46 protein-coding genes (1 of these 46 running past the window's edge) are annotated in these 57,671 nt (G+C 45.4%); 21 read left to right on the top strand and 25 right to left on the bottom strand.

Annotation, left to right across the window (positions count from 1 at the left end):
* On the bottom strand, positions 1 to 716 hold the 5' portion of the coding sequence (locus tag VR7878_RS06755) for a homocysteine S-methyltransferase family protein (protein ID WP_205409431.1). Its footprint begins 199 nt before the window's first position; 716 of the gene's 915 nt are visible here — the first part of the coding sequence; it begins with the start codon at positions 714 to 716; its stop codon lies beyond the left edge, outside the window.
* 237 nt (positions 717 to 953) lie between these two features.
* Between VR7878_RS06755 and VR7878_RS06750 the strand changes: the two genes are divergently transcribed.
* Positions 954 to 1,481, top strand: coding sequence for a PAS domain-containing protein (locus VR7878_RS06750; RefSeq protein ID WP_077334620.1), 528 nt, complete (start codon positions 954 to 956; stop codon positions 1,479 to 1,481).
* Positions 1,482 to 1,490: 9 nt separating this feature from the next.
* A complete protein-coding gene (locus VR7878_RS06745; RefSeq protein ID WP_077334618.1) occupies positions 1,491 to 2,975 on the top strand; it encodes a methyl-accepting chemotaxis protein in 1,485 nt (494 codons plus the stop codon).
* A gap of 171 nt (positions 2,976 to 3,146) precedes the next feature.
* Here VR7878_RS06745 and VR7878_RS06740 read toward each other — a convergent pair whose 3' ends face one another.
* Complete coding sequence (locus tag VR7878_RS06740; protein ID WP_077334616.1) at positions 3,147 to 4,367, bottom strand: aldose 1-epimerase family protein; 1,221 nt, start codon at positions 4,365 to 4,367, stop codon at positions 3,147 to 3,149.
* Positions 4,368 to 4,674: 307 nt separating this feature from the next.
* Here VR7878_RS06740 and VR7878_RS06735 point away from each other — a divergent pair, with 307 nt between their 5' ends.
* Both VR7878_RS06735 and VR7878_RS06730 read left to right on the top strand, forming a co-directional pair.
* On the top strand, positions 4,675 to 4,923 hold the full coding sequence (locus VR7878_RS06735; RefSeq protein WP_038184259.1) for a type II toxin-antitoxin system Phd/YefM family antitoxin: 249 nt from the start codon (positions 4,675 to 4,677) through the stop codon (positions 4,921 to 4,923).
* The gene (locus VR7878_RS06730; RefSeq protein WP_077334614.1) at positions 4,913 to 5,197 is read left to right on the top strand and encodes a type II toxin-antitoxin system RelE family toxin; all 285 of its coding nucleotides are present in this window, start codon (positions 4,913 to 4,915) and stop codon (positions 5,195 to 5,197) included. The genes VR7878_RS06735 and VR7878_RS06730 overlap by 11 nt, the downstream gene beginning before the upstream one ends.
* Before the next feature lie 125 nt (positions 5,198 to 5,322).
* On the opposite strand, the gene VR7878_RS06725 is transcribed toward VR7878_RS06730, so the two are convergent.
* The 7 genes from VR7878_RS06725 to VR7878_RS06685 all read right to left on the bottom strand — a co-directional run bounded on the left by VR7878_RS06725 (position 5,323) and on the right by VR7878_RS06685 (position 16,824).
* Positions 5,323 to 6,204 (bottom strand): HEPN domain-containing protein, encoded by an 882-nt coding sequence (locus tag VR7878_RS06725; RefSeq protein WP_077334612.1) that lies wholly within the window; start codon positions 6,202 to 6,204, stop codon positions 5,323 to 5,325.
* Positions 6,205 to 6,339: 135 nt separating this feature from the next.
* Entirely contained in the window at positions 6,340 to 6,615 is a 276-nt protein-coding gene (locus VR7878_RS06720) for a putative quinol monooxygenase (RefSeq protein WP_077334610.1), read from the bottom strand.
* Between the two features lie 408 nt (positions 6,616 to 7,023).
* Positions 7,024 to 8,769, bottom strand: a complete 1,746-nt coding sequence (locus VR7878_RS06715; protein ID WP_077334608.1) for a P-loop NTPase family protein — start codon at positions 8,767 to 8,769, stop codon at positions 7,024 to 7,026.
* Positions 8,762 to 9,838: a dsDNA nuclease domain-containing protein gene (locus VR7878_RS06710; protein ID WP_077334606.1), complete on the bottom strand. Its 1,077-nt coding sequence runs from the start codon at positions 9,836 to 9,838 to the stop codon at positions 8,762 to 8,764. The genes VR7878_RS06715 and VR7878_RS06710 overlap by 8 nt, the downstream gene beginning before the upstream one ends.
* Positions 9,839 to 9,958: 120 nt before the next feature.
* On the bottom strand, positions 9,959 to 10,774 hold the full coding sequence (locus VR7878_RS06705) for a hypothetical protein (RefSeq protein WP_077334604.1): 816 nt from the start codon (positions 10,772 to 10,774) through the stop codon (positions 9,959 to 9,961).
* 1,696 nt (positions 10,775 to 12,470) lie between these two features.
* Positions 12,471 to 15,068: an ExeM/NucH family extracellular endonuclease gene (locus VR7878_RS06690; RefSeq protein WP_077334600.1), complete on the bottom strand. Its 2,598-nt coding sequence runs from the start codon at positions 15,066 to 15,068 to the stop codon at positions 12,471 to 12,473.
* A gap of 304 nt (positions 15,069 to 15,372) precedes the next feature.
* Positions 15,373 to 16,824 carry a RimK family ATP-grasp domain-containing protein gene (locus VR7878_RS06685; RefSeq protein ID WP_077334599.1) on the bottom strand — a complete coding sequence of 484 codons (1,452 nt, stop codon included), beginning with the start codon at positions 16,822 to 16,824 and terminating at the stop codon, positions 15,373 to 15,375.
* A gap of 131 nt (positions 16,825 to 16,955) precedes the next feature.
* Here VR7878_RS06685 and rimI point away from each other — a divergent pair, with 131 nt between their 5' ends.
* A complete protein-coding gene (gene rimI, locus VR7878_RS06680; protein WP_038184238.1) occupies positions 16,956 to 18,068 on the top strand; it encodes a ribosomal protein S18-alanine N-acetyltransferase in 1,113 nt (370 codons plus the stop codon).
* Positions 18,069 to 18,174: 106 nt separating this feature from the next.
* Here rimI and VR7878_RS21230 read toward each other — a convergent pair whose 3' ends face one another.
* The 5 genes from VR7878_RS21230 to VR7878_RS06660 form a co-directional block, all read right to left on the bottom strand.
* Positions 18,175 to 18,342 carry a hypothetical protein gene (locus tag VR7878_RS21230; RefSeq protein ID WP_162841939.1) on the bottom strand — a complete coding sequence of 56 codons (168 nt, stop codon included), beginning with the start codon at positions 18,340 to 18,342 and terminating at the stop codon, positions 18,175 to 18,177.
* A 141-nt stretch (positions 18,343 to 18,483) separates the two neighbouring features.
* Positions 18,484 to 19,932: a decarboxylating NADP(+)-dependent phosphogluconate dehydrogenase gene (gene gnd, locus VR7878_RS06675; protein WP_077334597.1), complete on the bottom strand. Its 1,449-nt coding sequence runs from the start codon at positions 19,930 to 19,932 to the stop codon at positions 18,484 to 18,486.
* Between the two features lie 13 nt (positions 19,933 to 19,945).
* Entirely contained in the window at positions 19,946 to 20,662 is a 717-nt protein-coding gene (gene pgl / locus VR7878_RS06670) for a 6-phosphogluconolactonase (RefSeq protein WP_077334595.1), read from the bottom strand.
* Entirely contained in the window at positions 20,659 to 22,161 is a 1,503-nt protein-coding gene (zwf, locus tag VR7878_RS06665; protein ID WP_077334593.1) for a glucose-6-phosphate dehydrogenase, read from the bottom strand. The genes pgl and zwf overlap by 4 nt, the downstream gene beginning before the upstream one ends.
* Positions 22,162 to 22,406: 245 nt before the next feature.
* Positions 22,407 to 25,310, bottom strand: coding sequence for an HD domain-containing phosphohydrolase (locus VR7878_RS06660; RefSeq protein ID WP_077334591.1), 2,904 nt, complete (start codon positions 25,308 to 25,310; stop codon positions 22,407 to 22,409).
* 423 nt (positions 25,311 to 25,733) lie between these two features.
* Here VR7878_RS06660 and VR7878_RS06655 point away from each other — a divergent pair, with 423 nt between their 5' ends.
* Both VR7878_RS06655 and VR7878_RS06650 read left to right on the top strand, forming a co-directional pair.
* A complete protein-coding gene (locus tag VR7878_RS06655; RefSeq protein WP_077334589.1) occupies positions 25,734 to 26,480 on the top strand; it encodes a phosphatase in 747 nt (248 codons plus the stop codon).
* A 202-nt stretch (positions 26,481 to 26,682) separates the two neighbouring features.
* Positions 26,683 to 27,042: a cytochrome b562 gene (locus VR7878_RS06650; protein WP_077334587.1), complete on the top strand. Its 360-nt coding sequence runs from the start codon at positions 26,683 to 26,685 to the stop codon at positions 27,040 to 27,042.
* A 146-nt stretch (positions 27,043 to 27,188) separates the two neighbouring features.
* Here VR7878_RS06650 and nqrM read toward each other — a convergent pair whose 3' ends face one another.
* The 3 genes from nqrM to VR7878_RS06635 form a co-directional block, all read right to left on the bottom strand.
* Positions 27,189 to 27,392, bottom strand: coding sequence for a (Na+)-NQR maturation NqrM (nqrM, locus tag VR7878_RS06645; protein ID WP_077334585.1), 204 nt, complete (start codon positions 27,390 to 27,392; stop codon positions 27,189 to 27,191).
* A gap of 213 nt (positions 27,393 to 27,605) precedes the next feature.
* The gene (locus tag VR7878_RS06640; protein WP_077334583.1) at positions 27,606 to 28,646 is read right to left on the bottom strand and encodes an oxidoreductase; all 1,041 of its coding nucleotides are present in this window, start codon (positions 28,644 to 28,646) and stop codon (positions 27,606 to 27,608) included.
* A gap of 88 nt (positions 28,647 to 28,734) precedes the next feature.
* Complete coding sequence (locus VR7878_RS06635; protein WP_077334581.1) at positions 28,735 to 29,421, bottom strand: helix-turn-helix domain-containing protein; 687 nt, start codon at positions 29,419 to 29,421, stop codon at positions 28,735 to 28,737.
* 294 nt (positions 29,422 to 29,715) lie between these two features.
* Here VR7878_RS06635 and VR7878_RS21055 point away from each other — a divergent pair, with 294 nt between their 5' ends.
* A complete protein-coding gene (locus tag VR7878_RS21055) occupies positions 29,716 to 29,880 on the top strand; it encodes a hypothetical protein (RefSeq protein ID WP_159440438.1) in 165 nt (54 codons plus the stop codon).
* A 314-nt stretch (positions 29,881 to 30,194) separates the two neighbouring features.
* On the top strand, positions 30,195 to 31,247 hold the full coding sequence (locus tag VR7878_RS06630) for an NAD(P)-dependent alcohol dehydrogenase (RefSeq protein ID WP_077334579.1): 1,053 nt from the start codon (positions 30,195 to 30,197) through the stop codon (positions 31,245 to 31,247).
* A gap of 245 nt (positions 31,248 to 31,492) precedes the next feature.
* Here the strand turns inward: VR7878_RS06630 and VR7878_RS06625 are convergent, their stop codons facing one another.
* Complete coding sequence (locus VR7878_RS06625) at positions 31,493 to 32,194, bottom strand: expansin EXLX1 family cellulose-binding protein (RefSeq protein WP_077334577.1); 702 nt, start codon at positions 32,192 to 32,194, stop codon at positions 31,493 to 31,495.
* A 392-nt stretch (positions 32,195 to 32,586) separates the two neighbouring features.
* On the opposite strand from VR7878_RS06625, the gene VR7878_RS06620 reads away from it, so the two are divergent.
* From VR7878_RS06620 to astE, 5 genes are read left to right on the top strand one after another with little or no spacing between them, the layout of a single operon-like run.
* Positions 32,587 to 33,630, top strand: coding sequence for an arginine N-succinyltransferase (locus VR7878_RS06620; RefSeq protein WP_077334575.1), 1,044 nt, complete (start codon positions 32,587 to 32,589; stop codon positions 33,628 to 33,630).
* 42 nt (positions 33,631 to 33,672) lie between these two features.
* Complete coding sequence (gene astA, locus VR7878_RS06615; protein ID WP_077334573.1) at positions 33,673 to 34,707, top strand: arginine N-succinyltransferase; 1,035 nt, start codon at positions 33,673 to 33,675, stop codon at positions 34,705 to 34,707.
* On the top strand, positions 34,704 to 36,197 hold the full coding sequence (astD, locus tag VR7878_RS06610; RefSeq protein WP_077334571.1) for a succinylglutamate-semialdehyde dehydrogenase: 1,494 nt from the start codon (positions 34,704 to 34,706) through the stop codon (positions 36,195 to 36,197). Before astA ends, astD begins: the two co-directional genes overlap by 4 nt.
* Positions 36,198 to 36,244: 47 nt before the next feature.
* Positions 36,245 to 37,585, top strand: a complete 1,341-nt coding sequence (gene astB / locus VR7878_RS06605) for an N-succinylarginine dihydrolase (protein WP_077334682.1) — start codon at positions 36,245 to 36,247, stop codon at positions 37,583 to 37,585.
* A 21-nt stretch (positions 37,586 to 37,606) separates the two neighbouring features.
* Complete coding sequence (astE, locus tag VR7878_RS06600) at positions 37,607 to 38,596, top strand: succinylglutamate desuccinylase (protein WP_077334569.1); 990 nt, start codon at positions 37,607 to 37,609, stop codon at positions 38,594 to 38,596.
* Here the strand turns inward: astE and VR7878_RS06595 are convergent.
* The 3 genes from VR7878_RS06595 to VR7878_RS06585 form a co-directional block, all read right to left on the bottom strand.
* A complete protein-coding gene (locus VR7878_RS06595; protein ID WP_077334567.1) occupies positions 38,588 to 40,306 on the bottom strand; it encodes a sensor domain-containing diguanylate cyclase in 1,719 nt (572 codons plus the stop codon). The two genes, astE and VR7878_RS06595, sit on opposite strands and share 9 nt — an antisense overlap.
* A gap of 274 nt (positions 40,307 to 40,580) precedes the next feature.
* Positions 40,581 to 41,654 carry an ATP-binding protein gene (locus VR7878_RS06590; protein ID WP_205409430.1) on the bottom strand — a complete coding sequence of 358 codons (1,074 nt, stop codon included), beginning with the start codon at positions 41,652 to 41,654 and terminating at the stop codon, positions 40,581 to 40,583.
* Entirely contained in the window at positions 41,647 to 42,855 is a 1,209-nt protein-coding gene (locus tag VR7878_RS06585; RefSeq protein WP_077334565.1) for an FIST N-terminal domain-containing protein, read from the bottom strand. The genes VR7878_RS06590 and VR7878_RS06585 overlap by 8 nt, the downstream gene beginning before the upstream one ends.
* A 521-nt stretch (positions 42,856 to 43,376) precedes the next feature.
* Here VR7878_RS06585 and VR7878_RS06580 point away from each other — a divergent pair.
* Positions 43,377 to 44,324, top strand: a complete 948-nt coding sequence (locus VR7878_RS06580; RefSeq protein WP_077334563.1) for an SPFH domain-containing protein — start codon at positions 43,377 to 43,379, stop codon at positions 44,322 to 44,324.
* Positions 44,324 to 44,779: an NfeD family protein gene (locus VR7878_RS06575; RefSeq protein WP_077334561.1), complete on the top strand. Its 456-nt coding sequence runs from the start codon at positions 44,324 to 44,326 to the stop codon at positions 44,777 to 44,779. Before VR7878_RS06580 ends, VR7878_RS06575 begins: the two co-directional genes overlap by 1 nt.
* Before the next feature lie 26 nt (positions 44,780 to 44,805).
* On the opposite strand, the gene VR7878_RS06570 is transcribed toward VR7878_RS06575, so the two are convergent.
* Both VR7878_RS06570 and VR7878_RS06565 read right to left on the bottom strand, forming a co-directional pair.
* Positions 44,806 to 45,516 (bottom strand): exonuclease domain-containing protein, encoded by a 711-nt coding sequence (locus tag VR7878_RS06570; RefSeq protein WP_077334559.1) that lies wholly within the window; start codon positions 45,514 to 45,516, stop codon positions 44,806 to 44,808.
* A 22-nt stretch (positions 45,517 to 45,538) separates the two neighbouring features.
* Positions 45,539 to 47,419 carry a DUF294 nucleotidyltransferase-like domain-containing protein gene (locus VR7878_RS06565; protein ID WP_077334557.1) on the bottom strand — a complete coding sequence of 627 codons (1,881 nt, stop codon included), beginning with the start codon at positions 47,417 to 47,419 and terminating at the stop codon, positions 45,539 to 45,541.
* Positions 47,420 to 47,609: 190 nt separating this feature from the next.
* On the opposite strand from VR7878_RS06565, the gene VR7878_RS06560 reads away from it, so the two are divergent.
* The 4 genes from VR7878_RS06560 to cqsA all read left to right on the top strand — a co-directional run bounded on the left by VR7878_RS06560 (position 47,610) and on the right by cqsA (position 54,198).
* The gene (locus VR7878_RS06560; RefSeq protein ID WP_235862857.1) at positions 47,610 to 48,134 is read left to right on the top strand and encodes a YgjV family protein; all 525 of its coding nucleotides are present in this window, start codon (positions 47,610 to 47,612) and stop codon (positions 48,132 to 48,134) included.
* 225 nt (positions 48,135 to 48,359) lie between these two features.
* Complete coding sequence (locus VR7878_RS06555; RefSeq protein WP_077334553.1) at positions 48,360 to 49,502, top strand: efflux RND transporter periplasmic adaptor subunit; 1,143 nt, start codon at positions 48,360 to 48,362, stop codon at positions 49,500 to 49,502.
* A 3-nt stretch (positions 49,503 to 49,505) separates the two neighbouring features.
* Positions 49,506 to 52,580 (top strand): efflux RND transporter permease subunit, encoded by a 3,075-nt coding sequence (locus VR7878_RS06550; RefSeq protein WP_077334551.1) that lies wholly within the window; start codon positions 49,506 to 49,508, stop codon positions 52,578 to 52,580.
* 442 nt (positions 52,581 to 53,022) lie between these two features.
* Positions 53,023 to 54,198, top strand: a complete 1,176-nt coding sequence (gene cqsA, locus VR7878_RS06545; RefSeq protein ID WP_077334549.1) for an alpha-hydroxyketone-type quorum-sensing autoinducer synthase — start codon at positions 53,023 to 53,025, stop codon at positions 54,196 to 54,198.
* Between the two features lie 57 nt (positions 54,199 to 54,255).
* Here cqsA and VR7878_RS06540 read toward each other — a convergent pair whose 3' ends face one another.
* On the bottom strand, positions 54,256 to 56,037 hold the full coding sequence (locus tag VR7878_RS06540; RefSeq protein ID WP_306345797.1) for a hybrid sensor histidine kinase/response regulator: 1,782 nt from the start codon (positions 56,035 to 56,037) through the stop codon (positions 54,256 to 54,258).
* A gap of 876 nt (positions 56,038 to 56,913) precedes the next feature.
* Between VR7878_RS06540 and VR7878_RS20825 the strand changes: the two genes are divergently transcribed.
* Positions 56,914 to 57,489, top strand: coding sequence for a hypothetical protein (locus VR7878_RS20825; RefSeq protein ID WP_139344038.1), 576 nt, complete (start codon positions 56,914 to 56,916; stop codon positions 57,487 to 57,489).
* Here VR7878_RS20825 and VR7878_RS06535 read toward each other — a convergent pair.
* Positions 57,457 to 57,671, bottom strand: a 215-nt coding sequence (locus tag VR7878_RS06535; protein WP_139344037.1) for an integrase core domain-containing protein, incomplete at its 5' end; no start/stop codon positions are given. The two genes, VR7878_RS20825 and VR7878_RS06535, sit on opposite strands and share 33 nt — an antisense overlap.

Raw genomic sequence — 57,671 nt, 5'->3', positions numbered from 1 at the left:
GCGCCAAGCTGAATGTCACTTTTGCCGAGCTCAGCAAGGGTGTTACGAGCCACATCAATTGCATCTTCGATGGTTTCCGGTTGACAGCAGTTGAACAGAATCGCCCCGACGTTTTGCTCGGCCAAGGCTCGCACTGCTTGTGCGACGGTTTCGCCGGAACGGATGACGGGTTGCTCAACCGGCTCTGAATCTTCCAGCGTAAATGAAACCCAAACCGGTTTTGAGCGGTCGCTAAAGCGGTCAATTGATGCTTTGATTGCGGTTGCTTCAGCGATCAGGCTTTGGGTTTCGATTAGCCAGAAATCAACAAAAGCGCTGAGCCCCTGAATCAGCGGCGCAGCAATTTCATCCACCCGATCTGCTTGATATAAATCCGGACGATAAGAGCCGAATAAAGGCGGTAGCGAGCCGGCAACCTGAGCGTGAGTCTGAGTGGCTTCAACAGCCTGACGAGCCATCTGCCCCGCTTTTTGTGCCAGCGTCAGTGCTTCATGTTTAAAACGGGTCTCACCGATATGAAAGGGCACCAAGGCGTAGCTATTGGTGGTAATCACCTCTGAGCCACTGCGAATAAAAACTTCATGTGCCTGTTGGACAATTTCCGGAGTTTCAATCAAAGCAAGAGCAGACCATTCGGGTTGGCGAAAGGGCGCCCCGAGACGTTCCAGTTCCCGGCTCATTCCGCCGTCGAGGAGGGTGACTTGATGTTCTGACATGAGATACCTCTGTGTTGATTGATGACCAAGAAAAATTAAATATACGTCTGGCAGTGTAGATGTCCGCGAGCAGTTTATCGTAATCGAATCGCGATGCAATAGATTCTGTGATTTTCCGGCTTGAGCGTAAAGAAAATGAATCATAGAAAGTTGATATGTATCAAGCTATAAACTTTGCCATATTTTAGCCATAGCATATAGTTTCTTAAGAGGATCGAGCATTGTCTAGGGAGAGGTATGGCGGCTACAGAACAGGAAGTATCATTCGACCGGAATGAACTGATTATCACCAAAACGGATTTGCAGGGGAAAATCACCTACGCAAACCGCACATTTATGCGCGTCGCAAACTATGTAGAAGCAGATCTGCTGGGGCGGGATCATAATCTGATCCGCCATCCTTCAATGCCGCGAGGTGTCTTCTATGGTTTATGGCACGCCCTGAAATCAGGAACAGAGTTTTTCGGTTTTGTGAAAAACTATACCTCAGATAAAAATTACTACTGGGTTTTTGCCAATATCACGCCGGATCGTATCGGCACAGATGTCGTTGGTTTTTATTCAGTACGCCGGGTCGCCCCCAAAGATGCGGTACAAACCATTGAAGGCATCTATCAAAAAATGCGTGAATTGGAACAGGCCACTGAAAGAAAACAAGCGCCTGAAGTTTCGTGGCGATGGCTGGTTGATTTGATTCATCAGCAATATCATATGGAGTATGAAGAATACATCATCGACCTTTACCAGCAACATCGTTCAGATTAGAAGGAGTGAATGATGCGCAGTACGAGTCAGGTCAGTAGCAATATTTTATTTCAGCGCCAGAAGTTTTTGATTGTCTGTTCAGTGTTCACCATCGTCATTATCGGGTTGTCGATTGCCAATATTTACGATCACGGCTTCAACTATTTTAATAGCCTCTTACCGTTATTTACCATCGTTTTTTCGGTTTATGCTTATTGGGATCAACTACAACCATTGATGGTGCTGAAACGGATTCGTGATACTTTGAATGAGGCCAAAAAAGGTAATGTTCATATCCGTATTACCGATACCAAAGGGCTGGGAGAAGTCGGACATGTGGCATGGGCATTGAATGATTTTCTGGATATTGTTGAAACCAATTTTAAAGAGTTGTCGAACACTTTTCAGCGCACAAGTAAGGGGGTGTTCTACCGCCGCGGGTTGGTGGACGGTATGCCCGGTGAATTTTTCGAAACCATGCGCAGTATCAACGAAGCAATTGAATCGATGCAGCAAGCACATATTTTTTCTCGAAAAAACCGTTTAAAAAGTGAATTGCATCACCTCAATACCACCAATTTGATCGTCAATCTAAAAAATAATCAGGAAGAACTGGTGACCTTGTCGAATCAGATGGATGATGTGCTGACGATTGCGACGGAAAGTCGCGATGGCGCAGTACAAAGCCGTGAAGTGGTGGGGGATATCCGCCACGCGCTTGATGATGTTAATGTGCGGATGGTGAGCATGGAACAGACTGCACAAAGGTTGGGTCAGGAGAGTGTCCGGATTGCCGATACCATCAAGGTGATTACCGGTATTGCCGAACAAACCAATTTGCTGGCTTTAAATGCTGCCATTGAAGCGGCTCGTGCCGGGGATGTCGGACGCGGTTTTGCGGTGGTTGCCGATGAGGTGCGCTCGCTGGCTGATCGCACCAGAAGATCAACCGCGGATATCAGCGAAATTATTAACTCATTGATTGGCCCGATTGAAGAGATGGTGTCTCAGACGTTGGCCGTCGGGCAACAAATGAAAAATGTCGGCGATGAAGTCACTAATTTTCATAGCAACTTTGACAAGGTTGCCAATGCCTCACAACAAACTATCTCACTCATGAATCAGGCCAAAGACTGCTCTTTTGCGTCGTTGATTAAACTGGATCATGTCATCTATAAACAAAACGGCTATATCGCACTGGAATCAAACGGAGAAGGTGCTGAAGCGAAAGAAGTTCAGGTTGATCATTTCAATTGTCGGATGGGTAAATGGTATTACGAAGGTGAAGGTTATGAGGCCTTCAGTCAGACAAGCGCCTACCACCGTTTAGAAGAGCATCATCAAGCGGTGCATCAAAATATGCAAGAAGCACTGAAATTGGTGCGTGAAGACTGGTTGGCAGATGATGATGTATTGCATCGTCTGGTTGACGTGGTCGATAAAGCTGAACATGCCAGTAACCGGGTGATCGAATATGTATCTGAAATGGTCAGGGAAAAGCATCACAACCAATAGAGGAGGAATGTTGAGCAAGAGTTGTCGTTGCGTCACCACGAATCACATTATTGATATCTTCGCTGACAAACAAAAAGACCCGTTCGGGTCTTTTTGTTATGTACTCTTGACCATATTTGGTCACTCTGTCGATGACGCATCAGAGATTGCAAATTAAGTATAGGAACATCATCAGTGAACTTTGGTTAAATCAACCAGTGGTTTTTTCACCTGCTTGACGCGACGTTTGCCCTGAATGTCTGCCACAGTGGCCAAAGCCTGTTCCACTTCTCCGGTGTTGCGTAATACTGTGTATGTAACATCAAAATGTTTGGATGCACCGGCCTCAATTTTAGGGACTAACCCCAGTGGGCGTTGATATTTGGTGTTATAAGCATAACTGGTGCCCGGTTCGATTCCGGTGACATAGCCCTGTTGCAGCGTATCAGTATTCTTCCAGATGGTCAGAACCGGTAGCTGTTTGATGTTGTAACCGACGGAGACGCCGAGGTTTCCGGCCTGATTATGCAGTACCGCCAGCGTGTTACCCTGTTTATCACCGATTGGCTTCAGGTTATAAACCATTTCATCATAGCCTTTGGTTGGGCCAAGGTAGGTTTGCCAGTTTTTCAGGCCTTTTTTCGCGTAATCGTTAAAGGGAGAAATCTCACTGGCCGCTGCGGTAATTTTGGCGCCTTTTTCCAGAATCGGACGGCCAAAGTTAGAGTGGTAGATGATCTGATATTCATCTTGATAATCGGCTTTATTGGTCAGAGTGTCATGAACGGCAAACTGATTGCTGCCGGGAGTGACCGAGAATGAAGTAAGCGTCACGAGCTCTGCTTTTTTGAACGTTCTTTCAGAAACTTCCCCTTCGACGGTAATGGTATAAGGCGGTTGATCGTCGATAGTCACTTTAACCGTTGAAGCCGGGGTATTTTGAAGGCGGCCATGTAAACTGAGGAGCTGACCGTTATCGTCCACTCCCGGGTGACCGGTCCACTCATAACCGCAGCGCACCATCATCTCATTGAATCCATCTAACCAGCCCAGACCATTGCGGCTTTCCAGATCAATAAATGCAGGATTGACGATCTCTTTGACCGGCGAATCCCAGCCGAGAATGCGTTTGCCATCTTTCTTAACGTTAAATATTCCCATGCCACGGGTGGGGACCAGGGTGATTTCTAACTCACCGTTGTTGATCACTAACGTTTCAACTCCCATCTGTTTGCCGCCATGTAGCTGGCGTTTTTCGACGGAGAAAGGCTGTTGAATGCCTAAATCTTTATTGGTGATTTTCCAGGCACCGACATCAATATTGGCGGCAGCATCAGTTAAAACAAACTCCGCAGCGTTGACAAGACCGGGAGCAGCAATAAGTAGGGCAGCGACGAGTGGTTTGATCTTCATGACGTTTGATTCCTTGATAGTGAGTTTGATTTGTTGTTCTACTGAATCGATTCAGCTAATAACATACAAACTCACCATTCAGGATCAAATGCAAATTGGTGAAGGTGTGAGCTAATTCTTATGTTTGACAGTGCATGAACCGATTTCTGATTGATGAATCACGTTCAGCAATTGGAGGATTATTGAGCAACTTTTTCATGTTCATCATAAGGTGAGTGAGAATGAATGATAGATGCGATGACCTCTTGTTATACCGCTTGCTTGAGACTAGAATGACCAATATAAAGACCATTTAAGAGACCTGTTTATGACCTCTAAAATTTTGGCTGATGTTGCTGCCAGTATTACTGAGTTAAAAGCAAACCCGATGAAAGTTGCAACAAGTGCTTACGGTGAACCGGTCGCTGTACTCAACCGAAATGAGCCAGTATTTTATTGCGTACCCGCTGAAGCGTACGAAATGATGATGGATAAACTCGAAGATCTTGAGCTACTTGCTATTGCGAAAGAGCGTGAATCTGAAGAGAGCATTTCGGTTCATATTGATGACCTATAAACTTGAATTCAAAAAGAGTGCACTCAAAGAGTGGGAAAAGCTTGGTTCAACGCTGCAACAGCAATTTAAGAAAAAGCTGATTGAGCGATTAGAGAACCCGCATGTGCCAGCCTCAAAACTTTCTGGCGCTGACAATATGTACAAAATAAAATTGCGCCAATCGGGTTACCGCTTAGTCTACAAAGTCGAAGACGATGTCATTATTGTCACCGTCTTAGCCGTCGGCAAGCGCGAGCGTAGTGATGTTTACCGTAAGGCGATGAAACGGCGCTAGTGTTCAAAATAGTAACTGGCGCACAGGCATCAATGCCTCTGAAATCGAAAAATACAATAGTGCGTCAAGTTTTGGGGGCCTAAGGCTGGGAATTACGAAAGTTAAACAATGGTGGTTTTGTGTCCTCAAGCCCCGTTAATCCGCGCTAAACAAACCCGTTCAACCACTGCTTTTAACTGCAACACTCTCCCTTCGAGATAAGCCAGCTCTTCTGCGGTAATTTCATAATGTTCTGAATAACGGGCTTCGATATAGGCGCGTTGCAGGCGACGGAAGCTGCGGCGGTGGAATTTATTGTCGAGCAGGAAAATCGTCTTAAACTCAGGCTCGATTTGCGCACACAGTTTACTCAGCTTCTCGATATTGTGGGATTTGGGTAAATAGTTGGTGCATGTGAGTAATACACAGGCCAAAAAACGTTCCGTCGATTGATGTAATTCAAAAGCAGCGATCGATAACTCTTTTTGATTTAAATAGTGATGATAACCGGAGATAAAGGCATTCGCGCTTTTAAACCACTGTGCATAATGTTTACGGGCAATTTCCCGTTTTTCGGCCTCGGTTAAATCCCCCGGCTCCATCAGCGGCTTCGGTGTCGCGGTAAACAGTTCAATCCCTTCTTCACGGATATCCCGGAAAAAGTAGTGCCCCTGCTGCAATCGTTCATTCACTTCCTGCAAATCGTGAACAATCAAACCCAACGGCGCGGATTTCACTTTGCGATCAATTTGCTCTTCAGCCCGCTGCCAGACGACATAATCTTCCACCAAGGCAGCCTTATTGACGATCACCAGAATATCGTAATCACTGATGTAACCATTGACCGGATCGCTGACCCAATTCCCTTTGGCGTGGCTGCCGAACAGGATGATTTTCAGGATACGAAACTCACTTTTACTCCCGGTTTTGCCCTCAAGATAGCCTTCCAACGTATCACGCAAAATAGTCGAGATCGTGGCAAGCTCTTGCTGTTTGAATTCAGGCAGATGATCGAGGGAGGTTTTCATAAAGCAACATTTGGTCAGTGATGAATGGCTTTAGCATAAAAGAGGGTGCAGGCAAAGAATACCATCACACCCTAATTTATGCGTATTACTGAGAAAAATGCGATTCAATTCAAAGCTATGGTGTTTGTTATGTGTTTACTCAAAGATCTCATAGTGACGTTCTACGTTGACGGTCACTTTACCCCAATGAGATGCTTTGACTCTTTTCTGATGTTGTTCAAAAGACGCTTTATCCGTAAACTCTTCGTAAACGTCAAAACGAAGAGGGTTTTCCGAATTTTGGATGACGCTAAACGTGATGCAACCTGTCTCTTCGAGGGTAAGACGTTTATGGTTTACCAGCTCACTTTTTACTAATTTAAGCTCTGACTCAGGAACTAAAATAAAGCTTTTCAATGTTACTTTTGACATGTATTTCCTTGTGATGCGTAACGCTTCGCTAAACGGTGAGCGTTAGCAAGTTCGGTATAGGCCTCGCTTTTTATGACCGGAACGCCCAAAGCAGCGTCGCGCGTTAGCGCGTCCAGCCCGCAGGGCGAGGCTGCCTTTGTTTGTTATGTGTTGCTTATTACTCTTCATCACGAAGCCTATCTCTGCATGCAGCAATAAAGTCCATATATTTAAGATCAGAATCTTGATGTAGAGCCTTTCAAAGACACAGCATAAATTCCAATAGAACCCACGCTTCATCCTCAGTGAGTGTAATTTGCACCGCGGTTGTAGTGAGTGTTGTGCAACAATGAGTGCATCAAATGCACATAAACGAGCGTAGACCGCTGTGTCAATTGGAGCGTCTTGTATGGATAATGTGACTAGACATCAGACAACTTCCAAAAAACTTATTGTATCGTTAATTAATTCACTATCTATAACAGCTGATTTGGATAGAAATGAGCGCTTTGTTTTGCTATCTCCAATACATATTAATTTTGTATCTGCAGTAAAATATTGGCTCTTAATAGCCTCAACATCAAAAAGTGGAACTAATGAAGTTTCATCCCCCTTGTATTCTGCGACAGAAAAAATAATCTGCCCACTGGATTTAGTTTCATGAGAAAGGAAATTGAATATATTACCTCGACTCTCTGTATCAATGTCTTCTTTAAAAATAGCATCAAGAAGAAATGGGAAACTATGAACGTTCTGGTTTTTCATGACCATTTCGTAAAACGAAAAATTATAAGCCATTAATAGTTTATGCAGTTCAACACCTTGACAGGGAAATGAGCTTAAAGAATACAAGTTATGATATTTGTTTTCTTTTGGAAGTTGAGCACCTAAAGCTAAGACATTGCGTTTAAATATAGAAAAAAACTCTTTTTCCTTGACACGCCTCAAAACATCTATATCAATGCCATTTCCAATTTTTCCTATATCATCATCTATCTCATCAATTCTTTTTTTACAAGATGTTTTCTTGGTTGCGATATTTTTTAACATTCTTAGATTTGCGTTGTGATCTAGCCAAGAGTCAAATGTAATATCGCTCGCCTTTAAATTTCGTAATAAAGCATAATCTTTCTCTATTTTTGTTCTAGATATCGATATAGCATTTTCGACTGAATTCAATTTCGCTGCGATTTTTTTAATTTGTTCTTTTACATTATCCTTTTCTTTCAAAGCGTCATTAATATCTTGGCTATAAAGATAGAATTCTTCCAAATCCCCAGGAAGGCTTTGATTGCATGTAGGGCATTGATCAATTTTTGGTTTTTGATTCTTGATGTTGGCTATTATTTGAGTCAATACCTTTTGTCGACCTCTCAACAAACTCAACTTATTGCATAACTTTGTGTGTTCAGTTTCTTTTTCAGATAAGTCTTTATTTAAATGTTGATAGTTTTCTAAGTAGCTTTCAGCTTCGCCTTTAAAACGATCATCAAGTAGTTTTGATACTTTAAAATCTTCTTTTTTATCTTCATAAGAGTTAAGTTGACTCAGCTCAAATTTCAGTTCCTTTTTCTCTTTCTCAAGATTATATTTATTTATTCTCTCATGACCATTTTCAATGCCTAGATAATAATCCAAATAATCGAATTTAAAATCCTTATAAAACCTATAATCTCCAATTGATTCACGTATATAAACCCAGCCTACTGATTGAGACACATAATAGGGTAACAGTGCTGCTTCTAATGGTGCGCCGATTAACTCTGATTGCTTTTGCAAGACCAAATCAAAACCAATTAATTTTGAAAAAATATCTTTATACCTACCATATTCAAAAGAATTATTACTATTAATACCATCAAACCTTATAGGTGGCTCACTTCCTTTTTTTAAAACTAACGTGTCATCTGAGCGAACAAACACCAGTTCATAATATTCTTCATTATCTTTTAGAACGCAATCAAGACGAAAAAAAACACCATCATTATTAATATCACTTAAATGATCTTTTGAATAATTTATTCCCATGGCATAAATAACTGACTGAATAAGAGTGCTTTTTCCTGAAGTATTTCGACCGTGAACGATATTTACTGATTCACTGAAATCTGTGTAAAAGCCTTTCTCGTCACTTGGTGAGTAAACCAATAAACTTTTCAAAATTAAATTAGACATGCATTCCTCTTGTCTCAACATACGCTGCAATTACTGCAAATGAAACCATATGATTTTCTAATCTAGGTTGAAATTCTTCTTGATAGCGGTGATATAAATCCACAATACAATCAGCTTCACTTACGTGCAATTCATCGATATCCGTTCTTTCTTCAACAAATTTATAAATCTTTCGATATTCAATTTGTTGAATGTCTTTAAAATAATCAAAGCAATTTTCAAGCAACTCTTTGGCTCTTCGACGTATTGGGAGTTTTAAATTCAGTTGAGCTGAAATTTGCTCTGAATACTGCCTCCAAAAATCAAACGATTTTCTACTTTCAGTGAACATTTTGAATGTTTCATCTAATTTATTTTTGGTAACTCTTTTGCTGCGATCAGACAAAAGAACTTTATTATCATCATTATACGTTTGCGCTACATCTTCTAATAATTGCATTAATGTAGAAATAACAGCTTCGTGGTCGTTAACCTCGTGACCAAAGTGCTCAATGGCCAAGCCTTTTAGTTCTCTTTGCCAGCTTTTGTGGCTTTGAGCAAAATCAATATATTGAAAATAAACGTGCTCTAATTGAGTGATTTCATGTATTGATTGGCAAATCCGAGATTCAATGTTACTCTTAATTTTTTCCGATAGATCAGAATATTTTTTTCTTTTATTTGAAACTTGGACTTTGACTTTATCTTGTTTCTCACCCTTTTCTTTCTTACTTGTTAATAATATGCTTCGATTGGTAAGAAAGTTTAATGTATGTTGATAATCGTTAGACTTTTCAATAGGGTCACTGACAAGCTCCTTTCCTACCATCGTCATTTTACCAATAATTTCGCAAAGGTCGTCGTCTGTTCTCCAGTCATCTCTTGATTTCTTCGCTTGGTATGTATCAACTTTTTTTAACTGTCCATTGTCATCCAAAAATGCGAATAGAAAATCTTCATGGTGCTCCAAGCAAATGAAGTAATTATTTGAGTTGATCTCTTCATAGTCTTCAAATAAAAGAAAGACAACACAGCAGCGCTGAAACGAATAGCCAGAGCTACCCTCTACACCTGCATTACTATTTACCATAAATTACTTCCATGATTGTTTTTCTATTTACCATTTTTAAATATAGCGAAAGAAAGCTAACTCACGCATTTGTGGCTGGTTTGGAGCGTAGCGGAAAACCAGTCCGACAACATGCGCTTGTTACAAATGGTTTTTAATCAAATCAAGACCAATGGTCACTAATAATGGAATCACAACTAGTGAAATTAGTGCCGCAAGTCTCGCTCGAATTTTCTTTTCCTTTTTCAAATGTTCTGCGCCAAAGTCTAACTCTATACTTGGCCACGCCTTAAGAAACCACTTTGAAATCTCATATGCCCCCCACATGTAGCCAAGAAACCATCGGCAAAACCACCCAAATATATAAAATGCGGCACTATAAGATGATAAGTGCTCAACAATACCCTTAAGCTTTTCTACAGCTTCAGGTGATAAACTTTGAGTCAGAGGCGTTTCTGGTAGCATTAAGTTAACAAGCGCACCTATGATAAGCATAACCAAGCTGCCAATACCAAGCGCGACTATGTTTATTAAAACAAGAGGATGTTTGGAGAACCATGTTCCTTGTGGTTTAACGGCATCAATCCGCTCCTTCAAAATCATAAACTGATCATTAACCCACGCAGATTCCTGCCCGGATACAGTTAAATTATTTCCATAGCTTGACATACCATGAGTTAACCGAAGATCTATTCTTCTGCCTAGAGTGTAATTATAAAAACCGAACCTCACATCCAAAGGCCGCTTCGTGTCGATAATTGAACTTTCATCAAAAATAGATGAAGAATCACTATCGAAAGATGTTTTGTCTTCAAAGCTGATTGAGTATTCAAGTTGATAATGGTGATCTGATTTTTCGGCAAGTTGCTTTTGTTTATCAAATATCTCCGAGAAACGCTTTAAATCAGCTATCTCAAATACTTTTTCTTCAATTTCTAAGTTTCTAGTTTGCTTCAATTCTTGGCACTCTTTGACTTGTAACAGCTTATTATACAGAAGCCTCTATAGGAATACTTCTGTATAATTTACTGATATTTGATGAAATTTATGTCCTAATCGCATGAAAACACAGACAAAATACCAGTAAAAAATGTCACTGCGTCAGAACAGAAATCACAGCACAACACTGTCTAACTCACTCACAAATGATTGACTAACGTCTCCACCCACCATAAACATCTCAGATAAGCGCTATTGGTTCGCAAGTAAGCATCTGAACACTCTGCATAGCATTAAATATGTTACAGAAAATCGCCAGAAAAAATTGACACAAACATGACATTTTTTGATGCAGATAGGTTTTGTACAAAATTGCAGCGTTTTTATTATCAGGAAGTTGGTTTGTTAGAAATGTTTCACTAAATTCAAACAAACCACTCCACCAAGAAAACCATTCACGGAAGAATGGTTAGGCTTTTCCGGGCAGGACGCCCGTAAAAGCTGGTTCTGGAAAGCGCACACCCAAGCTCAACAAAAAAGATTTTCTGGTTCGTCTTTCATCTCTGAAAGATGAACTGGCGCACTGAGTAACTATGTCTCTGAAATTGAGAAACGCAATTGTGCGTCAAATCTGGGAGCCTGAGGCTGGGAAAATAAAATTGTGACTCTGCGGTTTGGTGCGCAATCCCATTACGCGATTTCATTAGCATCTCCGACTGCGCCCCAGATACTTTTTCAAGGCCGAAAAAGTACCCCAAAAGGCCGCGGGGTTGAGTTTAGCGCACATAATCAGGGTCGGATTGATTCGCATCCTGCTCAAGCAATCCTGAAAAATCGTCCATGATTTTTCACCCTGAGAGCATCGTTCAATTGAGCTTTGTTGATTCAATGTTTCACTTTATTCAAACAAACCACCCAACCAAGAAAACCATTCACGGAAGAATGGTTAAGCTTTTCCGGGCAGGACGCCCGTAAAAGCTGGTTCTGGAAAGCGCACTCCCAAGCTCAACAAAAAAGATTTTCTGGTTCGTCTTTCATCTCTGAAAGATGAACTGGCGCACTGAGTAACTATGTCTCTGAAATTGAGAAACGCAATTGTGCGTCAAATCTGGGAGCCTGAGGCTGGGAAGATAAAATTGTGACTCTGCGGTTTGGTGCGCAATCCCATTACGCGATTTCATTAGCATCTCCGACTGCGCCCCAGATACTTTTTCAAGGCCGAAAAAGTACCCCAAAAGGCCGCGGGGTTGAGTTTAGCGCACATAATCAGGGTCGGATTGATTCGCATCCTGCTCAAGCAATCCTGAAAAATCGTCCATGATTTTTCACCCTGAGAGCATTGTTCAATTGAGCTTTGTTGATTCAATGTTTCACTTTATTCAAACAAACCACCCAACCAAGAAAACCATTCACGGAAGAATGGTTAAGCTTTTCCGGGCAGGACGCCCGTAAAAGCTGGTTCTGGACAACGAGTGACCAAGCCAAACAAAAAAAGATGTTCTGGTTCGTCTTTCATCTTTGAAAGATGAACTGGCGCACTGAGTAACGATGTCTCTGAAATTGAGAAACGCAATTGTGCGTCAAATCTGGGAGCCAAAGGCAGAAAAGATAAAAATGGAGATGTGTCGTTTGACACGTTCAGGTTCAGGCGAATGCCAGTCGCAAAACAATGACAGGGGACGACAAGCGTCCCCTGATTGAAGAAAGGTGTTGATTAGGCGTAGCGTCGGATTGCCAGTAGCCCGAATAAAGATATTAAAAGTATGCCGTTGACTGAGCCGCCCATTTTCAGCTCCAGCACCGCAGGATCATGGTCTGATGCGCGGTATTGGTCGCGGTATTTAGGCAGGTCGCCCTTATATTTGTTGCTGTAGTCAAACAGAGAAGACTCAGCTGCATTGATATGCCAGTCGGTGGCATCAATGACATGCATTTTCAGACTCGGGCTAATCAGAATGTGGTCTAAAGAACCCACTTCATCATTGTATGAGTAACTCCAGTTGTCAGGATGAATCATACTGACCGCACTGATGTAACCATAACCCTGCGTGATGTCAGCACCTTGATCGCCAAACTGCGGTTTGCCGTTGATGAAGGTATTTCTGGCGGCATGAATGGTTTTGCCATATTTCGCCGGGGTGTAATCGGTCAGAACCAGGAGTGGATCTTCCTTACCGTATGCGTTGAGGTCGCCGAGAATCACCTGATGGCCCGGGATCTTTTTCAGTGCTTCGCCAAGAGCTACGGCTGCGGCAACGCGGAAGTTCTCACATGAGCCTTGGAAATCCGGATCTTGCTGGCCTTGTCCGCCATTTTCAACCGATGCGGCATCTTCCCAACAGGTTGAGCCTTTGGATTTAAAGTGGTTCACGGCGATGGTCAGTGCTTGCTCGCCACCTTGATTACTACGAACTGTAAAGGTCGGTGCGAGAGAATCACGCTGGTAGTTCTTACCATCTTCGATCAGATTGCCGTCTTTATCATACACAGCCGGTGCTTGTTGCGAAGGCATGTGGATAATCCGTGGGGTGGTCAGTGTGACACGCTGGTTACGATAGATGAGGCCGGTGGTAATCGCATCGGTACCGATGGAATCCCGTGAATCGATGGTGCCGTCCTGATTGGTATCGATGGCCACATATTGATAGCGATTTTCCGGTTTGCTGATCTGTTGATTGAGCTGTTCGACCAACTGATGAATCGCGCCACCGTCGCCGAAACCGTTATTTTCGATTTCCATCAGACCGACAATATCCGCATCGAGCTGCAAGATAGCACGCACGATTTTCTGTTGCTGGATTTCAAATTCAGCGGCAGTTTTTGCACCGCGGTTGCTGCCATGCATGTTCGCATCCCCGCCAAACGGAGAATTGAAGTAATTGAGGACGTTGAATGTCGCAATACGCAGATCACCACCGTCTTTCAGTTGTGGAGAAGCGCGGCGCGGAGAATTGTGAACGAAATTATCCTGAGTCAGGGTATTGGTCATGATCAGACGATATTCACCATAACTGTATGTGAGTATGCCTTGAGCGCCGCTGAGGGTGTCATTGATGCGGATATAGTCTTCGGTAGAGCCGTCCTGATCAATATCGCTGCGGCCAAATTGAGGGTAGTAAGGGATTTGCCCATCATCAGCAACCTGATCCGATTCTACAAACAGACGATGTTGGGCATTCTCCCGGCTTTGCTGTTTGGCTTGCTCTGAGCCAGCTGCAAAGTTTTGGTTAGGCTGAACATTCAACCGTCCCTGAGCGAGTACCATATTGTTGCGTCTGGCATCATAGTCGTAACTGAATGTGCGAGTCACACGCATGTCGAGTTTGGCCGGGAGATTGACTAACATGCCTTCATAGCGTTCCAGCGTCTGGGCAAAATTATCATCGCCTTCGGTCTGGGTAATATCGGTCGCTTGTGGCGGTTGCTGTTCTCCCAGTTTGATCCACTGACTGTTGTCCGCTGAGAGTTCAGTCAGATCATAATATTCTTTGACTTTTCCTTTGGCACATACCACATCACCGGGTTTGAGAGCTGATGCTGACTGACCCGTGTAAATAAACAGCCCCTCAGAGGTATTGCTATTGTAGTCATCTTGCAGTGCTTGCAGATAGAACCCTTTGGTGAGCCCAGTGGTCACGGCACTGACGACGCCTTTCACGGTATATTCCTGATCGGTGGTGTTATCTGAACCACTAAGCAGGGGCGAGCGGGCACCTTCTCCCTGAATTTGTTGAATTGAGATGAAAGACTCACCCTCACAAGTAAAGGTTGAGCCAGAACTACCGATGTCGATAGCGCCGAGCCCGTCGATATTGTCTTTTGCGGCAGAAGTCCATTGCGATTCAACATAGGATGACGAAGGGGTTAACGCATTGGATTGACGTACCAATGTGGTGTCTTTGGCAAAATAGCTGCCCCCCATGGTGCCGATCATATCGTGCACTGAACCGTTGCGTAGTAGGGCAACCGGGTCATTGCCGTTAAAATTCAGAACCGTTGTATTGGTCTCTTGACTGACCGCCAGAATGTCACTGTTGGCCTGACTATTGGCAATGACGAGTACGCCATGGGCCGGAATTGTCCGCCCGTCGAGAGGGAGTTTATTGCCCCATTCGCCATTACCGTTGACTGACTTCGCCAACGTATAACCGTCCAGAGAGCTGGATTGATCGCTGGTATTGGCAATTTCGATGGCTTTATTGAATCCCGAGCCTTCGACATATTGTGACAGCAAAATATCGGCATGTGCCGATAACGAGAGGATGCTTCCGATGGCAATCGAAAGGCATGATAACGAGCTTTTGACTTTCATTTCTGACCCACTTGACGTTGTTTTTCCATGATTATGTGAGAGTTAGTTCGTGAATAATCAACTCATCAAAATTGATGACTCACTACCAAAATTACTAACTATTTTCACGGTTTAGTTTTACTTTTTAATATGAAACTAAAAATACATTTCAATGAACTTGAGATGTGAGTCGCATAAATAGCATCAATAAATTGATATGTGTCACATCGTTATATGCAACAGCATTTTACTGAAGAGGCTTTCGCCACCGCGTGACGGTGGCTTAAGAAGTGCTGTGAGTGGCTCACAGCACGGGGATATGGGTCTAGAAGCCGCGCATCTGAATCCGGCGGAGAAACTCGGTCATAATCCGGTCGTAAAGAAGGTCACCTAAGAAAGCATCTTCCACATGGTGGTCGATACTCGGATTATCATTGACTTCAATGACATAGACCTGACCATCAACCTCTTTTAAATCCACACCATATAGGCCATTGCCGATTAAATTGGCGGCTTTCAGCGCGGTGTCGATGACATTTTTAGGCACTTGTTTGAGATCCAGTGTTTCAAAACTGCCAGAGGTGGTTCTGCCATTGTTATGGTGATGGTAAATCTGCCAGTGGCCGCGGCTCATCATGTATTTACACGAAAAGATTGCCTGTCGGTTGAGAATCCCGATCCGCCAGTCAAAGTCTGTCGGCATAAATGCCTGAGCCAGAATCAGTGCACTTTTCTCGAATAGCAAAGCTGCTTCTTGATTGAGTGAGTCAATATCTGTCACTTTAATCACCCCGCGTGAGAAGGCACCGTCAGGAATTTTGAGCACCATCGGAAATGACAGCTCAGAGAGCAGCTTTTCTTGCCAGTCCGGGTCAAAGCTTTGCACAATCACACTTTTGGGAGCCGGAATGTGATTGCGTTTCAGTAACTCGGTCAGAAAGACTTTATTGGTACATTTCATAATGGATTCGGAATCATCCATCACCACCAGCCCCATTTTCTCGGCTGTTTTCGCAAAACGGTAGGTCTCGTTACTGATATTGGTGGTGGCACGGATAAAGAGTCCGTCAAACTCACCCAAACGAGAGAGATGTTCTGCGGTAATCGTTTCGAGATTCATGCCTAAGCGTTGTGCTGCTTTCTGAAAACGTTTCAGAGCTGCCTTATCTGACGGGGGCATTTTTTCATCCGGATCGACTAACATCGCAAGATCATAGCGGGATGCTTTATTCTGCTTCGGATTTTTCCAGACTTTTTGGGAGAATTTTTCCAGCGATTCAATAAAGAAGTCCTGCTCCGGGTCAGTCAAATCCTGAAACGGGAATGGCTGAATCGATTTGATGTGCCATTGCTGATTATGTCTGGACAGCTCAAGATGGATCACCGGAATCATGAATTGTTCGAACAAATGACGCGCCAGCTTCTCCAGCCCTTTTTGCGGGGTGCGGCCAAAGTAGATTTTGCACGCTAGTTCATGCTCTGACGGATAGAGTTTGTTTAGTTTGAGCAGATTTGAAGAGTGCAGAAACGGCTGATGGATGTCGTTAATCGCCATCACCCGGGGAATCACCCGGTGTCCTCTTGCTTCAGCCATGAGTGAGCAGTAGTAACCGCTACTCATATAGTCATAGCTGCGACATAAGTTCACAACCTGAATCGATTTGTGGGTGGGTTTCCAGTCGGCGTTCAGATAGTTCTGAACACTGATGACTTGATCGGAAGGGAAATATTGGTGCCAGTCATCGGTATGATCGGTCACAATGAAAAGATTTGCCATGTTTTATGATTCCGGTTGCATGATCGTTTATCTCTTATCAAGCGTCATCCTTGATCAGGATAAGTCGCTTGTAGAGATGAACGTATCGACATAATATTGCATCGCAATCTTCTAACCTTTTGAGGCATCGTATGGACATTCGTCATGCGAACCACACTGATCTTTCTGCGCTAAATGCACTAGAGCAACAGCTTTTCACCGGAGACAAAATCTCACCACGTCAAATGCGGCGGTTTTTGAAATCGGCACACGCGGCCATGTTTGTTGCCGAATCCGACAGCCAACTGGCAGGCTATGCTTTACTTCTGTTTCACCAAGGTACACAGCTATCAAGGTTGTATTCGATTGCCGTAAACCCTGACTTCAGAGGACGAGGCATTGCTCAACAACTGATGGAGCAATGTGAGCGTGCAGCTCTTGATCAAGGTGCTTGTACATTACGGCTAGAAGTCCGTGATGACAATAGGGCAGCGTTAAAATTATATGAAAAAATGGGCTATAAACGGCTCAAAATACTGATGCATTATTATGATGACCAGTGTGACGGGATCCGGATGCAAAAACGGCTTGATCCACATGAGCCTCGTTTAGAGATTCCGGTTCCGCTTTATGTCCAGACGACTCCGTTTACCTGCGGTGCCGCCTGTTTGTTGATGAGTTTTGCACGCTTTGAACCGGATACCGAGCTGAGCCGTACCCATGAGCTACAGCTATGGCGTGAGGCAACAACAATCTATATGACATCAGGGCATGGCGGATGTAGCGGACATGGGCTGGCGCTGGCTGCGGCGCGGCGCGGATTTGAGGTGGAACTGTGGAGCCGTTCTTCAACGGTACCTTTCATCGACGGGGTGCGGGATCCGAATAAAAAATCGGTGATTGAATTAGTTCATCAGGACTTTTGTCAACAACTGACTGCCCATTCAAATGTCACCGTCACAGATTTGCCACCGACACAGGCTGAGTTTGAACACTGGCTGGAGCAGGGGGCGAGTGTGTTACTGATGATCAGCACATATCGATTTACCGGTAACAAAGAGCCACACTGGATTTTACTCAGCGGGATGAGCGAACACTTTTTCTTTATTCACGATCCGCATGTGGATGATCAGGCTGATGTGGTCGCCGCTGCTTATATCCCGGTCGGGAAAGCAGTTCTCACGCAAATTATTGGCTACGGCAAACAGAAGCAGACATCTTGTGTGGTGATACGCAAAAAGAAAGCGCTCGAGAGAGCTGATTAAACGATTGAATCGATAGGAACGCCTAACACGAGCATCCGTAACGTGTTAGGTCAGACAATGGGTTTTGTACCGATGTGCCGTGTATAGATGCTGAACAGCAATATATTCAGGCACATTTTTTATAGTCATTGTTTACGCATTGTTGCATTCCGGCTTCCTGAGCCTGACGAACCAGTTCTTCTCTTTCTGTCGTCACAGTTTCTGTTTCCTCTGGTGAGCGAAACGTTTCGATATCAAGTTCTGAAGGAACAAAGACATAATGTTTATTGAACATTTTTCGATCTCTCTATGATGCTGATTGGGTGTTACAGGTAAAAAAAGATGCTGCTTGATTTTAAGCAGCATCTTTATAAAGGTCAAATTTTAATCACAAATCTATTAATAATCGAACGATTTGTTTGTTAATTTGTGAGCCTTAAACATCGTAAGTTGTTGATGCCGTATCGCCGCCTGTACCTGTCCAGTTGGTGTGGAAGAACTCACCACGCGGACGATCAACCCGCTCATAGGTATGCGCACCAAAGTAGTCGCGCTGAGCCTGAAGCAGATTGGCCGGGAGACGAGCCGTTGTATAGCCGTCAAGGAATGTCAGCGCCGATGTGGTACAAGGCATTGGGATACCCGCTTCCAGAGATTTAGCCGCGACCTTACGCCATGCCGCAAGACAGTTATCCAGAATGCCTTTAAAGTAAGGATCTGACCCTAAGAACGCGAGTTCTGGGTTCGCATCATAGGCATCACGGATATTGCCGAGGAAGGCTGAACGGATGATACAGCCACCGCGCCACATCAGTGCCACGTTACCGTAGTTCAGTTCCCAGCCATTCTCATCGGATGCTTCACGCATCAGCATAAAGCCTTGTGCGTAAGAGATGATTTTTGAAGCCAGCAGTGCCTGACGCAGTGCATCCAGCCATTCTTGCTTATCACCGCTTACTTTCTCGATAGCCTTGCCAAATTGTGCTTCAGCCGCAACGCGTTGCTCTTTGAGTGCTGACAGGCAACGTGCAAAGACGGATTCACTGATTAAAGTCAGTGGGATGCCAAGATCCAAAGCATTGATACCAGTCCATTTACCGGTGCCTTTCTGGCCTGCCGTATCAAGAATCTTCTCAACCAGCGGGCTGCCGTCTTCATCTTTATAGCCAAGAATGTCAGCCGTGATCTCGATGAGGTAACTGTTCAGCTCGGTTTTATTCCAGTCGCTGAAGGTTTGTTGCATCTCTTCATGGCTCAGGCCAAGGCCATCTTTCATGAATTGATACGCTTCAGTAATCAGCTGCATGTCACCATATTCGATACCGTTGTGTACCATTTTCACGAAGTGGCCGGCACCGTCGTTACCAACCCAGTCACAGCAAGGCTCACCGGCATCGGTTTTGGCTGAAATCGCCTGAAAGATAGGTTTAACAGCCGGCCATGCTTGTGGTGAACCACCCGGCATAATTGATGGCCCGAAGCGGGCACCTTCTTCACCACCGGATACACCGGTACCGATGAAGTGAATGCCTTTTTCTTTCAAAGACGCAACGCGGCGGTTGGTATCCGGATAGTTGGTATTCCCACCATCGATGATAATATCGCCTTCGTCGAGTAGCGGGGCTAACTGGTCGATAAACGCATCTACGACTGAACCGGCGCGAACCATCAGCATCACTTTGCGTGGTTTTTCTAACTTTTCAACCAACTCTTCCAGAGAATAAGCCCCGATAATATTGGTATCTTTGGCAGGTCCGGCCAAGAATTCATCGACTTTGGATGTGGTGCGGTTGTGTGCAACGACGGTAAAACCGTGGTCGTTCATGTTCAGAATCAGGTTTTGTCCCATCACCGCAAGACCAATAACACCTATATCACCTTTCATTGAATTTATCTCCTCACGCAATCTTTGCTGCTGCATCTTTATCTAAATACCACTCAGTCTCTCCCTGAGACGACTGAACTTTAGCCGCAGGATAAGGTAATGCATCTGCAGCAGTGGTGTGAATTTCATGAACGATGTCGGCTTTACCGGCACCCAGAACCAAGTAACTGATTCGTTTGGCAGCCTCAAGGACACGGGCACTTTTAGACACGCGTAACTGACCCGACTCTGGGTGAGACGCAACAATGGCTAATGCCGGTTCTTGATAATTGGTTGCACCGGGAAACAGTGATGCTGTATGACCGTCGCCACCGACACCTAACAGAATCCAGTCAAATACCGGAATGCCATCTTGAGTCGGGACTTGATCCAGCATTTCTTGGGCGAAGCGTTCAACTTCTGCTGCCGGGTCATTTTCCCCTAAAATCCGGTGGATATTCTCTGCCGGGATTTGAATCTGACTAAATAACAGTGCGTTTGCTTCACCGTAATTGCTTTCGGCATCATCCGGCGCAACACAGCGTTCATCACCCCACCAAAAATGGAGGTTGTGCCACTGGATTGATGTCGCATAGGGAGCCGAGGCCAGCAGCTTGAACAACATTTTCGGAGTGCTACCACCGGACAGAGAGACATGAACAGGGCGTCCCTGCTCACTATAGGCTTTTAAGTCGTCGGCAAGTGAATGCACAACGTCATCGGCAGTTTGAAAAATTTTGTGATTGATCATAATTCGCAATAATCCGTATTGGTTAAATTTTTACAGGGGAATCGCCACTCTCTGCCATCTCTTTGCAGCAGTTCGTCCGATTCTTTAGGGCCCCATGTCCCACAGGCGTATCCATATAAAGAGGTCGGGTCTTGTTTGTAGTCCAGAATAGGCTGAACAAATTTCCAACAAGCCTCAACCGCATCTGTGCGGGCAAATAGTGTGGCGTCGCCATTTAAGGCATCGAGCAATAACCGCTCGTACGCAGTAAGCATTTTGGTCTCTTCCAGAGAGGTATAGTGGAAGTCCATCGATGCTTCTTTGGCGCGGAAACCGGCACCCGGCTCTTTCAGACCGAAACACATCAAAATGCCTTCGTCGGGCTGGATGCGGATCACAAGTTTATTTTCCGGCGCATTCTGCGCAAATACCGGGTGCGGGGTACGTTTGAAATGAATCACGACTTCGGTCACGCGGGTCGGTAGTCTTTTACCACTGCGGACATAGAAGGGCACGCCATTCCAACGCCAGTTGTTGATAAACATTTTCAGCGCAACATAGGTTTCGGTGCGAGAGTCTTCAGCGACCCCATGCTCATTCCGATAGCCCGGCAGGAATTTCCCCCGGACTTCAGATTCCGTGTATTGCCCGAGCACCAAATTCTGCTTCAGGTCTTGGTCACTGAGTGGTTGTAAACTTTGCAGCGCTTTATTGACTTCATTACGGATTGAGTCGGCATTAATCGCGGCCGGCGGTTCCATGGTGACCATCGCCAGTACTTGCAGCAAGTGGTTCTGGAACATATCCCGCACGGCACCGGAGTTATCGTAATATCCGCCACGTTCTTCTACACCGAGGAATTCAGCACCGGTGATTTCGACATAGTCAATGAAGTTGCGGTTCCAGAGCGGCTCAAACATCCCGTTGGCAAAACGGAAAACCAGCAGGTTTTGCACTGTTTCTTTGCCCAGATAATGGTCGATACGGTAAATTTGATGTTCTTTGAAATGGCGGTGAATTTCGATATCCAGTTCTTGCGCTGATTTGAGGTCATAACCAAATGGCTTCTCAATAATCAGACGTTTCCAGCCTTGGTTCTCATCGTTTAGCCCGTGCGCGGCAAGGCAGCCGGGGATCACACCATACAGACTCGGCGGTGTTGCAAGATAGAATAAGGTGTTGCGTTGCTCGAAGTGATATTGTTCGGCCAGTGTCTCCAGCCGTTCAGATAGTGTCTGATAGTCATCGACATTCGCGGTATCAATCGCTTGATAATGAAGGTGCTGACAAAAATCCTCCAGCGTTTCAGGAACGGTTTCTTCCAGTTCCTGAAGTGTTGTCTTTAATCTTTCCCGGTAGGAATCATCACTATATTCCGTTCGACTTACACCTAAAATTGCAAATGATTTGGGGAGTTGATTGTTTGCATATAGATGATATAAGGCAGGAATAAGTTTGCGGTAAGTGAGATCGCCGGAAGCACCAAAAATCACGATGCTGCTGTTTTCAGGTATTACCATCATCTTTCCCTTAAAAACGAGGTATTTAGCGTGTGCCAACGGTAACAGCACAATACCAAAATAGAAAATTGGCTCTTTCTATAACAATAATAGGTGTTATCAATATCCGTGACACCTATCATACAAGAGCAAAAAACCGACCTCTATTCTCTCTGACAATTTGATTTACATCAACCAAAAGTGTCGATTTGATCAAGTTATTTGCTGCCAGCATCTTCGGTTGGTTTCGCATGTCGGCTTGGTGATCAGGCCTGATGCGTCATTGTCTTGAGGTATTGTTTGACGCGTTTGATGTGGATGTCCGGGTCAATCTGCATCATCTGTTCTTCTGCCATAAATGCATGGGCATAACGCTGATACAGTTTGTTTTCCAGAAACAGTAAATAGAGACGGGGATCCAAGTGGCCGTTGACGGCCATATCAGTCATACGATCAATGACTTCTGGCAGCATGTTGACTTTTTGATCCGGTCGCTCACGGAACATGAGTGATTCAAAGGCATCCGCCACAGTAATAATTCTGGCCTGAATGGAGAGTTCTGCACCTTTTAATCCTCTGGGAAATCCATGGCCGTCCATGCGTTCATGATGACAGGCTGCAATTTTCGGGATGTTTTTCAGATGTTCCGGATAGGGCAACCGTTCCAGTAGCATCAGAGTCTGCACGGTATGCGAATTGAGGATAAATTGTTCTTCTTCAGTTAACGTGCCATGACGAACGGATAAATTATGCAGTTCTCCCCGATTGTATAGCAGCTCTCCCGGTTTGAGTGAGAAGCGATCCTGCCATGTTTCTTGCGGCGTCTCTTGCGGATAGTTATAGTTGCCGGACTCCCATGTTACACAGTGGCTTGGCTTATCATCGAGTAATTTCTCCATGACCGGCAGAGACTTCGGTTTGCCGGTCCGCTGTCGTTCAACTGAGGAGACACCTAACTGATCATCTAATGTACGCTTCCAGTTTCGTTGGGCAATTTGATGTAATTTCTCGATTTTTTCATTGGTCATTGGCGCATCGCTGACATTACATTGGGCAACGAAGACGAATTCTTCATCCAGTGTTTGGTGGGTTGCTTCAAGCTCGGCCAGCAGGGTTGTCTGATCTTTCCCTTCCGCCAGTCCTTTCCAATAATCTGCTTCAGCCTGAAGTTTGAGCAGTTCAAAGCGCATCCGGACTTCATGGATTCGGTTATAAATGGTTTCCAGCTTGGTCGCTTTATTGAAGATATATTCCGGCGTGGTGATTTTTCCACAGTCATGCAGCCAGGATGCGACGTTTAACTCCTCCCGCTGTGACGCATCCATTTTGAAATAAGGATAATAATGTGTATCGGTAACGGTAGCTTCTGCCAGCCACTGCACCAAAGTCGGCACGCGCTGGGAATGTCCGCGTGTATGAGGAGATTTGGTATCAATCGCAGATGCAATCAGCTCGATAAACGCGTAGAACACCTCTTTTTGTTGTTGCAGCGTGTCAATATTATCTTTTGCGATTTGAGCAAAGCTCATCAGCTCGCGCAGGAAGGCGTGTTTATCGGATTGTTCCTGAGTCAGCGGGCGTTCATAACCGAGGTTGAGAATACCAATTAGCTGATGACGCCGGTTCAGCAGAGGGAACAGATAAATATCCGTATTGAATAACTGCTCGCGGTATTTTTTGATCGCGTTATCTTGTTTACTGAGGTGGACAACTTCGCCTTTTTGTAGCTGTGCCTTCAGCCAAGGTGTTTCATTCAGTAAGTCATTGATATCGATTCTGAATGGAATAATGGCATGGTTGGTCAGGGTCGTGAATGATTCCGTTTCACCGGAGAATATATACAGAATAATCGTTTCGGCCCGGGTGATTTGATAGCTTTGCTGAGTGAGTGTTTTGGCCAGCGTATTGAAATCATGATTACTGGCTGTATTGCGGAGTAACTTGAGTAAATCATGCAGCGTGTGTTCCATCAATTGCAACGACTGAGATAAGTTGGCGACTTCTTTAATGATTGATTTAGGATAACGGGTTTTCTTAAATTCAAACCGGGTAATGTTGTCGGAGAGCTGAACAAGTTTTTTTAACGGTCTTGCCAGCCTTGATGCAATAATTGCAACGGTCAGAAAGCAGATGATGAGTAAAATAATCACCACTTTCAGTTGGTGATCTCGCATCGATAATAAATTAGATAATAAGGCGTCGTGTGGTGTTGCCTCTGCTAACATTAAAGTGACGTAAGGATTTAAAATTACGGGTGTTAGTGTTAGAGACCAATCTTGTTCGCCATCATTGACGGTTTCATAAATGACCTGACTACTGATGCGATGGAGAATCGGGGTAAATAATGAATCTTCCAGCTTGTTGCGGTTCTCCGCCTGCGTATTAGTCACCGATACACCGGCATCATGTTGGGCTAAGACATTATATTTTTGATCAAACAGAATGAGTTTTGTATCTTCAGAAAAGCCGATAGCATCAATTTGTCTGGACAACGAGTCCAGCGTGAAATCGGCACCGACAACTTTGTGCCCGTCGGGTGATCTGCGTGACAGCGTTACCCCGTGGGTTTTCAGAAAATAGAAGAAATAGGGCTCCGTCAGCCGAATTTTTCCGTCGCGCTGAGCCGATAAAAACCAAGGGCGTTGACGCGGATCAAACTGGTTATCGAAGGTCTGGCGGTGACTAATCTGCTGGAATTGTTCATCAAGAAAGAAGATATCATTCTGGCCGTTAGCTTGTGTCTGTTGGGCATATAATGTCGCATTTTCCGGCGCATCGAAACGTCTTATATCCTGTTCATTCAAGAGGGATCTTATCAGAGTGAAATCGCCATTGTCGTCGGCAAAGTAAATTGCTACCAAATTGGGATTTTTTTGAAAAACTAATGCCATCGACGCCAACCAGCGCTTATCGTCAATGGGGGAGTGCTCCTTTTCGACAAACGTGCTGAACGCAAGGAAATCCAGTGTGGTTAAGACCGGGCCGATACTTTGTTTATATTCAGTTTCGATTTTACGGCTGTTTTCATAGCTGAGCTGTTTTGCGGTTTCGCTGAGTAATTCTTGAGCATGGTTGTAACTGATCAGGATTAAAACGCCACCAACGATTGAAGTTAAAATCAGGAATAAACTGCCAATATGAAGACTAAGAGAATAGCGACGTAATTTCATAAATTTGTCCGTAAATCGAGCCTTTATAGGAAATAAGTATCCGTTAATAGGGGCTGTTGATCTTTCGTGATGTTTTTTGCAGCAATTTGTCGTTCATTTAGTCAAGGCAGGTCATGTGAAGTGTAGCGCTCTACATGAACCATGACCTAACGCTGGATAAATAGGCGACAAATGTTGCCCAAGGGGTTCATCTGAACGAGTCTTACTCTTTGTTGCGGGTCATTGACTTAGGATGGCTAAGCGACATGCCCCGCGATCAATACCCGTTCAGATTGAACAAAATTCAACCACGAAAGATCAGCAGCCCCTCGGGTATAAGTATTGTCGAATGTGGTCAGGTTGCAAAAAAACCGTTGAAATTGGTGATAGCCAGTCACAAAGTGCATTGATATAGTTTCGTGTGGGAGAGAAATGGGAGGTTTTATGGATATTGTTGTTGATACACATACGCATACTTATGCAAGTGGTCATGCTTATAGTACATTGCTTGAAAATGTCAGCGTTGCGAAAGAGAACGGACTGAAAATCTTATGTACGACCGATCATGCAGAACGGATGCCGGGCGCACCTCACCCTTGGTTTTTTGCCAATCAGAGAGTCATTCCAAGATTTTTAAATGAGATCGCCATCATGCGTGGTGTGGAAGCCAATATTTTAAATACCCAAGGCGAGATTGATTTACAGCCGCATGTGCTGGCACAACTTGACTGGGTGATTGGCAGTTTTCATGAACCGGTATTTGCACCTGCGGACAAAGAAACACATACCCAAGCGCTGTTGAGTGTGATCGAACGTGGTGAAGTGGATGCATTGGGGCATTTGGGCAACCCTAGGTATGATTTTGATTTTGATGCCGTGATTCAGTGTGCAGCAGAGCACCATGTGGCGATTGAGATTAATAATAGTACCTTGCTGGGGCATAGCCGTGTCGGCAGCGTTGAACGATGCTACGAGATAGGGCGTCTTGCCAAGTTGTATGGCGCACCGATTACCACCGGAAGTGATGCTCATTTTTGTCATGCGGTGGGTGAGTTAAGCTTTGCCCGGGAGCTGCTTGCAAAACTTGAGATCCCTTCGGAACAGGTCATTACTCACAGTACCCGCCAATTTTTGCAGTTCTTAGCGTTGCGCGGACGTGAGGCGATTACTGAGTTTAAGAATATGAAATAAGCATCCAGTGTAAGACGGTGAGAGGTCAGGTTGTCAGGGATAAGGCATCAGACGTTGTGGCGTGGCAACGATTTACAGGGCTTTTATCACCGGTCATTAATATCCTTTGCCAAAATGAGCGTTTATCTTAAGATAATGATGCGATACCCATTTGTCAGAAGTAAGACTCAGTCAAAAAATAAATATATAAGGAAGCAATGCCATGTTAAGAAAGATAACCGTATTATTACTAGTGATGTGTTTTTCTCCTGTTTGGGCGAGTAGTGGTGATGTTCATTCATCAATGCGCCAGATTAAAAAAGCCTTTGTAGATGCAGCCCAGTCCTCGAGTGTTGAAGAAATGAAAAGTGCCATGGGGCGGCTTGATGAAATCGTGACTGACCTTAAACAAGGGGAGTATCAGGGCGACAGAGGCAAAATAATGCAAGAAGGTTTTCAAAAACTCTCCGTTGCCGTTAAGCAGGTGGAATCTGAACTCGATCAAGGCAACTTACAAGGTGCGAAAGAGAAGCTCAGAACGATTGATTCATTGCGGTCAGAATATCACAGCAAAGTGAGATAATCTTTTCAGGTTATACACGAGTTTCGTTGCGAAAGGTGAGATTGACCTTAGCAACGAAACCCACCCCCCATAAAGAGAACCATCCAACCATCGTTCAATATTCCGATAGTTCCTCCGCACATGGTCAGTCTGAACAGCTAACAAGATTAACGTTTATCATCCGGTTCCTGGATTTGATAAAGCGTCTTTTCCTGATTTTCACAAACGTCCTTACAGTTACAGGCCCGCTCCACTCCAATAGAAGACAAACCGCCACAACTTCCCTGAATCGAGCGGCGATGAAATAGTACACCAATCGCCATACCGAGTATCAGGATGATAAATACAACAAATGTCAGCAGGTAAGTCACGGAGCCTCCTTTAGCGTTGGCTCAAAAGTGAATTGGGTTCGAACAACGCTCTTGATAAAAGTGTAGTTGATAAAACAATGCTAACGCAACAACCACCCCGCCAGAGCTGACGGGGTTAGTCGCCGAGCCTATTTATGGTTCGGCAAGCATAAGCCCTTCAGGGAGTATAAACCTTATTTATGGCATATGCTACTAATAAACGCATTGTCCCGATTACAATTCTATCCGGATGGTTTGCCCGCTTTCGCTGCTTTTTATCGCGAGTTCTATCAGGCGAATGGTGTTTAAGGCCTCTTTCGCGGTCACCGGTGGTGGTGTTCCGTGACGAATGGAGTCGGCTAACTGAACAAAGTAATTTTCATAGCCGCCTTGTTCCGTCGGTATCAATTCAACATATTCTTCAGTGTAGAGGCTCCCTTCGGCGATGAAGACGACTTCTTGCCGTCGTGCTGTAATCTTGTTACCTGCTTTGAGCCGTTCTTCCTGAGGATCAAGCCCTATTTTGATATATTTTGCTTTGGTTCCCAAAATCTTATAGCGCAGATTGTCACCGGGACTATATGGGTTGGCATGAAGTTGTACCAGAAAATCCGAATAGTCTAATAACACGTTGAAGAAATCTGTCGCCCCGTCAACTTGCCGCATTGAGCGGCATTGCGCGGTGATCGCCTTTGGCATACCGAAAAGTTCCAGAGCCTGATCGATAAGGTGAGGGGCGAGATCATAGAGAATACCGGAGCCTTCGACATCCGCAGACTCGCGCCAGCGATCTCTGGCTTCTGGCCGGTAGCGGTCAAAATGGGACTCAAACCACTTGATCTCGCCCAGCTTGCCGTCAGCGAGTAGTTTTTTCACGGTCAGAAAATCGTGATCCCAGCGGCGGTTGTGGTAAACACTGAGCGTGAGCTGCTTTTCTTGTGCGATACGCATCAGTGTTTCTCCGTCGCGGGCACGGGTAACAAATGGTTTTTCGACAACCACATGTTTACCATGTTCCAGCGCCATTTTTGCCAAAGAGAAATGGACATCATTAGGGGCGGTAATAATCACCAGCTCTGCATCTGACTGTTTAATCAAGCGCTCTGCGCTTTCGTAGCAGGTGACAGCCGGATATTGCGCTGTAATCACTGCCTGCTGACGACTGCTAATGGCGCAAAACTGGAACTGAGGTAAAGATTCAAGAAACGGGATATGAAACGTTTTGGCAGAATAACCGTAGCCAATCACGGCCGTTTTTATGGGTTGGGACATCATCTTCACCTATTTGCTATCGTAGAGTTTAATACTTGTCACAGTTTAACATCATGACGGAGTCAGTCATCATTAATCAATGCATGTCTGGTCAAGACCGCTGTATTGTAAGAACGACTCGTCCGAGAACGCGGACTTTGTTGGTATCGATGGTCGCCGCACCATCAGGAAACACAATACGCATCTGCTGTTCCGGTAAGCGTTGTGCCGTATGAAGCAGCATTCTGCCATCAATATCCAGCAGATAACGGCCGGAAACAATATCCTGAGTTTTTTGATCTATCAGATAAATGGTATCGGTGGTTTCAACTTCGATCGTTGAGGCCGCTTTGAGTTGCAGCTCATGCATTCTCTGAGCGGCATAGGGTGACTCTCCGGTACTGATTAATTCCCCATCTCTGAGACTGAATCGTTGCAGGATAACTGTGGCGTGCTGATATATCTGGCGGGTTTCTGCCTGAGATTGGTAAAAGTTGGCCTGATCCTGTATTTGCGGTATGAATTCATGACTTTCCCATAGCGAAGGATGTAAATCCTTGAGTGGATAATCCCTCGGCAAAGCGAGTTGTTTGACGGGAATCCCCAGTGAGAGATGCAGTCGGACAATCAGTTCATGAGAGGTACGGTTATGCGCATTCCATGTACTGAAAGTGGATTTTGGAATACTCAGCAAATTGGATAATTCAATATAATCTTTACACTGAGTTTGGTATTTTAAATTATTGGTAAACGCTGTTCCTTTAAGGTAAGAAAACGTCTTAATATTGTCATTTGACATCCTGAAGCCCTATTTTAGTATGATTTTAGTATGAGATTGCCCGTGAAAGCTTTATCTGTTTTAAGGAGAGATTTAAGATTCTGACAACAGATTCAAGCCGGTTATATCTCCCCCGCCGGGCAAGTGAAAAAATAATATCATTGCCTGCTCCGGAGAACAGCCAAATGGTCGTGTACTCCGTCGCAAAAGACATGATTGATTGGGTGTTCGTGGCCTGTTTGCTTCTGTAGTGCTTATTTTTTGTCAGATCCGCTTGTCATGAAAGCGGCATAACTTATGGAGTAGATGAAGCATATGTTACTAGAAGATCAGGATTTTTTTGTTGAGTCTGTTGAGTTCGTTCTTGATGCTGTGGCACAAGATCAAGTCGGGAATAGCCGGGCCGATATCGGTATTTATTTGATTAGCCTGTTAATCGCTGATCAGAAAGTCAGGTCGGGAATCGGTGCAGAGTTATGATGGGGTGATATATTTGTCAATATAATATATGAAAAAAGGGAGGGACATATAAATATATTCAAGATAATAATATATCTTGTTTACAGATGAACGTATTTTATTGCATATGTTGTGCTAATGAATATATCAAGTGATATGAGGTGATCTATATTTATCGATTACCTCATTTTAATTGGGGTAATATATTTTATGATTGAAATTCAATGATAATGTATTATGCTTTTATGCCCTTATGAATAATATTTTTAGTACGCTGAATGACAGTAATCCTTATGTGTCATTAGCAAAAATTCATCACGAAACAGGAGATGATCATGAAAACAGTTGGCTACGCAGCATACAGTCAGGGTTCAGATTTGAAACCGTATGCATTTGAGCGTCGGGAGCTAAGAGAAAATGATGTTGCAATCGAGATTCTCTACTGTGGTGTTTGCCATTCGGATTTGCATTCGGTTCGTAATGATTGGGGCGGTTCAACTTACCCGCTTGTTCCGGGACACGAAATTATCGGCCGGGTGACGGCTGTCGGGTCTGATGTCTCGCGCTATCAGGTTGGTGATACCGTTGGTGTCGGCTGTATGGTCGATTCATGTCAACACTGTGATCAGTGTGAAGCCGGAGAAGAGCAATTCTGTCGGGAAGGGATGACGCCAACCTATTCTGGTCAGGATCGTCATACCCATGAACCGACACAAGGTGGTTACTCGCGTCATGTTGTTGTCCGTGAAGAATTCGTGTTATCCATTCCGAAATCGCTGGATCTTTCCCGTGTGGCGCCACTGTTGTGTGCCGGTATCACCACTTATTCGCCGCTCAAAGCCTGGGATGTGAAACCCGGAACCAGAGTTGCCGTGCTGGGATTGGGCGGTCTTGGTCATATGGCTGTGAAACTTGCAGTCGCAATGGGTGCCGTGGTGACTGTTGTGGGCCGTACTGATTCTAAGCTTGAAGATGCGAAAGCATTGGGTGCGCAGCATTATTTGATCTCTTCGGATGAAGCGGCCATGGCGCAAGCGCAGTCCAGCTTTGATTTGATTATTGATACGATTCCGGTCAAGCATGATGTCACTGGCTATGTTCCGCTGATGGATGTGAATGGCACACTGGTGATCGTCGGTCAGGTCGGCCTGTTGGAAGAACCATCAACCGTTCCGATGATTTTTGGCCGTCGCCGTATTGCCGGTTCGTTGATCGGGGGGATTCCGGAAACCCAGGAAATGCTGGATTTCTGTGGTGAACATAATGTGTTGCCTGAGTGTGAAATGATTCGCATGGATGAAATCAATGATGCGTACGAGCGTATGGAACGTTCCGACGTTCGCTATCGTTTTGTCATTGATATGGCAAGTATGCCTGAAAGCGCATAACCCGACGATGATTTGCCGTCAGTGATTCATATTTGCAGTGATTTATCGTTGCTTTGAGTAACAGGGCAGAAAGAGTGACAGAGCAAAAAGAGTGACAAGGCAAAAAATTATGACGTAAAAAATGCACCTTCGGGTGCATTTTTTGTGCGTGGATGATATCGGCTCTCTTGTGAGTCTGTATCAACCATTTTGACACAACTTCAATGTTACTTTTTGATTGAATCCTTGTTACGGATGGCACCTGATTATCGGTGCGATGCACCGTTTACGTTTGTATGTGTCGGTAATTGCATTGCTGTATCTATCTCAGTATTCAGAATAAGTGACACAGATTTTACTTCGACGGTTTGTCCCCAAAAGTCAGTAATCAGGAAGTCATAGGGGCCAACACCAAATCCATCATTTTTGACGAAATAATTATAGGGTTGACGCGTGAGCTGAGTGTAGTCGTTGCCTGAGCCGGAAACCCGATATGACATAGCCGCGATCGGATATTTATGATCACGAACCTGAATGGCCGTCCACCACTGGCTGGAACCTTCTTTAAAATACAGCTTCATATTACCGGCTTGTTCGTTCGCAACATACTTCCAAGAAATGGGAATACGACCTGCCTGAAGCGGTGAAATTTCAGCAAAAGCATCCTGATCCAGATCGACATCGCCCTTTTTACACTCAGGGCATTGGTCATCGATACGCACGGTGACAGTCTGGTTGGTATTCATATTGGTCACTTCAATCACGGCACCACAAGCCGCTGAACCATCATAGTCCGTCGCGTTCATTGCTGCGGTATAGATTGCGTCATCCGGTAACGGGAAACTACAGTTGCCGCCACCGCCGTAACCATAAAATGTCCCTTCACCGGTATGGATTGAATTATCCGCGAAACTTGGTCCGCAGAGTAAAATACTTAGTATAAACAATAAACTAGATGTGTTTTTCATAAAAGCCTCACTGTACGTTGATTAAACAGATACAATCGGAGCGCAGTAACAAGGAATCAAGTAAGCAGTTTAATGCATATTGGGTCAGTGAATGTGTTGTGGGGGTCAATTATTCTGCAAAAGGATGCCGGCTATCAATGGTCTGTTGTGCTACATATTTTCGGGGGGCGTTGTATGATTCCGGGCGTATGGTTACCGCAACACCGTATATTGTATAGTGATGAGAAATCGTGATTGCCATTAATTGCCGAACGCGGCACGTTATCCTCCGCCATGGTGTAAAATTATAAAATCAGGTCAGATTTTCATAATCTTTTTTCTGTCAGGTCTCGTAATCTAAGAGTCTCAGACAAGTCTGTACTGAAATAATTTTGCACAAGGATTTCGTGTTGATGATTATTTTCCGTCCCGCTCAATTGAGTGATATCCAACAAATTGAACGTCTGGCCCATGAAAGCGGCCCGATGGTTTATACTTTGCCTGCACAGCGTTCTCATCTGATTAAGAAAGTAGAACGGTCGATCGATTCGTTTCGGCAAGCGGTATTGTCTCCGGGGGAGGAGAGCTACTTCTTTGTGCTGGAAGAAACGCTGACCGGCCAGATTCTCGGCACCGGTGCGATCAACGCACTGGCCGGATATCAGGAGCCTTTCTACGCGCTGCGCAATGATATCCTGATCCATTCTTCCCGGGAGCTGAACGTCCACAGTCGCATTCATGCGCTGACCATGACTCATGATCTCAGTGATCACTCTCAGCTGTGTTCTTTCTATATCATCCCGTCTCTCAGAGAGAGCCTTTATCCCGCCTTGGTTACCTTAGGTCGGTTACTGTTTATGTCGATCCATCCGGAGCGTTTTACTACCGACTGGCTGGCAGTGATTCCGGGGGTGGCTGATGAAAATGGCCGGGCTCCGTTTTGGGAGCATGTCGGCAGAAAGTTTTTCCGGATCGACTATAACCAAGTGGAATACTACAACGGCACCCGGGATAAAACTTTTATTGCTGAACTGATGCCGCACCACCCGCTGTATGTCCCTTTGATTCATGAAGAGGCACAAGCGGTGATGGGGCAGGTGCATCCGGATGCCGAATTACAATGCGGGCTGTTGAGTGAGCAGGGGTTTGAACCGGATAAATACGTCGAAATTTTTGATGCCGGTCCGATTCTGACCGCCAACCGCAATACCCTCGACATCTGGCAGCATCACAAGCTGTGCCGCGTGAAAGTTGTCGACAGCCTTCCCCAAAGTCGCAAGTATCTGATTGGCGTCAGTCATGAGACGGACTTCCGGGCGGTCATGGGAGAAGGATGGCTGGAAGGATCGACGTTGCTGCTTAACCCTCAAACGTCGCAGACGCTGGCAATCAATCATCAAGACAAGATTGAGCCGGGAACACAGATCTGGTGCTTTCCCGTCAGTGACAAGGCTTGAACTTGTCTATCGTGAACATCAACCATTCAGGGATAATGAAAAATGATGGTGATTCGTCCGGTTGCAAGGAGCGACCGCAATGCAATAACAGAGCTGGCAACCCAAACGGGGGTCGGTTTTACTTCGTTGCAAAACGACGAAAGTCAGTTAAATGATCGGATTGAACGGATGTGCCGCACTTGGGCGCAGCAGGCGCCTCTGGCAGAGCAAGGATATCTGTTTGTTTTGGAAGACAGCGAGACCGGCAAAGTGGTCGGGATCAGCGGAATTGAAGCGGCCATAGGTTTAAATGAACCTTGGTATAATTATCGCGTCGGGACGCTGGTTCATGCGTCTAAAGCTTTGGATGTCTACACCCAGATGCCGACGTTGTTTCTCAGCAATGACCATACCGGTTATAGCGAATTATGTACGCTATTTCTCGACCCGGCATACCGCCACGGCAAAAACGGTCATCTGCTGTCGAAAAGCCGGTTACTGTTTATTGCGACATTTCAGGATCGTTTTGCCGATAAATTGATTGCAGAAATGCGCGGTGTTTCCGATCAACACGGCCATTCCCCGTTTTGGGAGAGCCTCGGCCGTCATTTCTTTGCGATCGATTTTGCCCATGCGGATTATCTCACCGGTACCGGACAGAAATCGTTTATTGCCGAACTGATGCCCAAACATCCGCTGTATGTTGACTTTCTCAGTGATGAAGCCAGAGCTGTGATTGCTCAAGTCCATCCCAGCACTGTCCCGGCGAGAAAGATTCTTGAAAGTGAAGGAATGCGCTACGAAGGGTATGTTGATATTTTCGACGCAGGCCCGACACTGGAAGCCTATGTTGATGATTTACGTGTGGTGCGTAAATCTCAGGCGCGGATCGTGAAAGTGACACAAACTGAGATATCCGGGCCGATTCACTGTTTGATCGGTAACGAAAGCTTTACCGATTACCGAGCGATTACTGGTACGCCGCAAGTCACCGAATCTCATGTCTTATTGACCAGTATGCAGGCACAAGCGCTGCGTGTAACCGACGGTGACTCGGTGCGTCTGGCCCCACTTTTTGCACAGGAGAATTTCTCATGAGTCAGCCAAGCCTTTATATCAATGGTGTCTGGAGCGACGGACACGGTGATGTGTTTGAAAAACGCAACCCTGCCACGAACGCGGTGATCTGGTCAGCCAATGCAGCGGCACCGGACGATGTCGAGCAGGCCGTAATGGCGGCGCGTCAGGCATTTCCGGTCTGGTCTCAGACACCTCTGGCAGAGCGTCTCGCATTACTGGAACAGTTTGTCCTGCGATTAAGTGAGCGCAAAACGGAACTGGCCGAGGTGATTGCCCAAGAAACGGGAAAAGTGCGTTGGGAAGCGTTGACCGAAGTACAGGGGATGATGAATAAAATCAAGGTGTCGATACAAGCCTACCATGAACGAACCGGAGAAAAAATCACTGAAATTGCCGGCGGAAAGGCCGTGTTGCGTCACCGGCCACATGGCGTACTGGCGGTATTCGGCCCTTACAACTTCCCCGGCCATTTACCGAACGGACATATCGTACCCGCACTGATTGCCGGCAACTGTGTGGTGTTTAAGCCGAGTGAACTGACCCCGTGGACGGCGCAACTGACGCTGGAGATCTGGCACAGTGCCGGTTTGCCTGCCGGGGTGATTAATCTTGTTCAAGGGGGCAAAGATACCGGTATTACGCTCTCATCTCATCCGCAAATCGATGGTTTGCTGTTTACCGGCAGCGCCAATACCGGTTACCACCTGCATCGTCAGATGGGCGGTCAGCCGGAGAAAATACTGGCTCTTGAAATGGGGGGCAACAATCCGATGGTGATCGAGTCTTACGATCATTTAGATGCGGCGGTCAATCTGGTGATTCAGTCTGCATTTATCTCGTCGGGGCAGCGCTGTACTTGCGCACGGCGGCTGTTAGTCAAACAGGGAGCCGATGGCGACCGCTTGATTGAGCGGCTGGTGGCGGTGACGCGTCAGATTCGTGTTGATCGCTGGGATGCCCAGCCGGAACCGTTTATGGGGGCGGTGGTGTCGAATCAAGCCGCAGATGCCCTGCTGGAGACACAACAGTATTTGTGTGATTTAGGTGCGAGACCGTTATTAGAGATGACCCGGCCAGACCAGGATACCGCACTGGTGACACCCGGGATACTGGATGTCTCTGAAATCAGTGAATTGCCGGATGAAGAATATTTCGGGCCGTTGCTCAGTGTAAGGCGTTATCAGAGCCTTGCAGAGGCTATCGACATCGCCAATCAAACCCGATTCGGGTTATCGGCCGGGATTATCTCGACGCAGCGTGACGATTATGAGCAATTTGCCGCGACTATTCGTGCCGGTATTGTCAACTGGAACCGCCCGTTGACCGGGGCAGCACCAACTGCACCATTCGGTGGCATCGGTGCTTCGGGGAATCATCGTCCGAGCGCATTTTACAGTGCCGACTTCTGTGCGTGGCCGATGGCTTCAGTCGAGGCTGAACAACTGATGATGCCGGAATCCGTATCTCCGGGGCTGGATTTTTCTGCCTCAGCGGATACGTCAGCGTAAACCGTTGTGAAAGGAGTATGGAAATGACGCAAGACAAGCAATCGCCCATGTCCGCCGCTGAAGTCAATTTTGACGGTTTAGTCGGTCTGACACATAACTATGCCGGATTGTCATTCGGGAATGTCGCCTCAACCAGTAACAAAAGTCAGGCAGCCAATCCGAAGCTGGCTGCACTGCAAGGGCTGAAAAAAATGAAGGCGCTGGCGGATAGCGGATTCAAACAGGGGATTCTGCCCCCACAGGAGCGTCCCTGTATCCGGACGTTACGCCAGTTGGGATTTTCCGGGACGGATGCACAAGTGTTGGCTCAGGCTGCGCAGCAAGCACCGGAAATTCTGACTGCCGTGAGTTCCGCCTCTTCGATGTGGGTTGCCAATGCGGCCACGGTTTCTCCGTCGGCAGATACACAAGACAGGCGGGTACATTTTACGGTGGCAAATCTGAACAATAAATTGCACCGGGCGATTGAAGCAGAAACCACCGGCAACGCGCTGCGCAGTATTTTTCCCGACCCCGATCATTTTGCCCATCATGCGGCATTACCACAGCAAGCGGTGATGGGAGACGAAGGGGCTGCCAATCATAATCGTTTATGTCAGCATTACGGTGCGGCCGGGGTGGAAGTGTTCGTCTATGGCCGTCAGGTTTATGGCGGACGGGCCGAGCCCAAGCGCTATCCTGCCCGTCAGACCCGTGAAGCCAGTCAGGCCATTGCTCGTCTGCATCAATTGGATCCGGCAAGGACGGTATTTGTGCAGCAAAATCCCGGTGTGATTGATCAAGGGGTGTTCCATAATGATGTGATTGCCGTCAGTAACGGCCCGGTGCTGTTTCATCATCAGGAAGCGTTTCTCAATTCATCGGCAGTATTTGCAGAGATTCACGCCAAACTTGCTGCGGTCGGGGGGGCGTTTATCCCGATTGAAGTTCCGGGGTCACAGGTATCAGTTGCGGACGCAGTTAACACTTATCTGTTTAATAGCCAGCTTTTGACCAAACCCGATGGTAAAATGCTGATTGTCGTCCCGCAGGAAGCCCGGGAACATGAAGGGGTGTGGCGCTATCTTTCCGAACTGATACAACATGGCGGTCCGATCGATGAAGTGCAGGTCTTCAATTTACGGGAAAGTATGCGTAATGGCGGCGGTCCGGCTTGTTTGCGCTTACGGGTTGTGTTGAATGACGCTGAAATTCAGGCAACCAATCCGCATGTAATGATGAATGATGACGTTTACCGGACGCTTACGAACTGGGTTGAGACACATTACCGGGATCGCCTGTCGGAATCTGATTTGGCCGATCCACAGTTGCTGCTCGAAAACCAGACCGCGCTGGATGAGTTGACTCGGATTCTGCATTTGGGATCTATCTATCCGTTCCAGCGTTAATCGGCAGGAAAGGAGAAAAAGATGAAGGATTTTCTGCACACAACGTTACAGGGGCAACCACCGGCTGAAACCGCCGGAGAAAACGATTATTTAACCTGGCGGTGGCTGGCGGACGGTGTTCTGCTGCTGGCGCCGAAAGTCGCTCCCACTGACGTAAAACATGTGTTGATGTCGGCGGGGGTGCATGGCAATGAGACGGCACCGATTGAAATTCTGTCACGGCATGTGAACCGCTTACTGAGCGGGGAAATGCCCTTAGCGGTGCGTTTATTGGTGGTGCTCGGCAATCCCGGTGCCATTCGTGCCGGGGTTCGCTACCAGTCGGTTGATCTGAACCGACTATTTCATGGTTACCACCGTGATTATCCGGTATGTCTGGAGACTGAGCGTGCGGTTGAGCTGGAAAACATTGTCGAAACATTTTTTGCTGATACCGGTACAGAACGGTTTCATTTCGATCTGCATACTGCTATCCGTGAATCATTTCACCTCCGCTTTGGCGTATTACCGCAAAAGACACTGGCTTCAGATGATTTTCTCCACGGTTTGATCGGGATGGGGCTGGAAGCGTTGGTGATTAACCCGATCCCCGGCGGCACATTCAGCTATTACACCCATGCTGCGCTGCAAGTTCAGAGTTGTACGCTTGAATTAGGCAAAGCCCGCCCTTTCGGTGAGAATGACCTCAGCCATTTTGCCGCTGCTGATAAGGCATTGGGATGCTTTATCCGTGGTGAGGCGTTTTCTGCCGATATGTTGGCACCGATTAAGGTGTATCAGGTTGCGCGTGAGCTGAAAAAACTGTCGGATGATTTTCACTTCATTGATGTCAGCGATGATGCCAAAAACTTCACCAATTTTGCTCAGGGAACGGTCATTGCGCAGGACGGTAATGTGACCTATCGGGTCGAACGTGCCAATGAGTGGCTGATTTTCCCCAATGCCGGGGTGAAGACAGGCCTGCGGGCCGGGTTGATGCTGGCAGAGGCCGATCTCGATGCGTTAATGTAAATCGGGAGTCTCAAGCGCGGGGAAATCTTTATTTTGCGGCTCGACCCGGTTTCTTCCCTGCTGCTTGGCTTGGTAAAGTCGTTTATCCGCGAGCCGGTAAAGTGTTTCTAATGATTCGTCATTGAGCCGGGTCGCAATACCAAAACTGGCCGTAATCTGAATGTCTTGTTCTTCATGACGAAATGGTGTTTGTGCGATGATGAGCCGTAAATTTTCGGTATAGGCGAGCGCCTGTTCCGGATTTGTATCGGGGAGTAATATGACGATTTCTTCCCCGCCCCAGCGTGCAATAATGTCATGTTTTCGGGTATCGCGTTTGAGCAGGCCGGCAATGTGTATCAAGGCGAGATCACCAATGTGATGTCCGTGTGTATCATTAATTTTTTTGAAGTGATCGATGTCTAACATGACGAAACTGAGCGGTCTTTGCGTTCGGTTTGACTGCTGAATGCATTGATGACCTGCGGCCATGAATGAGCGTCTGTTGAATAGATTCGTTAATGGATCATATGACGATAGGTATTCTGCGGTAATTCTTTGTTGTTCCACATCTTTCAAGCGATAAGCCACAATAACGGCCAGAATTATCGCCTCCAAAACCACACCAAATACAGCGCCGTTGTAGCTATAATAATTATAAGGAATTATGCCCCATACAGAGAGTGTGGTAATAAGCAGCCCTAACATGCTGCATATGACCGCAATCAGGAAATACCGGGTATCTTTGGTTTTATTCAGGTTTAAAACACCCAGTAAGATCATGATCATGGTGGTCAGTGAGAGAAATTTAAATGCAAATTTGGTTGCCCAAAGATGCATACTGAAGCCGATCAGGAATAGCATCACTAAGATCCCCAAACCACTATAGATCAGTAGCAGCCGATTCAGCCTGGGGGCGGTTTGATGAATACGCAGGAAGTTAGACACAAAGACTAACCCTGAGACCCCATGAAAAATCATCATAATCAGGGTGAGATGATTTTCGATCAGCAGTGAATTGGGATACAACCAAGCGAAGCCATAGCCGTTGTATGAAATATTGACGATGATAAAACAGCTGATATAGAGCGAGTAGAACAGTGTATCTAACTGTTTAATGGAAAAGTATAAGACAAGGTTCATGCCGACCAGAGCCAATAACACGCCATATAAGATACCTGATGTAACATGGATTTGTGCATCGAGAGATCTGGATTGATAGGCGTCGAGTAAAGCAATGGGAAGGGTGAGTGGGTCGAGAGACTGACCACGGATGAAAATTTCACTTTTCCCGGGCGGGATTCTCATATCAAACACAAACCCAACACCGGGTAATAGATGGGAATCGGCCACCTGATTATCACCGGTATGCCATGCCTGAATTAAACCCTGATCATTGACCAAATAAACTGCCAGATGATCCACCCATGCTTGCGCCGCATTGAGACGCCGATATTGCTTATTCTGGGTTTGATTGTTTACGTCTAACTTAATCCACGTAGCGTTTCTGTGAATGCCGAATGACATAAAATCTTGAGTCGGATGCTGAATCTCTCCGAACCGAAAACGTTGCTCGGCTTGTGCAAGCGATAACGGGGTTAGCGTTTCCTCATGAAAAAATGATATACCTGTCAGTAATGACGGAATGCGATTGTGATGATCCGTTGCCGCCAAAGTAATTTGACAATAACCGGCCATCAAAAAAATAATCAATACAAAACGTACCATCATGTTTTTGCTTATATGAGAATTGGGGGGCGGAAACGCCACATCATCTGGAATTATCAATTATTTTAATGGGATGACGTGTCATACTATCATTTTCAGATATGATGCCATGGTTTAAAACAGCATTAACCGGATATCGGGATGGTTATTTTTAATTATCTCAATAGCGATACAATTTACATGATTTATCTTGTACTTGTGTAAACGGTGTCGTCTAAACTGGTTTGGGACTGCGTGAATTGAATGGGTTATCTCTGCCTGAAATGGAGGGCGAGAATTATGGAGCCACGCAAGCACGCTTAATCGGCAGATGAATGATAAATGTGCTGCCTTTTCCAGGTATCGAATCGACTTCAATGTGCCCGCCGTGTTTTTCAATGATGCCATAAGTCACCGACAGCCCCAGCCCGGTGCCTTTACCAACGGGTTTGGTGGTGAAAAATGGATCAAAAATATGGGAGATAATATTCTCGTCGATGCCGACGCCGTTGTCACCGACTGTGATGACGACCTGCTCTTGCTCTACCGAAGTTTGGATAATGATAGTGCCCCATTCAGGAATGGCCTGAACAGCGTTGACCAGCAGATTGAGAAAAACCTGATTGAGTTGAGAGGGCAGACACTCAATCGGAGGAAGCGTGCCATATTTGCGGATTACTTCTGCTTTGAATTTGATTTCATTCCAGACCACATTGAGGGTACTGTCGATACAGGTGTGAATATCGGTAGTTTGCCATTCACTATTACCGGGGCGTGAAAAGTCACGTAAATCTTGCACAATTCTCCGGACACGCGCGACACCGTCGATGGATTCGTTCACCAATGTGACGATGTCAGTACGCAGATAGTCGATGTCAATATTATGTTTGTACGTATTGAGCTGGGCTATCGCCTCAGGCGGTAAGTCTGCTTCATACTGAGCATATTGATCGTGTAGCGCCAATAATTGTTCGACATAACTTTTGAGCATATCAAGATTAGAGTTGACGAAACCGATAGGGTTGTTCACTTCATGAGCAACCCCGGCCGCCAGTTGACCTATCGATGCCAGTTTTTCTGATTGCAATAATTGATTGTGGGCATCTTCCAGTTTGTTGATCAATTTACGCTGCTCTTCTCTTTCCCGGGTTAAGTCGCGGTTGATCCGCTCATTTTCACGCAGTGCTGATTCTAGCTCTACCGTACGGCGGCGGACTTGGTTCTCCAGCATCACTGCATCCTGAAACAACCCGTAGGTTCCGGACTGCTTGTTTGCCTCGCGTTCTGCCCGATCCATGAGTGAGGTAATGATTTTATTGAGGCGATGAATCTCCTGACGCAGAGATGCTTGATCTTTTTCAGGCTCAGTCATCGGTTTTTTCCCCGTTACCGAGTTGCATCTCGTTACCAACTCCCGTCTGATGTTCCACTTTCGTCTCTTTGCCGAACACAATACCGGTAAGCGTTTGATTGATATGGACACCACCAAATTGTTCGCCATAGGTACTGAATCCTACAGCGTTATATTGACGAAACAATTCACTGACAGCGGCTTTGCTTCCGTCCCGGGTGGCTTCCAGATTACGTAATATACAATCGCAGACTAACATGCCTTGGATATGCCCTAAGTTTTCTTCCAGCGCTTTCATTGTCATGCTTAACTTATCGAGCATGTTTTCACCGTGAGCCACGCGTAACACGACCCCCTCATCAATGGCACAGTAGAAGGTCAGGCTGCCATCCGGGTTGGCATGTTGGATCGAGCGGACAAAATCCGTTCCGTCAATCATGACCACCACCGGCCAGGCGGCAAAGTGGGTTGAGGTGAGTTGCTTCGGGTCAACGTTGACGAGACGGGCATATTCTAACGCTGCCGGCAATCCATTGATTTCCTTTACGATTCTGTTTTTTTCATCGACTTCGGTCACGACCATGCGCTCACGGCCGGAGACGAAGTGTTGGGTCTTAAACAGGTGAAATGTAAGGGAGGTATTGATGAGTATCAGGGCTGCACTGTCGGTATAAAATTGCCCGTCGCTAAAGATCCAAGTCTGCTCAAATTTCAGTTCATCACCGGCAGAGCCGCCAAACATCCGAATACTACCGAGACCATCTTGTAAAGCATGAGTGACCGGTTCTTCCCGCACGGAAAGCCCGTCGATCAATAACAATCCAAAGTTGCAGTTGGTCTTAGTATAAGTCGCACAACTTTCCAACTGACGCAGAAGATCTTGTGCAAATGCCCGGCCATGAGCGATGTCAAAAGACTGGAGTTGTCCCAGATGACCAACCACAGCGGTACAGCATGTCGCAGCAAAGCTGATCCCCGTAATACTGTGATCCAGATATCCGGCAGGGCCAATTTCTCCTGCGGTCGTACATCCGACAACCAATACATCAGAAAAATGCTGATTGATTGCTGTCGTCAGTTGCGGTAAATCATAGTTGCTGGAGCAAAAGAAAATGACTAGTGCCATTTGTGGCTGATGTATTTGCGTCCGGAGTTCTGAAACAGCTGTTGCTGCATCCGGTGCATAAGAATGGCCGGTTAGAATTGGATTCGGTTTACCCATCAATGCCTCCGGAGATGACCGTTGTACGTCTTACCAATGGATAGGAGCATGGCGTGTTTGTTAAAGTACCGTCCAATTTGCTCCGCTTACCCGCGGTAACACTGACTCTCACCCATATCAAAGTCAGCTTCAGTATAGGTGTCCTTTCATATAAGCCATTGTTTTATTTAAACCATTCCGCCATATAAACCATTTTGTCATATGAACCGTGTTATATGAGCCATTGTGGTCAATACTAATTGTTCTCATCGTTGTCCGTTACATATCACCACCGGGGGGCGGCAGCGTGATACGCATCATGGTTTGTTATAGGTATAGTTCGTCGCCAACAGAAAGATCAAAACTGCCCCGTAGAATTTGTGATCATCATCTTTGTGTTGCGCTGTAAATCACAGTTTTTTCCTTCTGCATTTCTGTGGGATTGATGTCAGCAATATGAATACAAGGAAATGCTTCCTTTGAGAATGAGAGGGCAGTAAACTTTAAACTGCTTATATGCTTACTGAGGAACAAACTTACTTATGGATATCGTGAATCTGCTGTTTGATAATGTCTTTACAGTGCCGGTTGCACTGCTTATTTTTGTGTTCTTTTTACTGAAATCCTCGATCATTTTTGTACCTCAGAATCGGGCTTATCTGATTGAACGCTTTGGTAAATATCTGTCAACTAAAGAAGCCGGGTTACATTTTTTGGTGCCTTTTATTGACCGAATCGCTGCGGATCGTTCATTAAAAGAACAGGCTGTTGACGTCCCGCAACAGAGTGCGATTACTAAAGATAATATTTCCCTGCATGTCGATGGTGTGTTGTATTTCCGGGTACTTGACCCCTATAAAGCGACTTACGGTGTTGATGACTATATTTTTGCGGTGACTCAGTTGTCCCAGACCACGATGCGTTCTGAGCTGGGTAAAATGGAATTGGATAAAACCTTTGAAGAGCGCGATGCGCTGAACACCAATATTGTATCTGCAATCAACGAAGCCGCCGGGCCTTGGGGGATTCAGGTACTGCGCTATGAAATCAAAGACATTATTCCGCCTCAGTCGGTGATGGAAGCGATGGAAGCACAAATGAAAGCCGAGCGGGTTAAGCGGGCTCAGATTTTGGAATCGGAAGGGGATCGCCAGGCTGCAATTAACCGTGCTGAAGGTGAGAAACAGTCGATTGTTTTGTCAGCGGAAGCCGATAAAGCTGAACAAATACTCCGCGCAGAAGGGGAAGCCCAAGCGATTATTGCAGTGGCGAATGCACAGGCGGAAGCCCTGCAAACTGTCGGTGAATCGGCCAATACCGAAAGTGGTCAGAAAGCAATCCAGCTTGAACTTGCGACCAAAGCGATTGCCGCTAAGCAGGCCATTGCGAAAGAATCGTCGATGGTGATTTTGCCAGACAGTGCAACTGACGCCAGCTCTCTTGTCGCACAGGCGACCTCAATCATTAATCAGTTGAATAAGAGCCGCTAATGGATTTTATCATCGGGCATTTGGTGCAGGTACTGGCGGTACTCGGGCTGATCCTATTAGTCGTTGAGGTGTTAGTATTGGGAGCAAGTACGTTTGTGCTGCTGTTGGTGGGAATCGGATTATTGCTGGCTTCGCTGTCGATGTATTTCGCATGGATCCCCACCACATGGCAGTGGGCGCTGGTGGCCACGACTTTCTACACGCTGCTCTCGGGCGGTCTGTTGTGGCCGGTTTTTAAACGGGCACAGAAAAAGCCTGAACGTACAACCGTACACAGCGATCTGATTGGTCATAGTTTTGTACTGCCGGAAGATACCACACCGGATAATCCAACATCGTATCGTTTTTCCGGGATTGAGTGGCGTCTGATCACGCAAGAACCGCTCACCAAAGGCACGTTGGTTGAAGTGATTCATTTACAGGTCGGTGAATTGTTCATCCGGGCGAAACAGTAACCAAAAAGCGGATTTAATTGCAGCCCCTATCTGGTCAGTAACTGCCGGATAGGGGCTTGTTGTAAGTTCAGCTTTTTAACCTGAACCAGAAAAAGTTCCCCGCAGGCAAGTGCATCACTGGCTGCCGAATGGGTCGAGTAATCGGGCAGGTGGTAATAACGGCGTAAATCATTTAACTGATAGCTGTGGTGATGCTTGCTTTTGCCTGCGTAGCTGAAACGTTTTTCCAGATCGAGCGTATCGACAAAATAAGCGGGGAGCGATTTCAGTTGATAGCGTTGTCGGAGAAAGGTGGCGATAAAACACTTTTCTATCTGGTGATGATGGGCGAGTAATATTTTTCCTTGTGCCCGTTCCAACAGTCGGTTCATTCCGTCTGCCAGAGCAATGCCTTGCGCCAAAACGTGCGGTGTCAGCCCGTTGATGCGGGCTGTTTCCGGCTTGACGAACTGACCATGATTGATCAATAGCTCTTCATGCCCGGCAATATCAATGGCTTCCAAGGTTAAATCCACCATACCAATCGAAAGGATCTGATCATGTGCCGGTACCAGCCCTGTTGTTTCGAAATCGAGTGCCAGAAAGCGGAGATCGCTAAGTGGCGTATCGGGATGAGGTAAGGGATGTGACAGATAGGCCTGCAACGCAGCAGACCAATGCGAATTGATTTGAATCCGCTGCCGTTGCGCCTCTGCATCGGATGGATGTTTCCAGTGTTGCAGCCAGTCAGTCAGCATGAGCACTCTTCCTTAGTCACGTCTATCTTCCTTTGACGAATTTCAGTTTCGCGACATCTTGTAGCTCGCTGATGATCTTAAAGGCATCTTTTAAGTGTTTACGTTCGAAACTGCTGAAATGATCGGGAATAATATGATTGTCCGGCATCTCCCCGGCCAGAATTGCATTCAGTTGATGGCGAAAGCGAACCTGTGTGATAAACCGATAGGCACCGATAATATTTTCACAACTATCTTGCGACAACACACCGTGTTGTGCCGCATAGCGAAAGCGTTCTTCCGTTCCGGTCAGAGAGCCGCCGGCGGCCAGACTGAAGATCCGAGCCAGATCGATGATCAGATTCAACGCATACTTTTTGATATTCAGGGTATGGCTGTTTTGCCCGCTTTTTTCGAGAACCAGATGATTGAAAATTCCGAGAGGGGGCTGTGTTTCAACGGCGTCACGCACCAGTGCCGGGATAAATCCGGAGCTTTGTTGGATACAATCATGTAAATGGTGCTGAATTTGCTCGACCAGCTCTTGTTTCCCATAAATAGCGCGGACTTCAAGAAATACACTGATACTCAGCAGCCGGTTATATTCCGGGCTGGAGACCCATTTCTGATAGTACTCTTTCCAGCGGGAGACCGGCTGGCACCATTTGGGAGATGCCGCCATATAACGGCCATCACAAATGGGATAGCCACAGGCTGCCAAAGCATTGCAGACCCGCATTGCCAGATGGGTAAAATAGAGCTTATGTTCATCACTGGCATGATCCGAGAGTACCAATGCACTGTCTTGATCGGACAGCATATGAACTTCTTTGCGCGCATGGGATCCGGCAACGACCCATGCATATTCGCAAGGCGGCGGGCCGAGGACTTCTTCACTGAGCTGAATAATCCGGCGGGTAAAAGCATCCATCATCATCGACATGATCTGACCTTGGATTTCAGCACTGACCCCACCTTCAACCAGCGCCTGAAAGATAGTTTCCCGTTCGCCTTTCAGGTTAGTCAATGCCGTGACCGAACTGGCGTATTTGATTTTTTCAAGCAGAAACAGTGATTGCGTACGATGATTATGAACCAAATGAGTGGTGGTCAGCAGCCCGGTGACTCGTTTGCCGGTCAAGACGGGTAAACACCGGATGTTATATTGCATCATCAGCGAGATTGCCTGAATGACTTTGGCGTCATGTTCGATCAAATGCGGATTGCGAGTCATGACGGTCTCTATTGGCTCGTCAATGTCTCGTCCGCTCGCAACCACTGATTGCGTCATATCCCGGTCTGTCACCAAACCGACAATGTCCTGATCTTGCATCACGACCGCACAAGAGCTGCGTTGTGTGTCATGTATCATGCCACACATCATCCGTGCAACATCGCGGATGCTGTCGTGACTGCTGACGATCGCAATATTTTCACTGGCGATTTCTCCGACAGTGCGAAAGAAAAGTCCTTTAGCTTCTTTTTTACACACATCATTCACGGCTGAAGTCAGCCGAATATTGGCCTGTGCAGCAAAATAGTCGGCAAAATCGGGGTAGGTTTCACAGACCAGCGTCAGCTCCTGATGCGGAATTAAATACAGCAGCGAGTCATCAATCGCCTGCGCCTGATAACCATCTTCTGTATTGACGAGCGGTTTGAGAAAGGTAAAGCCAAATTGATCATCCTGCCCGAGTCTGGCGCGCAGTTCACCGGTTTGGGTTCGCTGCTCAATGGCACCGGTTCTGATAATGTAGAGATAGCGCTGTTGGCATAGGGCACTAAAATCAATTGTTTCCCCTTTGACCAGATATTTGACTTTGACCGTATTGGCAATTGCAGCAACCAATTCTGGCGGCAATTTATCGAACGGATCGATTCTGACCAGAAAATCATGGATGTTAGGCGTGATCGAGGTAGTCATGTATTCATTCCGCTCTGATGCTGTTGGCATCATTATATCGTTGTATCACAAGATGAATAGTATTTTTAAAATAGCTTTTCAAAAATTTGAATCTGTGCAACTATAACGCAATAAATAGATGATATTTCCTATTTTTATCTTTTTATTCAAAAGGTTATTTTTATTAATCTGTAAACCGTCAGGTGAGAGTATTGTTGTGGATGACACGTTGGCACAAGCATTAGGGTTAGTTAGTTTTGCTTTAGGGCTTTCAACTTTTTATCAAAAGAATGATCGGCGTCTGAAGATATTGATGCTGATTTTCAACCTCAATCATTGTATTCATTATCTGTTACTGGGTTCCACAGTTTCGGCACTGAGCATGATGTTGTCTGCTGCGCGAACGACGACTGCCATTTTCGTCTCTTCAGTTCGTGTGGCGGTGGTATTTATTGTGATCAGTCTTGTCAGCGGTTTATGGATGGCAAATCATTGGTGGGATCTCTGGTCCGTGGTGGGGACGGTTATCGGTACCTATTCAGTCTTTTGTCTTTCCGGGATTAAGATGCGAATCGGTTTTCTGTTGGGCGGTATATGCTGGCTCACCAATAATATGATCGTTGGTTCGATTGGCGGGGTTATGTTGGAAACCTCGCTATTGAGCATGAACCTGTTAACGATATATCGCATTCACCGACAAACAACCAATATGTTGGTAAAAACACCGGAATGTTAAATAAGATGTCGATATCTTTACAATAAGTCCACATTGATTTGTATCGCAATAGCAGCCCCTGTCACTCACTTTGAGACTCTCCTCCCAAACATTTACCCCGACTTGGATGGCCGGACTGTTTGTCCGGTCTGACCACCGTGATATCTATGAATTTTCAATTCATTCTGATTCATAAATCGGTAATATCGATTGAATTCAAAATAAAAATAGTAGGGGAACATCCTAATGACGTTTCGCATCTGTCAGAAAAAATCGCTCGCAGCGACCGGTCGATTTTCTCGATATCGCGTTTGGCAGCGGTGGCTTGGGTTATGGATTTTAATCAGCGGATTAACCGCTTGTTACGATGATGCTCGTCCGGTAACGGTTGCGCCAAAACCGGTTCGCCCGGTTAAAACCATGGTCGTCTCATCGGTGCAAACCACACCGATTGTGACACAAGTAGGCGATATTGAAGCTTATCAGCAAACGGTGCTTGGGTTCCGGATTGCCGGACGAATTCTGGAGCGGCGGTTTGATGTCGGTGACCATGTGCAGCAGGGAGAAGTTTTAGCGGTTTTGGATCCCAGTAATGCCAATAATGCGCTCAAACAAGCCAAAGCTGAACTCAACAATGCGCTGTCTACGGCAAATCTGGCAAGGCAGACGCTCAGACGGATGAAAAAATTATTGCCCACCGGGGCGATTTCCCGCTCTCGTTATGAGGAAGCGGAATCTGACTGGCAGGCTGCAGATTCACAGCTTGAACGCGCTCAGGCAGCCGTTATCGATGCACAAGATAATTTGCAGTTTACCCACCTGATAGCCCCCCAAGATGGGGTAATCAGTGAGACCAGCGCCAATGCCGGGCAAGTTGTCAGTGCCGGGCAGCAAGTCTTTAAACTGGCATACAATAGCCATCTGGACGCTGTGTTTGAAGTGCCGGAGCAGGTCTTACAAACCCGGATAGAAGATCCACAAATCACGGTTTCTCTGCTTTCTAATCCTGACATTCAAGCGCGTGCCAAATTACGTGATGTCACACCGCAAGCGGATCCGTATACCCGAACGTACCGTGTGCGTGTCACGCTGATTGATCCGCCGGAACTCATGGGGCTGGGCGCGATCGTTAAAGGACAGCTACAGCTACCAACGATTGATCAGGTGATCGTGCCGAAAGCGGCACTGACGCGTCAAGGCGACCTGCCGGCGGTTTACATCGTGGATGCGCAGAGTCATGAGCTACGACTGAAGTCAATTCAGGTCACGCGCTACAGCGATGATGCGATGTATGTTTCCGGCGGGCTTGCTGAAGGGGATCAGGTTGTGATTGCCGGTGTTAATCAATTGCGTCCCGGGCTGAAAGTTCGCCTGATGACGGGAGGATAATGCATGGCATCCGATTCATCCCAAAAGCGTTTTAATCTCTCGGCGTGGGCATTGGAAAACCAGCAAATGGTTTCATTTTTGATGCTGATGATCGTTGTGATGGGGATCATCAGTTTTCAAAATTTACCGCGTAATGAAGACCCGGAGTTTACTGTGAAAATAGCGGTGGTTTCCGCACATTGGCCGGGAGCGACCATCGAAGAAACCACGCAACTTCTGACCGATAAGTTAGAAAAAAAGTTGCAGGAAATCCCCTATCTTGACCATTTAAGAAGTTATACCCGGGCCGGGGAAACCGTCATCTTTGTCAATTTGCGTGACAGTACGCCTCCGGACAAAGTGGCTGATATCTGGTATCAGACCCGCAAAAAAATGTTGGATCTGTCATCTGAACTGCCCAGCGGCGTTATCGGCCCGGCCGTCAATGATGAATTTGCCGATACCTACGGGACGATTTTCGCATTCACGGCCGACGGATTCAGTATGAAAGAGCTGCGTCAGAAAGTGGATGACGTTCGTTCAACCCTGATGCGGGTGCCCTATGTGAGTAAGATTGAAGTGATGGGGGCACAGGAGCAACAGGTTGTGCTGGCCATCTCATCCAAACGGCTTGCCGGGCTCGGCCTGAACCTCACAGAGGTGATTAATAGTTTAAAAGCACAGAACGCAGTGACGCCTGCAGGCGTCATTCAGACCCGTGATGAGCGGATTGCTGTTCAGGTCAGCGGCGCATTCAGTTCGGCTGAAAGCCTGCGAGAGATTGTCCTGCATATTCATGACCGTTTTATTCCACTGCACGACATCGCAGAGATATATACACAGACAGAACAGCCCCCGAAACCGCAATTTCGGGTTAACGGTAAAGCCGCTATCGGGCTGGCGATTTCGATGTCTCCTGACGGCAATATGTTAAAGTTCGGACAGGATTTACGTGACGCAATGTCGCGGATTGAGCATGACTTGCCATATGGGATTGACGTGACCAAAGTGGCTGATCAGTCATCAGTGGTTCAAGATGCCGTGGGGGGATTTGTCAAAGTCCTGATCGAGGCTGTTGTGATTGTGCTTGCGGTATCGTTTGTCTCTTTGGGCACAAGAGCCGGTCTGGTCGTTGCAGTATCGATTCCGATTGTGCTTGCGATGACTTTCTCCGGTATGGAGATTGCCGGTATCGGTTTTCAGCGCATTTCTCTGGGGGCATTGATCATCTCGCTCGGTTTGCTGGTTGATGATGCGATGATCACCATTGAAGCGATGGTTTCCAAGCTGGAAGACGGCTGGCCGCGTAAAAAAGCAGCGGCGTGGGCTTATCAAAATACCGCATTTCCGATGTTAACGGGAACGTTAGTGACAATTGCCGGTTTTATTCCGGTCGGATTTGCAGCATCAGGCGCAGGAGAATACTGCTATTCACTGTTTGTGGTCGTGATGGTCTCGCTTGCCAGTTCATGGATTGTTGCCATTCTGTTCTCACCGCTATTGGGTGTGTGGTTATTACCGAATAACCTGAAAGCCCATGAAACCAAGCAAGGACGACTGTCTGCCGGATATCAGCACTTGATTAATGGGGTTCTCCGTCACCGGTGGAAAACGATTGTTTTGGCCATTTCGGTGTTGGTTACCGCAGGTGTACTGTCTGAGCAGTTGCACTCTGAGTTCTTCCCGTCTTCTGACCGCCCTGAACTGCTCGTGAGCCTACGCCTGCCTGCCAATGCTGCTCAGTCAGATACATTGGCTGAGGTGAAAAAACTGGAAAATCAACTCACCAACAACCCGAAAGTGGCGCTGTTTTCAAGTTATGTCGGGTCCGGTGCCGTCCGATTCTACCTGCCGATGGATATCTTGCTGAATCAGGAAAATATCGCCCAAGTGGTGGTGGTTGCAAAAGATATTGAGCAGCGTAAAGCGCTACGCAAAGAGTTACAAACCATTATGCAGCGTGATTTCGGAGAATGGATAACGCGCGTCTCGCCATTAGAGCTCGGGCCGCCGGTCGGCTGGCCGCTGCGTTATCGGGTCAGCGGGCCGAATCTGAACAAAGTTCGGGCTTATGCTCAGTCACTGGCGAATGTCGTTGCTGATCATGCAGATACTCGCGATATTAACCTGACTTCCGGAGAACCGCAGCGGTTGCTGCGTGTCGATGTCGATCAAACCGCAGCCCGGGCTGTCGGGCTGAGCCGCCAACAAATCGCTGAACAGCTGGCAACGATTTTCTCTGGTCAGACCATCACGTCACTGCGGGAAGGGATTCATCCGGTCAGTATCGTTGTGAAAGGCGGTGTGAATGAGCAGCAGGATATTGAAACGATCGAAAATCTGCAAATTTCGCTCGGGAAGGATAAAGTCATTCCACTGCGACAGGTTGCGACCGTCGAATATACCATTACCGACCCGATCATCTGGCGACGCCAGTTGGAGCCTTTTATCACTGTCCAGACCGACATCGCCCCCGGTGTTATGGCAGAGAAAGTCTCTTCCGAGTTGGCGCCCCGAATCGAAGCATTCAGGCAACAGTTACCCACCGGTTATGAAGTCACAGAAGAGGGGACTGTCAGCGAATCGGAAAAAGGGAATGAATCCATTTATGCTGTTTTACCGGTGACGCTTATCGTCATGCTGACATTACTGATGATTCAGCTCAGACGTTTCTCCAGCATGATGCTGGCATTGTGTACCGCACCATTTGGTTTGATCGGGATTGTCGCCGCGATGTTACCTACCGGGACTCCAGTCGGTTTTGTCGCGTTGCTTGGGGTCATTGCACTGGTCGGGATGATTATTCGTAACGCAGTGATTCTGATCTCTGAAGTGGATGATAACCTGACGCGGGGCAATGGCGCTCATCAGTCGATCGTGATGGCTGCAACCCATCGGGCCAGACCGATTCTGCTCACCGCTTTTGCCGCTATTCTTGGCATGATTCCAATTGCCAGACAAGTTTTCTGGGGGCCGATGGCCTATGCTATTATCGGTGGATTAATGGCTGCAACCGTCATTACGTTAACCGTGTTACCGGCTGCGATTAGTCTGGTTTTACAGTGGGAAAAGCGAGGGACACAGCCAAAAGAGGGGTAGTTTCCCCGCGACCATATATCAGCGCTGCTATCACTGGCAGCGTTCTTTTTAGAGTCGTGTTTTGATATTTTTTTATGCAATTATTTGTTTATTTAAGTCGTCGTTTAATACTCAACTTGTTGTATTATGCGTCTGTTTTATTTTTTGATAAATAATATAGTTTTTAACTCGTTTTCATTGTCTATAAGAATAATACAAATTTATAAATTTATTCTTATTCAACAAATAACACCTTGAAATAAATAAAAAATTATTTTTATTTAAATATATAAAATAAGGAATATATTAATTAATCCTCCATATGGTAATGATGTGTAAATAATAATAAATCTAATATAATTGAATCTGTAATGATACGCAAAATAATTTATTTATCATGATGACAAGTATTTTTTTACTGAGAAAATGTTGCTGCCCATATATAAAATACAGAGGTGGTTTTATGAACAGTATTAGTAAAAATTTACCAGATTTCATTCAGTCAAAAATAAACTTTCATATTCGTGACTTAATTGAATCTAATAATAATGGGAAACATCTTGTTTTAGGAAAGCGTCCCAATAATCAAGATATTGTGATGCAAAGTAATGATTACTTATGTTTGGCAAATAATAGCATGATAAAAAGTCAAATGATCGACTCAATTATGAGAATGGATGATAGTATTTTGATGTCTGCTATTTATTTACAAGATGAAGATTCGAAACCGTCTATAGAACACCGGCTTTCGGAATTTACTAACTTTGATAGTTGTTTACTCTCACAATCAGGGTGGAATGCTAATATTGGATTATTACAGGCGATTTGTTCACCAGAGACCAATGTCTATATTGATTTTTTCACTCATATGTCAATATGGGAAGGGGCTCGATATGCGAATGCGAAAGTTCATCCATTTATGCATAATAACATGAAACATTTACGGAAATTGATTAAAAGAAATGGTCCGGGGATTATTGCTGTTGATTCGATATACAGTACATTAGGTACGATTGCGCCATTGAGAGAGTTGGTTGATATTGCAAAAGAGTTTGGTTGTGTAACGGTCATTGATGAATCGCATTCTCTTGGTATCTATGGCACACATGGTGCGGGTCTGATTGAGGAGTTGAATTTATCAAAAGAGGTTGATTTTATGACTGCGAGTTTAGCAAAATCCTTTGCATATAGAGCTGGTGCGATATGGGCAAATAATAATGTTAATCAGTGTATACCTTTTGTTAGTTATCCAGCGATATTTAGTTCTGCTCTATTACCCTATGATATCGATACACTCGGTGCCATATTGGATTCGATATATGATTCAGATGATAAAAGGAATCATCTTTTTTATCTTTCTGATAAATTAAGAAAAGGACTCACAAAAATCGGAATTAAAGTTAGAAGTCAGTCTCAGATTGTATCACTAGAAACTGGGGATGAAGAGAATACAGAATTAGTGCGTGATTATCTAGAGGATAATGGGGTTTTTGGGGCAGTTTTTTGTCGGCCAGCTACACCTAAAAATAGTAATTTAATTCGATTTTCTTTAAATAGTTCTCTGACAGACAATGATATTGATAAAATATTGTCAGTCTGCCACACATTAGTAGAAGATGAAAAAGTATATTTTAAATAGGTTGATTTGGATATAAGGTTAGATCGTCCATATATTGCAATGATTTTCTAGTAATCATTATATCCAGTTCGATAATTTATCCAGTAAGTTATTCTTATCTGCTGGCTTAATAATGTAATCATTCATGCCTGAATTTCGAATGCGCTTCAGTGTCGGTGTATTGGTATCACCCGTGTGGCCAAGAATTGGAATATGGCGATAAGGTTTCTGGGAACTGCGAATCGTACTGGTTGTTTCGATGCCATCAAGAACAGGCATCTCAATATCCATCAGGATCAGATCAACGTCGTATGTTTCTATTGTTCCCAGAGCCTCTTGACCATTCGATGCCTGTAAAACATGATAGCCTTGTTTCTCTAAGAGGATTGCCGTCAGGTTTCGAACTGAATGGTTATCATCCACGATTAGAATGCATTTTTCGGTGCGCTCCGGTTTGAACGGAATAACATTTCTATCCGCTTCAATTTTCTCTGCCAGCTCAAAAAATAACTGATATAAAATCGGGGCGCTTTGATCAAGTAGACGGTTTGTTTCCAGCGGATAGACTGAAAGGTGACGTTCAATATGAATCGGATATTGGCTGTTGGCATCATACAGATAATGAATTTGTGCTTCAGAGAAGTGCAGTTGAGATTCGAGTACGGTAAGCAGCTCCCATTGACGCTCAATCTGGTTGAGATCGACCATAATCACATCAAACTCAAATTCGTACTCCTTGCGTTTGACCGCTTCATTTAATGTGACTGTCTCGATGTGAAATCCCATCTGTTGTGACTGTTTTTTCAGTCGAAGACGAACATCATCTTCCTTGCCAATGTAAAGAAGAGACTTCGTACTAACCAGCTCTTCTTTAAGTTTTCTCATTTCCGAGGAGGATTCGGTCGGGAATAACAGTGTAAACTCAGTCCAATGGCCTAACACAGAAGCACATTCAATGTTCCCGGCGAAAGCTTTCATAATGCGTCGGCAGAATGGCAGCCCCAGACCGTATCCCCCATGCTTTCCATGGGTATAAAAATCTTTAAAGATGTCTTGAAGATGCTCCTTGTCAATTCCCGCACCATTATCTTTTACCGTAATCTGGTTCCACTTCTCTTGTGTCGTAATACAAATATCAATATGAAAATTCTCGTTATTTTGATAATAAAATGCATTTTTCAGTAAATTATAAAAAGCATATTTTAATAGAATATCACTGCCTAAAAACCTGAAATCACTTTCAATTGTCAGATTGACGGCCAGCCGATCGAGGGGATTTTTATAACTGAAAGATTGGATGGCATGTTGTGCAATATCACCGGCAGAATATATTTTGAACGTTGATGTCGGGATCCGATTCTGGTCAATCGAAGTCAGTAGCAGATTGATCGTCTCATTGGCTGAATCAACCGTATTATGCATATTATCAAGCAGTTCGTTGACCATCTGATAATCATGTTGTTCGATGGTGTAATGAGGAACCGAATCGGTTGGGTGTTTGGTATGGAGCAGCGACTGAATGATTTCTACAGATGATTTGATCGCGCTGAGAGGATTACGCATTTCATGTGCGATCCCAGCGCCAAAAGATTTAGCAATTGAAATTTTGGTTTCATGTACATTCTTGCCTTTTACATAGAATATGCTGCCGTATATGTAAACAAATAGAATAATCGGAGCATACGACCACTCAACCACGGACGTGACTTGATGACCATTAACATAATAAGCAGCAATATATGCAAAAATGAATGAGATGGTGGCTTGAGATAGCATGATCTTGGTTTCATAGACGACAAGGATATGCAGAAATATGGATGCCAGCAGAGACATAACCCAAATCGTGGACCAATTATTCATGAGTAGCATATACCCGAAAAAGAAGGGTAAAGATATTCCGACCGTCACGAGGTAATAATGGGGGAGGTAACGCATTAATCGTTGATTCAGGTATTTCCTGAATACGAGTGGAATAAAGATAATAGAGCAGAACAAACGCAACCCCAGAGTCTCGTAAGGCTGAGGATAGAGGTAATTCCAGATATAGTAATAGAGTGGGAATCCAATGACCCCCATACAACTAATAAATGTAAGGTTAGGTTCTATATGTTGGTATATTTTCTTGATAGCACTCATTGATTTTCTAGCCTAAACCGAACAATTTGTTTTCTTGTTGTTTGTTAGATAACGGTCACGATATCAATCGTGAGATAGTCTAATTTTGACCTTATATAGCGCTAAGACTACCTGATTCTACACTGAAGAGAAATGCCCATTTGTATTAAGCAAGTGCGTTATATGGCTATTGTGGAATATGGCAGAGTGATCTGTGAATCACAAGTCGTGACTTTTGAGTATTTAATATCTTATTTGTTATTAAAAGTTATTGAATTTTATAATTTATTTTGGGTTGTTCTATTAATGCGAGTCAGACTCTTCAAGCATCATTGTGCTGTTCATCTATCGTTCAAAGTTAACGAGCCTTCGAGACTCGATAATTGCCTTGCGGGATGAATCATAACAGTATTTATATCAGTATCAATAAAAGGTATTTCTTCTTCGGTCAGCTTCATATTCATGCGCCATAACTTCGATTCTTCCTTCTACAGATAATACATGACAATGTGAAATAGTGCACATATGTAAAAAATGCAATTGATATGTCTTGTGATGTGATAAATGTTTTCTACTCTTCAAATTAGTCAACGTCGGCTAACCTTGCTATGGGGAATAATAATGAGCTTCTTAAGTGCACTCACTACAGGTGGTATGTTAATCGGAAAAATTTGCCAAGCTTTATCACCAAGTAGTTCAAATCGATACACATGCCCTAATTCTGGCAATATTTACCACGGTCCCATTACTTCTGGTGGTGTATCATTTTATCGCAAGGTAAATTCAGACGGCTCTACGGCGATTTGGGTAGCTAATACAGATGTCGAACAAACGGCAACAATTTCACTTGAGAATGAACACGATATAAATGGAACTACATTGATATTGCCTCCAATGCAGCAAGCTCCTTTTCCTGATGCAGATAGCTCCAATGTATCGCCGCTGAGTAGAGTCGTCTCTGGATCCACATCCTCAGCCTCTACCATGTTATCGGCTGCTACAACTTTAAATGAGGGGAAAAATAAACCCTCTTTCACACTCAACTTTCAAGGTTTAGATTTTACACACAAAGGTTTGCCTGTAAAAATTGGTGCATTCCGACTTAGTGCGACTAATACTGCACTAAAAATTCTCACAATAGGTTTTATGACCTGCCCCCAAGAATTAATCCAAAATTTCATTAGTAATGCTTATTAAATCACCATTGTTCGTTACTGTTCTTGTGGTTGCTGCAAACTCAGATGGAGTCAGATAATCCAGTGCTGAGTGAGGACGATTTTCATTGTAATCCATACGCCAGCTACTGATGAGTTCACGAGCATGACTCAGATCCCGAAACCAATGTTCGTTTAAACATTCATCGCGGAACTTTCCGTTAA

The sequence above is a fragment of the Vibrio ruber DSM 16370 genome (genome assembly GCF_900163965.1).
GTDB classification, from domain to species: Bacteria; Pseudomonadota; Gammaproteobacteria; order Enterobacterales; family Vibrionaceae; genus Vibrio; species Vibrio ruber.
The sequence above is the reverse complement of the archived record's forward strand: the minus strand, read 5'-3'. Positions and strand labels throughout refer to the sequence as shown.

Bases quoted from the DNA above. Each gene is read 5' to 3' on its own strand.
- VR7878_RS06750 (WP_077334620.1), top strand. From the start codon at position 954: ATGGCGGCTACAGAACAGGAAGTATCATTCGACCGGAATGAACTGATT.
- VR7878_RS06745 (WP_077334618.1), top strand. From the start codon at position 1,491: ATGATGCGCAGTACGAGTCAGGTCAGTAGCAATATTTTATTTCAGCGC.
- VR7878_RS06740 (WP_077334616.1), bottom strand. From the start codon at position 4,367: ATGAAGATCAAACCACTCGTCGCTGCCCTACTTATTGCTGCTCCCGGT.
- VR7878_RS06735 (WP_038184259.1), top strand. From the start codon at position 4,675: ATGACCTCTAAAATTTTGGCTGATGTTGCTGCCAGTATTACTGAGTTA.
- VR7878_RS06730 (WP_077334614.1), top strand. From the start codon at position 4,913: ATGACCTATAAACTTGAATTCAAAAAGAGTGCACTCAAAGAGTGGGAA.
- VR7878_RS06725 (WP_077334612.1), bottom strand. From the start codon at position 6,204: ATGAAAACCTCCCTCGATCATCTGCCTGAATTCAAACAGCAAGAGCTT.
- VR7878_RS06720 (WP_077334610.1), bottom strand. From the start codon at position 6,615: ATGTCAAAAGTAACATTGAAAAGCTTTATTTTAGTTCCTGAGTCAGAG.
- VR7878_RS06715 (WP_077334608.1), bottom strand. From the start codon at position 8,769: ATGTCTAATTTAATTTTGAAAAGTTTATTGGTTTACTCACCAAGTGAC.
- VR7878_RS06710 (WP_077334606.1), bottom strand. From the start codon at position 9,838: ATGGTAAATAGTAATGCAGGTGTAGAGGGTAGCTCTGGCTATTCGTTT.
- VR7878_RS06690 (WP_077334600.1), bottom strand. From the start codon at position 15,068: ATGAAAGTCAAAAGCTCGTTATCATGCCTTTCGATTGCCATCGGAAGC.
- VR7878_RS06685 (WP_077334599.1), bottom strand. From the start codon at position 16,824: ATGGCAAATCTTTTCATTGTGACCGATCATACCGATGACTGGCACCAA.
- rimI (WP_038184238.1), top strand. From the start codon at position 16,956: ATGGACATTCGTCATGCGAACCACACTGATCTTTCTGCGCTAAATGCA.
- VR7878_RS21230 (WP_162841939.1), bottom strand. From the start codon at position 18,342: ATGTTCAATAAACATTATGTCTTTGTTCCTTCAGAACTTGATATCGAA.
- gnd (WP_077334597.1), bottom strand. From the start codon at position 19,932: ATGAAAGGTGATATAGGTGTTATTGGTCTTGCGGTGATGGGACAAAAC.
- pgl (WP_077334595.1), bottom strand. From the start codon at position 20,662: ATGATCAATCACAAAATTTTTCAAACTGCCGATGACGTTGTGCATTCA.
- zwf (WP_077334593.1), bottom strand. From the start codon at position 22,161: ATGGTAATACCTGAAAACAGCAGCATCGTGATTTTTGGTGCTTCCGGC.
- VR7878_RS06660 (WP_077334591.1), bottom strand. From the start codon at position 25,310: ATGAAATTACGTCGCTATTCTCTTAGTCTTCATATTGGCAGTTTATTC.
- VR7878_RS06655 (WP_077334589.1), top strand. From the start codon at position 25,734: ATGGATATTGTTGTTGATACACATACGCATACTTATGCAAGTGGTCAT.
- VR7878_RS06650 (WP_077334587.1), top strand. From the start codon at position 26,683: ATGTTAAGAAAGATAACCGTATTATTACTAGTGATGTGTTTTTCTCCT.
- VR7878_RS06640 (WP_077334583.1), bottom strand. From the start codon at position 28,646: ATGATGTCCCAACCCATAAAAACGGCCGTGATTGGCTACGGTTATTCT.
- VR7878_RS06635 (WP_077334581.1), bottom strand. From the start codon at position 29,421: ATGTCAAATGACAATATTAAGACGTTTTCTTACCTTAAAGGAACAGCG.
- VR7878_RS21055 (WP_159440438.1), top strand. From the start codon at position 29,716: ATGTTACTAGAAGATCAGGATTTTTTTGTTGAGTCTGTTGAGTTCGTT.
- VR7878_RS06630 (WP_077334579.1), top strand. From the start codon at position 30,195: ATGAAAACAGTTGGCTACGCAGCATACAGTCAGGGTTCAGATTTGAAA.
- VR7878_RS06625 (WP_077334577.1), bottom strand. From the start codon at position 32,194: ATGAAAAACACATCTAGTTTATTGTTTATACTAAGTATTTTACTCTGC.
- VR7878_RS06620 (WP_077334575.1), top strand. From the start codon at position 32,587: ATGATTATTTTCCGTCCCGCTCAATTGAGTGATATCCAACAAATTGAA.
- astA (WP_077334573.1), top strand. From the start codon at position 33,673: ATGATGGTGATTCGTCCGGTTGCAAGGAGCGACCGCAATGCAATAACA.
- astD (WP_077334571.1), top strand. From the start codon at position 34,704: ATGAGTCAGCCAAGCCTTTATATCAATGGTGTCTGGAGCGACGGACAC.
- astB (WP_077334682.1), top strand. From the start codon at position 36,245: ATGTCCGCCGCTGAAGTCAATTTTGACGGTTTAGTCGGTCTGACACAT.
- astE (WP_077334569.1), top strand. From the start codon at position 37,607: ATGAAGGATTTTCTGCACACAACGTTACAGGGGCAACCACCGGCTGAA.
- VR7878_RS06595 (WP_077334567.1), bottom strand. From the start codon at position 40,306: ATGATGGTACGTTTTGTATTGATTATTTTTTTGATGGCCGGTTATTGT.
- VR7878_RS06590 (WP_205409430.1), bottom strand. From the start codon at position 41,654: ATGACTGAGCCTGAAAAAGATCAAGCATCTCTGCGTCAGGAGATTCAT.
- VR7878_RS06585 (WP_077334565.1), bottom strand. From the start codon at position 42,855: ATGGGTAAACCGAATCCAATTCTAACCGGCCATTCTTATGCACCGGAT.
- VR7878_RS06580 (WP_077334563.1), top strand. From the start codon at position 43,377: ATGGATATCGTGAATCTGCTGTTTGATAATGTCTTTACAGTGCCGGTT.
- VR7878_RS06575 (WP_077334561.1), top strand. From the start codon at position 44,324: ATGGATTTTATCATCGGGCATTTGGTGCAGGTACTGGCGGTACTCGGG.
- VR7878_RS06570 (WP_077334559.1), bottom strand. From the start codon at position 45,516: ATGCTGACTGACTGGCTGCAACACTGGAAACATCCATCCGATGCAGAG.
- VR7878_RS06565 (WP_077334557.1), bottom strand. From the start codon at position 47,419: ATGACTACCTCGATCACGCCTAACATCCATGATTTTCTGGTCAGAATC.
- VR7878_RS06555 (WP_077334553.1), top strand. From the start codon at position 48,360: ATGACGTTTCGCATCTGTCAGAAAAAATCGCTCGCAGCGACCGGTCGA.
- VR7878_RS06550 (WP_077334551.1), top strand. From the start codon at position 49,506: ATGGCATCCGATTCATCCCAAAAGCGTTTTAATCTCTCGGCGTGGGCA.
- cqsA (WP_077334549.1), top strand. From the start codon at position 53,023: ATGAACAGTATTAGTAAAAATTTACCAGATTTCATTCAGTCAAAAATA.
- VR7878_RS06540 (WP_306345797.1), bottom strand. From the start codon at position 56,037: ATGAATAATTGGTCCACGATTTGGGTTATGTCTCTGCTGGCATCCATA.
- VR7878_RS20825 (WP_139344038.1), top strand. From the start codon at position 56,914: ATGAGCTTCTTAAGTGCACTCACTACAGGTGGTATGTTAATCGGAAAA.